Origin of the sequence: Nocardia goodfellowii (assembly GCF_017875645.1) — a bacterium.
GTDB classification, from domain to species: Bacteria; Actinomycetota; Actinomycetes; order Mycobacteriales; family Mycobacteriaceae; genus Nocardia; species Nocardia goodfellowii.
Genome location: NZ_JAGGMR010000001.1, coordinates 3,479,352 through 3,534,027 on the forward strand (window position 1 = coordinate 3,479,352; position 54,676 = coordinate 3,534,027).

The following is a 54,676-nucleotide window of genomic DNA, read 5'->3' on the forward strand; positions in this document are numbered from 1 at the left end:
GGGCCGGTGACGCTGGTGCCGATGTTTCTGCTCTACGACTATTCGTTCCTGCCGAAGGGCGCAACCACCAAGGCCGAGGGCCTGGCCATCGCCCGCGAACGCAATGTCGTCGCCACCGACGAGTTCATGCTCTCGCCCGACCCGTATCTGACCCGCGATGCCTGGTGTCATGCCCGGGTACAGGCGACCAAACGCCGTCTGGACGCGCTGCCACCGGACACTCCGCTGGTCATGATCAACCATTTCCCGATGGTCCGCCAGCCCACCGACGTCCTGTTCTACCCGGAGTTCGCGCTCTGGTGCGGCACCGACCGCACCGCCGACTGGCACACCACCTACAACGTCGTGTGCTCGGTCTACGGCCATCTGCACATCCCGCGCACCTCCTACTACGACGGTGTCCGCTTCGAGGAGGTCTCCCTCGGCTACCCGCGCGAATGGCAGCGCCGCGGCCTGCCCGATCCGCTGCTCCGGCAAATCCTGCCCACGCCGACCTACCCGCCGGGCTCGCTGAACAAATTCGGCGGTCACTTCGAACTGACCCCCGAAATGGAGGAGGCGGCCGCCGCCATGCGCGAGCGCGCCGATCGCCGCCGGGGCGTGTGAGCCGAGGGTGGGCGTGCGGTGTCGGGCACGGCCACTCGACTACGCTCGTCGGTGATGATCGAGAACATTTTGCCCAGTGGCGTCGCGTCCGCTGAACTGCTGGAGTACCCGGCGGATCTGAAGGCGCATCCGGCGGAAGAGCATCTCATCGCGAAGTCGGTGGAGAAGCGTCGGCGAGATTTCATCGGGGCTCGGCACTGTGCCCGCCTGGCGCTGGAGCAGTTGGGTGAGCCTCCGGTGGCGATCGGTAAGGGCGAGCGAGGCGCGCCGGTGTGGCCGCGCGGCATCGTCGGCAGCCTGACGCACACCGAGGGGTATCGGGCGGCCGCGCTGGCGCATCGGTTGCGCTTCCGCTCGGTCGGTATCGACGCCGAACCGCATGCCGAACTGCCGGAGGGTGTCCTCGATTCGGTGAGCCTGCCGCAGGAGCGGGAATGGTTGCGCGACAGCGCCACCGGTCTGCACCTCGATCGCTTGCTGTTCTGCGCGAAGGAGGCCACCTACAAGGCGTGGTTTCCGCTGACGGCGCGCTGGCTCGGTTTCGAGGACGCGCACATCACCTTCACCCTCGACGACGTCTCCGACGGCGCGGGCGCCGGCACGTTCCACAGCGCGATCCTGGTCCCCGGCCAGGCCAATGACGGTGGCGCGCCGCTGATCTCGTTCGACGGCCGCTGGGTGATCGCCGACGGCCGCATCCTGACCGCGATCGTGCACGGCTGATGGCCGCCGCACCCGCACTCGGCGGCCTGCTGATCGTCGACAAGGACGGCGGCTGGACCAGCCACGATGTCGTCGCCAAGAGCCGAAGGCTGCTGCGTACGAAGAAGGTCGGGCACGCGGGCACTCTCGACCCGATGGCCACCGGCGTGCTGGTGCTCGGGGTGGAACGGGCCACGAAGCTGCTCGGCCTGCTCACGCTGACCACCAAGGCGTATACCGCCACCATCCGTCTCGGCCGGTCCACCGACACCGACGACGCCGAAGGCGAAGTGCTGGCGACCACTCCGGCGCTGCACGTGCGCGACGACGAAATAGCTACGCGGGTAAAGGCTTTGACCGGCGCCATCGAGCAGGTTCCGGCCACGGTCAGCGCCATCAAGGTCGACGGCGAGCGCGCCTACGCCCGTGCCCGCGCGGGCGAGGATGTGCGGTTGGCTGCTCGTCCGGTCACCGTCTCCCGTTTCGATGTCCTTGCCCGGCACGACGTTCCGGACGGCGAGTTCGTCGACCTGGACGTCGAGGTCGAGTGTTCCTCCGGCACCTATATTCGCGCGCTGGCCCGGGACCTCGGTGCCGCACTCGGCGTCGGCGGCCACCTGACCGCGTTGCGCCGCACCAGGGTCGGCCCGTTCACCCTCGAAAACGCGCGCACCCTGGGCGCGTTGGCGGCCGCCGCGGAAGCCGATCCCGAGGCGTCCTTGCTGAGCCTCGATATGGACGCGGCCGTTCGAACCGCTTTCCCGCATCGCGACATCGACGAATCGCAGGCACACGACCTCCGCAACGGCCGCTGGCTCGATCCGATCGGCATCCCCGGTGTCTACGCCGCCATCGATCCCTCCGGTCAGGCCATCGCCCTACTCCAGGAAAGTGGCAGGCGCGCCGCCTCGGTCATGGTCGTCCGCCCGTCCAATCTCTGATCCCGGCGCGCGACCCGGCTCGGCGGGCAGGATCGTGCCGAGTGCGCCCAGCAGCGCGCCGACGCCGATGTCGCGCAACTGTTTACGGCTCATCGTGTGGTTCTCCAGCCAGTCGACGGTCAGTACCCGGAAGAAGGTCAGCCAGCTCCGCAGCACCGACGACGTGATAGTGCGTGCGCTGCCTTGCACGCCGATGACATCGAGCAGTCGCCGGCGCAGTTCGTCCAGTTCGCCGGTGATGATCGACTGCACCATCGGGTCGGTGGCGAGGACCTTGTTGGCGGCCAGCACCGCGTGCGCGTTGGCCTCGAAGTAGTCCAGGTGGGCGTCCAATCCGGCCACCAGCTGTTCGAGCAGTGGCTGCGCGGGGTCCAGTTCGGTGACCACCAGGAGCTGTTCGGCCGCTCGCTGGTATACGGCGACGAAAAGTTCGCGCTTGCTGGCGAAGTGCCGGTACAGCAGGGCACGCGAGATGCCCGCCGCGGCGGCGACGTCCTCCATCAGCACCTCGTCGTAGGGGCGCTCGGCGAACAGCCGCTCGCCCGCTTCCACCAGGAGGCGGCGGCGTTCGTCGGGGGCGAGGCGGCGGCGAGTACTCACTCCGCGAATCTTAGTTGACGTGCGTCTACTACCGGTCGTACGCTGCCCTTAGTAGATGCGCGTCTACTAAGGAATTCGCCGCTCGGGTGATTCGCCGCCAACAGGAGGAACGCCATGCCGAAGCTGCTCAAAATCTTGGCTCTGACCATGGGCATCGCCTGCGTCGCGATCGGATTCGCCCATATCGCCCTCGGCAACGCCTCGGTGCCGGAGATGGCCGACGCGGGCGTCACCGCCGACAGCCAGAGTCGCTTCTTCGGCGCGATCTTCGCCGGATACGGCGCCGCCTGGATCTGGGCCGCCCGTCGGTCCCCGATTCCCGCGCCCGCTATCCGCTGGCTCGCGGGCATCTTCCTGCTCGGCGCGTTCGCCCGGGTGGTCTCGCTGGCCGTGCACGGCTGGCCGCACTGGTTCCAAATCGTGCTCACCGTCATCGAATTCGTGCTCCCGCCGCTGTTCTACCGGCTGGCCGACGCGGACGAGAAGCGAGTGCGGGAAGAGCGGGAATCGTTGGCTCCCAATCGGTCCCGCTCCCTCGCCTAGGAATCGACGCACGACCGGCTGAGCGGACCGGCGCTCAGCCGCGCAGGAATCCTGCCACGTCGTCGGGGAACCGGCTGTCCGCGATCGCGGAGTTGTGATCGCGGCCCTCGTACAACTTCAGGGTTGCCCCGGGGATGCCGTCCGCGGTGTCGCGGAACATCTGCGCGGGGTAGGCGAGGTCTTTGTCGCCGCCGACAACCATGGTGGGTGCCTTGATTTCGGCGAGCCGCTCCCGGATATCCCACTCGTCCTCGGCGTCGATGACTCGAATGGCATCGGTGTAGTCGCCGTCGGCCGGGCGCATCATCGGGTCCAGCAGCCACAGCAGCCCGGCCATCAGCCGCTGTCCGAGCCGGGACGTGCTGGCGATCGACGCCCACGCGGTGGCGGGCCGCTTCCCGGCCGCGGCCAGTTCCGCGAACCGGCGCATGGCGGCCCGCCCGCTCGGGCTCAACGTGTAGGCGGAACTGGTAACCACAAGGCGGCGAACGATTTCCGGGTGCTCCAGCGCCAGGTGCTGGGCCACCGACCCGCCGGTGGAGTAGCCGAGCGCGTCGACCGGCTCGCCGAATTCGCCCTGGAGCGCCTCGGCCAGATCCGTCGTGATGTCGGACATGGTGGTGCCCGCCGCGAGGCCGGGGCGCCGGTTCACCACATACACCGTGTGCCGCTCGCCCAGGGCGAGAAACGGCTTCACCATGAACTTCCGGGCGCTGCCGCGGAGATTCCCGTTCTCGGCCGTGGAGCCGGGGAGTGCGATGAGCGGCGATCCGCTGCCGAAGCTCAGGTAGGTCAGCCCATTGGGGAACTGGCCTTCGTGGATGTCGAGTTTGCTGGTCATGGTGGCCTCCGGTGATGCAGTAGCGATACTCGAAGTCTAGCGGAATAAATCATTCCGTTCCAGTCGAACTCGGAAGTTTCTCCGACCGAAGTCCAAAGCCGGTCCGCGCACGTACAGTGGCTGGCGTCCGCCGCGGCGACCGGCGGCCGTGCCGACGAGGGGTAATGCGATGAGTGCACATCCGGATTCGTTCGATCTGTGGGACCGCGACGGCGACGGTCAGGTATCCGTCGAGGACATCATCATCGGCATCCGCGCCCAGGGCATCGAGGTCGACGACGCGTCGGTCGAGCGCATGGTCGCCGCCGCCGACACCAACGGCGACTTCCTGGTCTCCCGAGCCGAATTCGACGCCGCCCTGGTCGCGGGCAAGATCGAGGTCACCGACGCCGACGCGGCCTTCCAGGTCTTCGACGTCAACCAGGACGGCAAGATCTCCGTCGAAGAACTCGAACAGCTCATCCGCCAGGTCGGCCAAGGCATGATCGACGGCCCCGCCGACGTCCTGCTCGATGCCGCCGACGCCGACGGCGACGGCTTCCTCTCGCCTCCGGAATTCCGCTCCCTGCTCGAATTCCTCTGCCGCTGAACCTGATCCGGCGAAGTCCGCGCGGCTATGCGAGGGCGGCGGCCCGGCTCAAGTAATCCTGGGGGAAATTCCTAGGTCGCGAGCGCACCTTTGAGGTGTCGGCCCAATAGTGGGCCGCGGTCGGGTGCCCTGTGGCGGGCCCGATCGGCGCGCCCATCAGCTCGGGCATCCGCAGGATTCGAGCGAAAGGCCGTGGCGATCATGAGGCATGGACTCGTCCGGAAGACGGTGGTTCTCGCTACGTTGACGGTGCTGACTGTGGGCTGCGGAAGCAATTCCGAGCCCACCAGTCGGATGCCGGAGCCGACGAGATCGGCTCCCGCCACCCCGATCCGATCGGGATCGACGGATACCGGCGTGACCGACACTCCGCCATCGGACCCGAAACCTGGTCCGCCACAACTTGCTACAGGCGTCGCGATGATCGTCACCCGGACGTTGTCGAACCAGCCGGTGCCGCACGTTCCGGTCTCCCTGCGGCTCATCCAACCCTGTGATCCCGCGAACGGCGACATCCCCGACGACGGCCAGGAGGTGCGCCGGTGGGACGCCACCACCGATGCCGCGGGGCGCGCGATCTTCACCGTCCCGGTGGGCTGCTATCGGATGGGGATGGGCGAGCCGCCCGCGGGCAGCACCCCCGTGCCGGAGGGCTACCACCATCTGTTCCTCAGCCGGCCCGATTCGACAGTCGAGGGCGCCTTCCGCTTCGAGGACCCGGCCGGACAGTGCTCCGCCCAGTCGATCGTGTCCGACCTCGCTGCGGAGGGGCGACTCTATGCGGAACAAGAGGATTGGACCCGGGCCACGGTCCGCGACTGCGCGGACGCGTGGGGCGTGATCAGCTGGAACACGCCGGGTGACACCCAGCGCGTCGTCCGTCGCGTCGGTGAGCGCTGGAGCACCTACGTCATCTTTCCGCACTTCGACTGCTGGAGCGACGCGGCCGCCGATGGCGTGCCGGAACGTCTGCGGGACTACTTCCATGCCTGCACGAGCCGGGCGTGCACCGCGAATGCCATCGTCGGCGATCTGATGAGACAGGGCGAACTGTATCCGGGACAAGAGAATCCGTCGCTGCTGCAGATCATGGATTGCTCCGGCAGCTGGGCGCTCATCAGTTGGAACACCCCTGGCGACACCGCTCGCATCATTCAGTACAACGGCCACAGCTGGACCACCTACGTGCGCTTCCCACACGACGAATGCTGGTCCCGAGCCGTCACAACGGGCGTTCCCCAACGCCTCCAGCCGCACTTCGGCAACTGCTGATCGGTCCTCGCCTAAGCGGTGAGCCAGATGGCTTCGGCGGCGGGACGGCCCAGGTCGATGGGAGTTTCCGCGGAGCCCAGGCGCAGGGCGATGGTGCCGGCGAAGTCGCGGCGTTCCACGACGGTGATCGCGGTGTCCAAGGCGATGCCGACGGAATCGAAGTAACGCAGCATGTCCGGGTCGGAGTCGGAAATCCTGGCGACCCGTCCGGTTTCGCCCGCCGCGAAGTCGCTGAGCTGCCGGGCGGGCGGGGTCGGCACGGCACCGTCGACCGACGGGATCGGGTCGCCGTGCGGATCCCGGTCGGGATAGCCGAGTTTCGCGTCGATCCGCGCCATCAGCAGCTCCGAGACCGCGTGCTCGAGCACCTCGGCTTCGTCGTGTACCTCGTCCCAGCCGTACCCTAGCTCGTTGACCAGGAACGTCTCGATCAACCGATGCCGGCGCACCATGGCGACCGCGGCGCGGCGCCCGTGCTCGGTCAAGGTGATCGAACCGTAGCGGGCGTGCTCGACCAAGCCCTGATCGGCGAGTTTGCGCACGGCTTCGGAGACGGTGGACGCGGACACTCCGATGCGCTCGGCGAGCAGTTTGGTCGACACCTTCTCCTGGGACCACTCCTGCGCGGTCCAGATCACCTTCAAGTAGTCCTGGGCGACCGAGGTCAGTTCCGGGGCAATCGTCGCGGTGTCACCGGAGGTGGCGTCGTCGGCGGGCGTCAGGGCCTGCTCGCGTCGGGTGGCGATGTCTCGTTTACCGGGCACGTACCTGAGCTTATGCACTCCTTCGCCGATACACACATCTCGGCGAGAGACACGAACGCCTGTTCACCAAGTGGATAACGTCGTGTGACTTGTGGGACGCCGGAATACTGTTCGTGACGCCATTTGCGTACGCTGCAACCGTGCAGAGATGGCGAAGTCTCGACGAGGTGCCCGCGGACTGGGGTCGCTGCGTACTCACGATCGGCGTGTTCGACGGCGTACATCGCGGCCATGCCCAGTTGATCAGTCGCGCTGTGAAGTCCGCGGCCGCGCGTGGTGTCCCGGCGGTGTTGATGACCTTCGATCCGCACCCCATGGAGGTGGTGCGGCCGGGTTCACATCCGGCGCAGCTGACCACGCTGCCGCGCCGCGCCGAACTGGCCGAGGAACTCGGCGTCGACGTCTTCTGTGTCATGCCGTTCACCACCGAATTCATGCAGCTCACCCCCGAGGCCTACGTGCACGACCTGCTGGTCGACCGCTTGCACGTGGCCGAGGTCGTGGTCGGCGACAACTTCACCTTCGGCAAGAAGGCCGCGGGCACCGTCGACACCATGCGCGGCCTGGGCGAGCGGTTCGGCTTCGAGGTCGACGGCGTCAAGCTGGTCGGGGAACACGCGGTTACCTTCTCCTCTACCTATATCCGCGCCTGCGTCGAAGCAGGGGATATGGCCGCCGCCGCGGAGGCGCTGGGCCGGCCGCACCGGATCGAGGGTGAAGTGGTGCACGGTGAGGGCCGCGGTAAGGATCTCGGTTTCCCCACCGCGAATCTCGCGCCGACACCGTATGCCGCCATCCCCGCCGACGGGGTGTACGCGGGGTGGTTCACGGTGCTCGACCCCGACGGCCCGGCCATCGGCCCGGCCGAACCGGGCGAGCAGGCGATGGCCGCGATCTCGGTCGGCACCAACCCGCAGTTCGACGGGGTCGCGCGCACCGTGGAAGCCTTCGTGCTCGACGGTGAGGCCGACCTCTACGGGCGGCGCGTCGCCCTGGATTTCGTCGAGCACCTGCGCGGTATGCGCAAGTTCGACTCCCTCGAGGAGTTGCTCGAAGCGATGAATCGTGACGTGGAGAATGCCCGCAAGGTTCTCACGGCCGTCGAATAGACCCGATTCGGCTCCCGGGAACCACCTCCGGTAAGGTAGATCCTCGGGTTTGCTGCGGTCCGCGGTGGCGCCCATTCCGGGTGGCGCTTTCGCAAGACCCGGGCATCCGAGCGCGGAACTGAAAAATAGGAGTGGACGCCGCATGGCTCTGACCACCGAGCAGAAGACCGCCATCCTCAAGGAATACGGCCTGCACGAGAAGGACACCGGTTCCCCGGAGGCGCAGATCGCCCTGCTGTCGAAGCGGATCTCGGACCTGACCGAGCACCTCAAGCAGCACAAGCACGACCACCACACCCGCCACGGCCTGCTGGCCCTGATCGGTCGTCGTCGTCGCCTGTCGAAGTACCTGCAGGCCAAGGACATCGAGCGGTACCGTTCGCTGATCGAGCGTCTCGGCCTGCGTCGCTGAGCACGCCCGACACACTGGCTTCCATAGGTCGTCGGTAAAACAGCCAACGGGGAGACGTACAATCTCCCCGTTGGCTATTTGCGTTGCAGGGGTGAACACCTCCCCGGCGCACAACACTGCACAGCCGTAAGCACCCGCCCGCGTGGCGTCGGTCTTCGGTAGTGGCCTCTCGGTCGGTGTTCGACGCACCGGGCCGACGGGCTTCGATCGATGACCGCCTCCGCGTCGCCGTTTCCAAGGGGAAACCGGCCGGGTCTGCGCGTCGCAGCCAGGATGGTTGCCGCGCGTCCGTGCCAGGTACGGCTGACGAATAGCCGGATCGCGCCTGTGTTCTGCCATTGAGAGCGAGGCGAGGGATCCGGCGAAGACGAGAGGTTGAGAGAAGAGAATGACCGAAACAACTGAACGCAAGTCCTCGGCCGTCGAGGTCGAGCCCGGTGTGTTCGAATCCGTCGCGCTGATCGACAACGGCAGCTACGGCACCCGCACCATCCGCTTCGAGACCGGCCGGCTGGCCCGGCAGGCCGCCGGCTCCGTCGTGGCCTACCTGGACGACGAGACCATGCTGATGTCCGCGACCACCGCGGGCAAGTCCCCCAAAGAGCAGTTCGACTTCTTCCCGCTGACGGTCGACGTCGAAGAGCGCATGTACGCCGCGGGTCGCATCCCGGGCTCGTTCTTCCGTCGCGAGGGCCGCCCCTCCACCGACGCCATCCTGACCTGCCGCCTGATCGACCGTCCGCTGCGCCCGTCGTTCGTCGACGGCCTGCGCAACGAGATCCAGGTCGTGGTCACCGTGCTGTCGCTGGATCCGAAGGATCTCTACGACGTCGTGGCGATCAACGCCGCTTCCGCGTCCACCCAGATCGCGGGCCTGCCGTTCTCCGGTCCGGTCGGTGGCGTGCGCGTCGCCCTGATCGAAGGCCAGTGGGTCGCGTTCCCGACCGTGGAACAGCTCGAGGGCGCCGTGTTCGACATGGTCGTCGCGGGCCGCGTGGTCGAATCCGGCGACGTCGCGATCATGATGGTCGAGGCCGAAGCCACCGACAAGGTGATCGAGCTGATCGACGGCGGCGCGCAGGCGCCGACCGAGGCCGTCGTGGCCGAGGGCCTGGAGGCCGCCAAGCCGTTCATCGCCCGGCTGTGCCGCGCGCAGTCCGATCTCGCCGAGCTGGCCGCCAAGCCGACCGGTGAGTTCCCGCTGTTCCCGCCGTACGAGGCCGATGTGTTCGAGGCCGTCGAGGGCACCGCGAAGCGTGAGCTGAACGAAGCCATGAGCATCGCCGACAAGCAGACCCGCGAGGCGAAGATCGACGAGATCAAGCTGGACGTGCTCGGCCGGCTCGGCGAGGACTTCGCCGGTCGCGAGAAGGAACTGGGCGCGGCCTTCCGCTCCGTCACCAAGAAGCTGGTCCGCCAGCGCATCCTGACCGACGGGTTCCGCATCGACGGCCGTGGGCTCGCGGATATCCGCGCCCTGTCCGCCGAGGTCGCCGTGGTGCCGCGGGCGCACGGTTCGGCGCTGTTCGAGCGTGGCGAGACCCAGATCATGGGCGTCACCACCCTGGACATGGTGAAGATGGCGCAGCAGGTCGACTCGCTCGGCCCGGAAACCTCCAAGCGCTACATGCATCACTACAACTTCCCGCCGTACTCCACCGGTGAGACCGGCCGCGTGGGTTCGCCCAAGCGCCGCGAGATCGGCCACGGCGCGCTGGCCGAGCGGGCGCTGCTCCCCGTGCTGCCCAGCCAGGAAGAGTTCCCGTACGCCATCCGTCAGGTCTCGGAAGCGTTGTCCTCCAACGGTTCCACCTCGATGGGCTCGGTCTGCGCCTCGACCCTGTCGCTGCTGAACGCCGGTGTGCCGCTGAAGGCCCCCGTCGCCGGTATCGCCATGGGCCTGGTCTCGGACACCATCAAGAACGACAAGGGTGAAGACGAAGTCCGCTACGTCGCCCTGACCGACATCCTCGGCGCCGAGGATGCTTTCGGCGACATGGACTTCAAGGTCGCCGGCACCCGCGAGTTCGTCACCGCGCTGCAGCTGGACACCAAGCTGGACGGCATCCCCTCCAAGGTGCTGGCCGGTGCGTTGAGCCAGGCGCACGACGCCCGCACCACCATCCTGGACGTGATGGCCGAGGCCATCACCAGCCCGGACGAGATGAGCCCGTACGCGCCGCGCGTCACCGCGATCAAGATCCCGGTCGACAAGATCGGCGAGGTGATCGGGCCCAAGGGCAAGGTGATCAACCAGATCACCGAGGAGACCGGCGCCAACATCTCCATCGAGGATGACGGCACGGTCTACGTCGGTGCGACCACCGGCCCCGCGGCGCAGGCGGCGATCGACCAGATCAACGCCATCGCGAACCCGCAGCTGCCGAAGGTCGGCGAGCGCTTCCTGGGCACGGTCGTCAAGACCACCGCCTTCGGCGCGTTCGTCTCGCTGCTGCCCGGCCGCGACGGCCTGGTGCACATCTCCAAGCTGGGCAACGGCAAGCGCGTCGCCAAGGTCGAGGACGTGGTGAACGTCGGCGACAAGCTGCGCGTGGAGATCGCCGACATCGACAACCGCGGCAAGATCTCGCTGGTCCCCGTCGAGGAGACCACCGAGGAGCCGGCCGCGGACGACGCCGTTGATGCTTCGGCCGCGACCGAGTAGTACTTGTCTCTGTGACGAAGAAGAAGACGGCCCCCCTGCTCCCCAGCGAGCAGGGGGGCTCGTCACTCCTGAGAACCGACGAATCCCTCTCGCATTCGGTTGATTCCGGTGTGCGGCGCACCGTGCTGCCCGGCGGGCTACGCGTGGTCACCGAGCATCTGCCCGGTGTGCGTTCGGCGTCGATCGGTGTGTGGGTCGGCGTCGGTTCGCGTGACGAAGGCCCGACCGTGGCCGGGGCCGCGCATTTCCTCGAGCACCTGCTGTTCAAGGCGACTCCGACGCGTTCGGCGCTGGATATCGCGCAGGCCATGGACGGGGTGGGCGGCGAGCTCAACGCGTTCACCGCCAAGGAACAGACCTGCTATTACGCCCATGTCATCGATGAGGATCTGCCGCTGGCGGTCGACCTGGTCTCCGACGTGGTGCTGAACGGACTGTGCCGGTCCGCTGATGTCGACCTGGAACGCCAGGTGGTGCTCGAGGAAATCGCCATGCGTGACGACGACCCCGAGGACATGGTCGGCGACGCGTTCCTCACCGCGTTGTTCGGCGATCACCCGATCGGACGCCCGGTGATCGGTTCCATCGAATCGATCGAGGGGATGCAGGCCGCGCAGCTGCGATCGTTCCATCTGCGGCGGTATCGCCCGGATCGGATGGTCATCGCGGTCGCGGGCAATGTCGAGCACGAGCACACCGTGGAGCTGGTGCATCGGGCCTTCGAGCACCGGCTGGACCCGTCGGCGGTGCCGGCACCCCGGCGCGAAGGCCGGTTCCGTCCCACCGGCAAGCCGGAACTGCACTGGAGCCACCGCGACAGCGAACAGGCCCACCTCACCTTCGGTGTGCGGGCCTTCGGCCGGCACGAGGGCGAGCGGCGCTGGCCGCTGTCGGTGCTCAACACCGTCGTGGGCGGCGGCTTGAGTTCCCGTCTGTTCCAGCGCATCCGGGAGGATCGCGGTCTGGCGTACTCGGTGTACTCGAGCGTCGACACCTTCGCCGATACCGGCGCGTTCTCCGTCTACATCGGCTGCCAGCCCGAAAACCTCGGCCAGGTGGCGTCTCTGGCGCGCGGCGTGCTGGAGGAAGTCGCCGAACACGGCATCACCGACGCCGAATGCGCCCGCGCCAAGGGTTCTTTGCGCGGGGGACTGGTCCTCGGCTTGGAAGACTCCGCCTCCCGGATGAACCGCATCGGCCGCAGCGAGCTCAGCTACGGCAACCATCGCAGCGTCTCCGAGACGCTGGCCCGCATCGACGCGGTCAGCACCGAGGAAGTGTCCGCGATCGCCCGCACCCTGCTGTCTCGCCCGTTCGCGGCATCCGTGGCGGGACCGTACCGTCGCACCCGGGAACTTCCCGCGGCGGTCCGCCGCCTGGTCGACGCCTGATCCCTCTGCTGTCGTACAACCGGTGGGCGATGACGGCCCGTGTGCGACAGCAGTTTTGGGTTCCCGCCTCGATTTGCGCCAGTGGTGTGCGGGCGAGCCGGATCAGGTCTGGTTCGCCGCGCTGACGATCGCGGGGAGTAGTCCGGGCAGGGCCTGGTCGATGTCGGCGGTGCGCAGGCGCTGGTGGATCTGGCCGTCGATGACGAGGCGTTCGATGAGCCCGGCTTCGCGCAGGATCTTGAAATGGTGGGTGGCGGTGGATTTGTTGATCACGCCGTAGAGGGCGCTGCACCGGACGGCGGTGCCGGCGTTGCTGAGGCGGCGGATCATTTCCAACCGGATGGGATCCTGCAGCGCGCCCAGGACGGTGGGCAGCGAGGCGACCGGCGGCAGCGGTTCCTTGGCTTCGGTCATGAGCTACCTCACAGATGGGTTCGATGTTCGTCGTACCGGTTGTAGGGTTCGACTGGAGTTCGATAGACATCAAACTTACCTGATCGGAGCGATGATGGCAGCGACAGTGGCCGCCGGCGAGCAGACCGTACAGCGTTGGGCGTACCCGTTGGTGCTGGCCGCGAGCGGTGTGGCGCTCGGGGTGTCCGGGGTTCCCGCTCCGCTGTACGGGTTGTACGAAACGCAATGGCACCTGTCCCCGCTGACCACGACCGTGGTCTTCGCGGTGTATGCCTTCGCCGCCCTCGCCGCGGTGCTGGTCTCGGGCCGGATCTCCGATGTGGTGGGCCGCAAGCCGGTGCTTCTGGGCGCTTTCGCCATCATGATCGTCGGTCTGGTGGTGTTCATGCTGGCCGATTCGGTGCCGATGTTGTTGCTGGCCAGAGCTTTACACGGGTTGGCGGTCGGGTCGACGGTGGTGGCTGGCGCGGCGGCGCTGCTGGATCTGCGGCCGCATCGTGGCGCGCGCTCCGGACAGCTCAGCGGTGTCGCCTTCAATGTCGGTATGGCCGTGGCGATTCTGGGCTCCGCGCTGCTGGCGCAGTACGCGCCGTATCCGTTGCGCACCCCCTACGTGGTGATCACCGTGGTCTGCTTGATCATCGGTGTCGGGGTGCTGGCGTTGCGGGAGCCGCACGGCGCCCGGGTTGCCGGTCGCATTCGGATCGCAAAACCAGCTGTGCCGCAAGAGATCTCCGCGGACTTCTGGTTCTCCGCGATCGGCGTGATGGCGGCCTGGTCGGTGCTCGGGGTGTTGCTGTCGCTGTACCCGTCGCTGGCCGCGCAGCAGACCGGCATCCACAATCTGGTCTTCGGCGGGGCGGTGGTCGCCTCGACCGCGCTGTCCGGCGCCACCAGCCAGCTGTTCGCGACGGGTATCCCCGCCCGGCGCGCGGCGATCATCGGCGACACCGGGATGGCTTTCGCGCTGCTGCTGACCGTGCCCGCGCTGGCCACCCACAACTGGGTCGTGGTGCTGGCGGCGGGCGTGCTGCTGGGTGTGACTTTCGGGCTCGGGTTCGGCGGGTCGCTGCGACACCTGTCCAACGTCGTGCCGCACCACAAGCGGGGTGAGACGATGTCGGCGTACTACCTGCTGGCCTACTCGGCGATGGCGTTGCCGACCATTCTCGCGGGCTGGGCCGCCACGACCTGGGGACTGAACAATGTCTTCCCGTGGTTCGTCGGCGTGGTGGCCCTCGCCTGCCTGATCGCCGCCGGGCTGGGTGTCCGCGGCAATCGGCGTGCCGACCGGTCGGCCTGAATCCGGCGTTCCGTCCACCGGATGGGTGACACCTGAAAAGGGCTGGGGCACAGGCATAGCCGCTCTTGTCCTGTAGGCGCGGTACGCCGATCCCGTTTACCATGCCCATCATGCGATGGGGGAGGCTGGGTGATCGGGTGCGCCGCGCCGCACTGTTCTTCGCAGTGTCGACCGTGGTACTCCTCGGCCTGGTCATCGGGGGAGTGACCTGGTGGCTGCTGCGGCTCGGCCTGGGAGTCGAGGCGGAACGGCCGAACCAGGTGCAACTCACCGCGATCGCGCTGGCGGTGCTCGCGGGCATCGGCGGGGCGGTCGCGGTGACGGTGGCCTACCGCCGCCAGCGGGACCTGGAACGCGGGCGCTTCGCCGAACTCATCGGCGGCGCGGTGCGGCAATTGGGCGACGAAGACCCGGCCGTGCGGATCGCGGGGGTCTACGCCGTGGCCGTGATCGCCGACGAATGCGCCACACCGCGCCGGCGCCAGCAGTGCGTCGACGTACTGTGCGGCTATCTCCGGCTACCGTATGAACCCGGCGACGGCTCGAATCATCTTGTCTCCCGCGCGGAATCGATGGAGGAGTCCGGCAGCCGGGTGGAGCGGGTCTATCACATCCGGCGCGACGATCGCGAGGTGCGGCGCACCATCGTCCGGGTCATCGCCGAACACCTGCGCCGCGCGCCGCGGGATTCCTGGTCCCGGCGCTATGCCGAGGTCTCCTGGTCCCAGTGCGACTTCGATTTCACCGGCGCGGTATTCGACGATGCCGACTTCCAGGGGGTCGAATTCGGCGGTCGCTGGACTGTCTTCGCGGGTACCCGGTTCGTCGGCGATCTACGCACGGATTTCGAACGTGCTCGCTTCACCGGACGGCACGTCACCTTCCACGGCGCGGTATTCGGCGAAGCGCCCGTGGTATTCGACCGAGCCGAGTTCCGCTGCGCCCATACGAGTTTCGACGAGGCGATCTTCAAATCGCCCTATACCTCGTTCGACGACGTGGTCTTCGCGGGCATCCGCACCGGATATACCGGCGCCAGATTCGTCGGCGAGGAGACATCGTTCCGGGCCACCAGATTCGGTGCGGAATCGACCTCCTTCGAGGGCGCGACCGTAGACGGCGAGCGCGTATCGTTCGCGCACGCGGTCTTCGGCGGTACCCGGGTCGCGTTCAGTGGCGCCCATTTCTGTGCCGCCGCCGTCGAATTCGACGATGCGCGCTTCGGCGGGCAGGCCTGGCGGCGCAACAAGGGCACCCGTGAGATCGATTTCGCCAAGGCGCAATTCCACGGCGGCGCCACCTTCGCGCGCACCGTGCTGGGCGGGCGCGCCGCCGATTTCACCGCCTGCGACTTCTTCGGCGATGTTTCCTTCGCCGAGGCGCGTTTCGCCGCCGGGCAGATCCACTTCGACGCTCCGACAGCCTGGGTGGGTGTGCGCTTCGACTGGGACGAAAACCCAACTCGCAAACCGAGTTCGGTGCTGCCGAGTCCGTGGCCCCCGGCGCTGGACGCAGTGCCCGCGCCGGAGGCGTGCGGCACTACGCCGGCCAACCGCCGTACGGGACGGTGATCAACTCCAGGTAGTGGCCGCTCGGATCCTCGAAGTAGACGCCGCGACCGCCGTCGTGATGATTGATCTCGTTGACGCCGTGCTTCTGCGGATCCGCCCAGTGGTCCAGCTTGTAGCGCTGGATCTTGGCGTAGGCCGCGTCGAATTCGGCTTCGGAAATCAAAAAGGCGTAGTGCTGGGGTTGGATCTCGTCGATGAACGGCGGAACATTCGCCATATCGAAGGTGACACCGTTCGCGGTGGTCAGCGGGATGAAAGGACCCGCTTCCGTGCCGATTTCCAATCCCAGGATGTCCGACCAGAATTCCGCGGACACCCGCTTGTCGCGACAACCGACAATGGTGTGATTGAACTGAACTGACAGGGGATTACTCCTTGCAGTCGTGACGGTCCCGACCCTGGGCTCGGTACAAGGCGGCCGACAGGAGCACCGTCACGGTGCCCGAGATTAGTGGGCGCGGCACGTGTTTTTCAACCCCGGAGTGACGCAGGCCATGGTCGGCGGTAGCGTCGGGCGAATGAAGATTCGTGGTGCGGTTCTGGAGCGGATCGCGGCCCCCGTGCCTTTCGCCGAGTCGGCCCCGATCACCATCTGCGAGCTCGACCTCGCCGAACCCGGCCCCGGTGAACTGCTGGTCCGGATCGAGGCCGCCGGGTTGTGCCATTCCGATCTGTCCGTGGTGGACGGCAATCGGGTGCGTCCGGTGCCGATGCTGCTCGGGCACGAGGCCGCCGGGCGAGTCGAGGCGGTCGGTCCCGGCGACGGTGACATCGCGGTCGGACAGCGGGTCGTGATGACCTTTCTACCGCGTTGCGGAGAGTGTGCCGGGTGTGCGAGCGAGGGTCGAACCCCTTGCGGGCCCGGCAGTCTCGCCAATAACGCGGGTGAGCTCCTCAACGGCGGGCGCAGGCTGCGCCGCGACGGCGCGGAGGTGCACCATCACCTGGGTGTGTCCGCCTTCGCCACGCATGCCGTGGTAGACCGCCGCTCCGTCGTGCCGGTCGACGACGATGTCCCGCCGGAAGTCGCCGCCGTCCTCGGCTGTGCGGTGCTCACCGGTGGTGGCGCGCTGTTGAATTCGGCGAAGCCCGGCCCCGGCGATCGCATCATGGTCGTCGGCCTCGGCGGCGTCGGCATGGCCGCGGTGCTGGTCGGCGTCTCCCTCGGCCGCGAGGTCATCGCCGTCGACACCGTGGCCGAAAAGCTGACTCTCGCCACCGAACTCGGGGCCGCCGCGGTCCACACGCCTGGTGAACTGGCGGACCGGGGTATCCAGGCCGAGATCGTGATCGAGGCCGCAGGCAACATCCCTGCTTTCGAAACCGCCGTGGCCGCCACCGCCGCGGGCGGCACGACCGTCACCGTCGGGTTGCCTGCCCCCGACGCGCGCGCGAGCATTTCCCCGCTCACGTTGGTCGCGCAGGGGCGCACCATCGTCGGCAGTTACCTCGGCTCGGCCGTCCCCGCCCGCGACATCCCCGAATACGTGCGCATGTGGCGTGCGGGCCGGCTTCCCGTCGAGCGCCTCGTCTCCGCGCACATCGGCCTCGACCGGATCAACCACGCGATGGACGAACTCGCCGCCGGCCACGCACTCCGCCAGGTCATCGTCTTCGACTGACCATCGTCCGCCTGACCTGGATGCTTACCTCCAGCGGGGGTATTCGACCAAAAAGTAGGTACTTGTCGCCACGCCGCAGCCACCCGAAGACTGAGCGCCCGGGGCCGCGGAGCCCCCGCAGCGAACCAACTTGGGAGGCAACATGACCGGCAGCAGCCGCACACCCGTGACAGTGCTCGGAGTCGGCTCGATGGGCAGGGCGGTGGCCATGGCACTGCTGGCCGCCGGACACCCGACCGCGGTGTGGAACCGCAGCCCGGAGCGCGCGGCGGCACTGGTGGAGCACGGTGCCGTCCACGCGCGCACGATCCAGGACGCGATCACCGCCGGCCCGGTGATCGTCTCGGTACTCACCGGATTCGACGCGACACTGGACACCCTGGCTCCGGTCGCGGACGCGCTGGCCGGTCGAACCGTGCTGACGCTCAACAGCGGGTCGCCCGCCGGTGCCCGCCGGATGGCCGAATGGATCGCCGCGCGGGATGCCCGATTCCTCGCCGGCGCGATCAAGAATGTGCCTGCCGCGGTGGGTGATTCGGAGACCCTGCTGTACTTCGGCGGCGATCGCGCCGTCTTCGACCACCACGCCGAAATACTGCGCGCACTGGGTGGCGACATCGTGCACCTGGGACCGGAGCCGGATCTCGCCGCGCTCTACGAGTCGGCGGTCGGCGCGACGCTGCTTCCGGCGCTGCTCGGATTCCTGGAGGGCGCGGCGGTGCTCGCCACGCGTGGCATTCCGGCCGCGGCGATGGTGCCCTACTCGCGCAAGTGGCTCCAGATGATCGAGTCCCTGCTGCCGATTCTCGCCGCGGAGATCGACACGGCCGACTACTCCCGACTGGGTTCCTCGATCGCGCTGTTCCACGCGGCCGTCGCCGAAGACGAGGCCCTGGCAGCCGAATCCGGCGTCGACATGTCCTGGCACGCGGCGATGCACGATCTGCTCCGTCGCGCGGTCGCGGAAGGCCGTGGCGAACAGAGCATTACGGCCCTGTTCGAGGTCATCAGGAAGCCCGCGGCGTAGCCGGACGCTGTCGGGTCTGGCGTGGCGGGCAGGCAGGGAGTAGCCTGAATTGACCAGTGTAGTCATAAGGGCTTGAGGGGTGGTCTCGATGGCGCGTAAGCGGGCGGAGCCGGCGCAGGCTTCGGAACAACCGGATATCGCTTGGCCGGTAGCCGACGCGAAGGCGAAGTTCTCCGAGTTGATCGACACCGTAGATCGGGAGGGCCCGCAGGTGATCACCAAACACGGCCGTGAAGTCGCCGTCGTGGTGCCCATCGAGGAATGGCGGCGCAAGAGCCGCCGCCAGGGCAGCTTCGCCGAGTTCATGGCGGCCTCGCCGTTGCGCGGTTCGCGGCTGGAACTGGAACGGGAACGGAGCGATCCCTCGCATCGTGACGTGGCGTTGTGACGGCGAGTGCGGAACGGGTCGTCGAGCGGCCCGGATTCCTCTTGGACACGAACGCCATCTCGGAGTGGATCAAACCGCTGCCCGACCCCGGGCTCATGGAGTGGTCGCACGCCACCGACGAGGATCGGATGTATCTGAGTGCCCTCACCATCGGGGAAGTCCGGCGCGGCGTCGATCGCCTCCGGGACGGGCCGCGCAAGGCCCGTCTGACCGCGTGGCTCGCCGAGGATGTCGTCGACCGATTCGGCGACCGATTGCTGTGTGTCGACACGGCTGTCGCCCAGGCCTGGGGCAGGATCCGGGCGCGAGCCGAATCGGACGGCCACTCCGTCGATCCGGTGGACGGCCTCATCGCGGCGACCGCGGAATCGTATGGCCTCGTCGTCGTCACCCGGAACCGGAAGGATTTCCTGGCCACCGGGGTTCCGGTCCTGTGCCCCTGGGCCGAATAGGTCCGCCGCGGGTTATCGCTGAGCGGGCGCGGGACCGCCCGGTGTCGCCTACTAGGCTGGCCGGGAACGCGGGGTGCGCGAATGCCCCAGGACACAGGAGGTGCGGTGACCATTCGGGTCGGGGTGCTCGGAGCACGCGGCAAAGTCGGACAGGCGATCTGCGCGGCCGTGGAGGCGGCGGCTGATCTCGAGCTGTCCGCGGCCGTCGACAAGGGCGACGCGCTGGAGACGTTCACCGAGAGCAAGACCCAGGTGGTCGTCGACTTCACCCATCCCGACGTGGTGATGGGGAACCTGAAGTTCTTGGTGGAGCACGGCATTCACGCCGTCGTCGGCACCACCGGCTTCGACGCCGGTCGGCTCGACGAGGTGCGGAGCTGGCTGCGGGAACAGCCGGAGACCGGTGTGCTGATCGCGCCGAACTTCGCCATCGGGGCGGTGCTGTCGATGCGGTTCGCCGAGCAGGCGGCGCGGTTCTTCGAATCGGTCGAGGTCATCGAGCTGCACCACCCGAACAAGGCCGATGCCCCCTCGGGCACCGCCTACCGCACCGCGGGCTTGATCGCCGAGGCGCGCGAACGCGCGGGTGTGGGCAAGAGTCCCGACGCGACCACCACCGCCCTGGACGGTGCGCGCGGCGCCGATGTCGACGGGGTGCGCGTGCACTCGGTGCGGCTGGCCGGATTGGTGGCGCACCAGGAAGTGCTGTTCGGCACCCAGGGCGAGACATTGACCATCCGCCACGACTCCATCGACCGCTCCTCCTTCGCCCCGGGCGTCCTGCTCGGCGTGCGGGAGATCGCCAACCGTCCCGGCCTGACCGTCGGGCTCGACCCGTTCCTGGATCTGTGACCGTCCAGGGGTCCTCCGGCAGCGACGTCCGCAAGGTCGTCGCCTTCATCGCGGTCCTGGTCGCGGTGCTCGGGTTCTATTTCCTGCTGCTGGGGCGCATCGCGTTCGAACTCATCGGCTCCGGTGACATCGCGGCGCTCGCCATCGGCATCGGCGTGCTGATCCTGCCGCTGGTCGGCGTCTGGATCGTCGTGGCGACCGTGCGCGCCGCCCTCGACCATCAGCGCCTGGCCGCCCGGATGCGCGAGGACGGCCTCGAACTCGACACCTCCGAGCTACCCCGCCGCCCCTCCGGACGCATCGAACGCACCGCGGCCGACGACCTGTTCGACCGCGTGCGCAAAGAATGGGAAGCCGACCCCGACAACTGGCGCATGTCCTACCGCCTCGCCCGCGCCTACGACTACGCCGGCGACCGCACCCGCGCCCGCGAAACCATGCGCCGCGCAGTCGCTTTGGAAAAACTCGAACGCGAAGGGTGACACCGTGGCTCGACTGCTGATCATCCACCACACTCCGTCCCCGCACATGCAGGCCATGTTCGAGGCGGTGGTCTCCGGTGCGACCGACCCGGAGATCGAGGGGGTGGAGGTCGAACGTCGTGCCGCTCTGGCGGTCACCGCCAGCGACGTGCTCGCCGCCGACGGCTACCTTCTCGGGACCCCGGCGAACCTCGGCTATATGTCCGGCGCGTTGAAGCATGCTTTCGACACGTTCTATTACCCGTGTCTCGATTCCACCCGCGGTCGTCCGTACGGTTTGTACATCCACGGCAACGAAGGCACCGAGGGAGCTGAGCGGGGCGTGGAAGCCGCGACCACGGGTCTCGGGTGGGAGAAGGCGGCCGCCGCGGTCATCCTGTCGGGGGCGCCGGGCAAGGACGATATTCAGCGTTGCTGGGAACTCGGCGCCACCGTCGCCGCCCATCTCATGGGGTGACCGGAGACGAGAATGGGGTGGCCCTTAGGACCACCCCGTTCGGATTTCGTTGCGCGCGAGCTTATGCGAGGCCCCAGGCGTGCAGCAGGTAGGTGATGTTGACCGCGATGTTGGTCACGACGTTCGCCAGGTTGAGGGCGGCGGAACCCAGGTCGAGCAGCGGCATAGCTATTCCTCGGATCGATCGACGTGCTGTCGCTTCGACGGTAGGAGGAGTGGCAAATGTCAGGCAAACTCGAGTGCTGGTCATCGTGAGTTGCGGCGCTCAGCGGCAGGGGCCGAGCGTTGTTGCCCGGCAATGGATCCGGCGGTCTCGCGTGGGCCGGGGCGCACGCCGCCTCGGTGTCCACTATGAGGCAACTCACGAATTCGTCAGCCGCGGTGGAACGGGACGGCCTGTCCGGCCGCGCCGAACAGTGCGAGCAGGCGAGCGAACCGGGTCCGCATCGAACTGGTGGCGGACTCGGCCCGCCGTACGCCGGTGCCTCGAGTGGTCACAGCATGGGTTGTCATGGTTACGCCTCCTTGTCGTCGAGATCTTTGAGGCCGGCCGCCATGGCCGTCCCGGTGAGCATGGCGAGCGTGGTCAGAACCGTGCCCGCGGCGACTAGTGCGGTAATGGCTTGCATGGCAGTAAGTTTCGCTTAGGCAATAAGCTGCCACCAGTGGCTGGATTGACATAGATCGCAAAAATTCGGCCAATCCCCCGATTTTTGGTGTCTGACCTTTCCGGCTTCCGGCCCGTCATACTCGACCTGACGTTGTAGCGGTGGGAAAGGTGAACCGGGTTTCGGCTCGGGATGGGAGTGTCGTTTGATGAGCGCCGAAGGGGGCGACATCGGTACGCGCCGGATCGGACTGGTCGAAGACCATGAATCCGTCGCGATCGGGCTGGCCGCGATGCTCGCGCCGCAACCCGACCTGAAACTGGTGCTGACCGCGGGCACCGTGCCGGAACTGCTGGCCACCGCGGGCGCGGCCGATTTGGACCTGGTGGTCCTCGACCTGCGTCTCGCCGACGGTTCCTCTCCGGAAGACAATGTGCGTGCCCTGCGCGATCGCGGCATCGAGGTGCTGGTGTTCACCGGCGCCGACAACGCTTTCCTGGTGCGCTCCGCCGCTCGCGCCGGTGTGCTGGGTGTGGTGCGCAAGTCCGAGGATGCCTCGACCGTGGTAGCCGCGGTGCGGCAGGCCGCCTCCGGCAACCAAGTAGTCACCACCGACTGGGCCGCGGCCATCGACGGTGACCCGCAGCTGTCCGATGTCGGCCTGAGCCCGCGCCAGGAAGAGGTGCTCACCCTGTATGCCTCGGGTGAGAAAGCCTCCCGGGTGGCCCGGCTGACCGGCCTGTCGGAGCAGACGGTCAACGACTACCTCGGCCGAATCCGGCAGAAATACGCCGACGCGGGCCGGCCCGCGCCGACCAAGACCGACCTCTACAAGCGGGCGGTGGAGGACGGATGGCTCCCGGTTCCCGAGCGTCATCCCAGGGCATGACGCTGAGCGCGCGCCAGCGAGCCAGCAATAGACACAGACCTTTCGGACGTTCGGCCGGTGCCGAACGCCGGCGCGGCGAAGATCCGCGGACCAATTCGCCGGCCGGCACGCCGCCGACCGCCGACCAGGCTCGGGCCGGACGCTGGCGTCGGGCGTTCGCCACGGAGACGTCCTCCGAACCCGCCGCGGATCGGATCCTGCGCCGCCTCGCGCTCGTGTTCGGTATCGCCGGCGTGCTCGCTGTCCTCGCGGAGACTCCGGAGATCGCCGAGCAGAGCCGCGCCGCGGCGCCGGCCTGGACCGTGCTGACGGTGGTGCTGGCGTTCGGGTGGTTCCCGGTGCTCGCGATCGTGTCGTTCGGCTCGAGTACCCGTGTCATCCAGTGGGTTTCGGGCGCCGCCGCGATCTGCTATCTGCTGGCGTTCGCGGTGGTCCCGCTCGCCTATCGGGAATCGCATGTCGACGCCACGGCGGTGTGGCTGTACCGGCTGTTCGCGCTCGGCGTGCTCGCCGCGGCGCTGGCCTGGCGGCCGATGATCGCGGTCGGCTATCTCGTCGTCGGCGCCGCAGCTTCGGCGGCGGCGAATATGTATGTCACGCCGTACGGCACGGGGTGGGGGCTGGCCGGGGACTTCGTTCGCGCCGCCGGATTGTGCGTGTTGTTCCTGTGGTGCGCGATCTACGCGCGCGCCGCCGCGGCCCGCGTGGACCGGGAATCGGCGATCGCGAGCAGCCGGGCGGCGGTCGCGGCTGGCGCGGCCGCGCGCGACCGGGAACGGGCTCGTTTCGCCGCGCTCATTCACGACGCGGTGCTGTCGACGCTGCTGGACGCGTCCCGGGCGGGCGTCGAGTCACCCGTGTTGCGCAGTCAGGCCGAACGCACCCTGGTCCAACTCGACGAGGCCCGCGGCAGCGCGACCGAACCGGACCGGCTCGATGCCAAACACGCGATCGATTTCCTGCGTGCCGCCGTGCACGACGTGAATCCGGGCATCGCCTTCGCCGAGCGCCGCTGGTCCGGTTTCGACGATCTGCGCTTGCCGGTGCAGGCCGCGGGCGCGATCGCCGCGGCGCTGGTCGAGGCGGTGCGCAACAGCCTGCGTCATGCCACCGTGCCGGGTCGTGCGGTGCAGCGCACGGTCACCGTGACGGTCAGCGCCGGCGGCATCCGGGTGGTGTTCCGCGATGACGGCGCCGGTTTCGATCTGAGCCGGGTGCCCGCGGATCGCCTCGGCGTCTCGGTGAGCATTCTGGGCCGGATGCGTCAGCTGGCCGGCGGCGCCGGTTTCGTGGAATCGGCGCCGGGCGAGGGCACGACGGTGACTTTGGTGTGGGGTAGCGATGGCTGACACCGACAACGAGTTCGGCCTGCGTGACCTGCTCGGCCTCCGAGACGGTTCGGCCTGGTTGTTCCTGATCATCCTCGAAGTGACGATCGTGCTGTACATGGTGCGCAATCTGTCGCACGTCCCGTTGGCCGCGGCTGTGCTGGCCGCGCTGCTGCTGGTCGCGGCGGGAGTGCTGGTATTGGTCATTCCGGTGGATCCTTTGCCTTGGCCGGCAACGGTTTTCGTGATCGGCTCGGGTCCGGTGTCGACGGCGCTCACCACCCTGAACGGGCACAGCGGCTGGTCGCGGCCGGTGTGGACGGTGTTCGCGTCCTCCTACGTGCTGGCCGTGCTGGTCCTGCGCGGACGGCTCGGCGCGGCGTGGCTCGGGGTGGCGGGTATCGCCCTGGTGATCGTGGGCGCGGGTGTCCTGGGTGAGTTGCGGTCCGGGGTGCTGGCGGGTTCGATCGTTCCGATCGCCACGGTCGCCGGCGTCTCGGTCTGCGCCGCGCTCATGCGCCCGACGCAGCGTTCGCTGCGATTGCTCCGCGAGGAGGCGACGATGCGCGCCGCCGCCGAAGCCGGCATGGCAGCCGAGAACAGTGAGCGGGACCGGCAATTGGCCCGCCTGGACAAGGTGGCGCGTCCGATCCTGGAACGCATCGCCGACGGCGTCGCGCTGACCGCCGAGGAACGCGAGCAGTGCCGGTTGCTGGAGGCCGAACTGCGCGACGGACTGCGTGCTCCGCAATTGGTCACCGATGAGTTGAGCGGCGCGGCCCGCGGTGCCCGGTCCCGCGGTGTCGAGGTGGTCCTGCTCGACGACGGCGGTTTCGCGGGCGTGCCGCGCTGGGTGCGCGAACGTGTGATCGACGCGGCGACAAGGGAATTGGACACCGCGAACGCGGGCTCGGTGACGGTGCGGGTGCTGCCGATGGGGCGTCGCATCCTGGCCACCGTGCTGGCCGATACCCCCGACGCCGCTCGCCGCACCGAGATCGATACCGCCGGCGCGGTCAGCGTCATGACCGAGCCCTGCGAGTTGTAGGGCGCGGCGAACGTGTCGTACCCCCATGGCATCCTTCGACAGGTGCGAAGGATGAGTGCGGCGGCCGCGCGCCGGACGGCATTGGCGGCGCAGGGTTTCGGCAAGCGGAAACCCGCGGTGACCAACCGCAAAACCGTGCTGGATGTGCTGAGCCGAACCCAGCTGCTGCAATTGGATTCGGTATCGGCGGTGGTGCGCGCGCACTACGCCCCGGTCTTCAGCCGGATCGGCGCCTACGACCGTGGGCTGCTCGACGAAGCCGCGTGGAGCCACAACGCGCGCCGGCCACGGCGGCTGGTGGAGTACTGGGCGCACGAGGCCGCGCTGATCCCGGTGCAGGATTGGCCGCTGATGCGCTGGCGGATGGCGAAATATGAGCACGGCCGCTGGCAGTCGGCGAAGCGGGTGCTCGAACACAGCCCCACCCTGACCAAGGACATCCTCGATGTCATTCGCGAGGCCGGTCCGTCGACCGCCGGTGAGGTGGAGCGCCACCTCGAACTGGACAAGCCGCGGTCCAAGGATCATTGGGGCTGGAACCTCAGTGATACCAAGATCATTTGCGAGCAGTTGTTCGCCACCGGCGAGCTGTCGGTGGACAAACGCGTCGGGTTCGCCCGGCACTATGACCTGACCGAGCGGGTCGTCCCGCCCGAAGTGCTCGCCCGCCGAGTCGCCGAGGGTGACGCGTTCCGCGAGCTGATCCGGCGCGCCGCAACGGCGCTGGGCATCGCGACCGAACCCGATCTGCGCGACTACTACCGGATGCACCGCTCTCAGACCGAGCCCGCGATCGCGGAGCTGATCGAGGCGGGAGAGCTGGAGCAGGTCGAGGTCGCGGGCTGGGACAAACCCGCCTACCTGCACACCGGCGCGAAGACACCGCGCGCGATCGAAGGCGCGGCGCTGCTGTGCCCGTTCGACCCGCTGATCTTCTTCCGGCCGCGTACCGAACGGATTTTCGACTTCCACTATCGGATCGAGATCTACACCCCTGAACCCAAACGGGTGCACGGGTATTACGTCTTCCCGTTCCTGCTCGACGGCGAACTCGTCGGCCGCGTCGACCTGCGGGCCGAACGCGCGACCGGCCGCCTCCTGGTGCCCGGAGCCTTCGCCGAACCCGGTCACCGCACAATGGAAACCGCTGTCGCCCTGAAGAACTCACTGCGTGAAATGGCCGACTGGCTGGAACTCGATGAGATAGTCCTCGGAGTGAAGGGCGATCTCGCGCCCCTCCTCTGAGTCAGGGCGTTGCTCAGATATCGGTTTTGCCGAAACCGCTGTCCCGGTCGCGCTTGTGCCGGCTGCCGTAGCCGCCCATCTGGTGTCGGAGCGCGTCGCTCACGGTGCTCTGCAACCACCCGTTCAGTGACATCCCGCTCTGCTGTGCGGCTTCCTCGGCCTTGGACTTCAACTGCTCGACCATGCGCAGGGTCACCCGGCTGATGTCGCCAGTCATCTCCTCGAACGTGGGCGGTTCGTCCGTGCCGGGGTTCTTCCGTACGTCGATGGTGGCGTCGGTGCCGTCGACCGACACGTGCACCGTCCGGTCGCCGAGTTCGGCACTGACCTCGGCGGCCAGGTCCGACAGCGCCGCCAGCAATGCCAGCCGCGCCGAACTCTCCGTGGCCGCGGCCAGCGCGGCGGCGGTGGCCTGCGTCTTCTCGTCACCGAGGGCGGCGGCCGCGATCAGGTCTTCGCGTAGTCGCGTGGTGTACTTGTTCAGATCCATGACACCAGTGTGGCGTCATCGGTGATGTCATACAAGGGGCGCATTGATGCCATAGCGCAGCGAGTGGGAGCTGAATCACCGGGCCGGGCGCGTCGATCGGCGGTCAGGATGTCGTTCCTGATCTCCGGACCGGGTAGCCTTTCTGACCATGACGAACGGTGAATCGACGCGAACACCGCGGAGCGCGTCCGGCACGGTCGGTGTCGCAATGGTGACCCCTTTCAGTGCCGACGGCAAGCTGAATGTCGACGCCGGCGTGGCCCTGGCCGCCCGTCTGGTCGACCGCGGCGTCGACCTGCTCGCGATCTCCGGCACCACCGGCGAATCGCCGACCACCACCGAGTCGGAGAAGTTCGATCTGCTGAACGCCGTAGTCGACGCCGTCGGCGACCGGGCCACCGTGATCGCCGGTGCGGGTACCTACGACACCGCGCACTCCATCGAACTCGCCCGCAACGCGCAGCGCGCCGGGGCGCACGGCCTGCTCGTGGTCACCCCGTACTACTCCCGCCCCACCCAGGACGGTCTGGTCGCGCACTTCACCGCGGTGGCCGACGCCACCGACCTGCCCATCACGCTCTACGACATTCCGCCTCGCTCGGTCGTGCCGATCGCCTCGGACACCCTCCGCACCCTCGCCGAGCACCCGAACATCGTCGCGGTCAAGGATGCCAAGGGCGATCTGAACGCCGGCGCGGATCTGATCGCCAGCACCGGTCTGAACTTCTACTCCGGTGACGACTGCCTGAATCTGCCGTGGCTGTCCGTCGGCGCGACCGGATTCATCAGCGTCATCGGTCATCTGGTGCCGGAGCGCCTGCGCGAACTGCACCAGGCGTACACCGCCGGTGACGTGGTGCGGGCCCGGGAGCTCAATGTGAGCATGCTGCCGTTGAACACCGCGATGGCGCGCCTGGGCGGTGTCGCCATGACCAAGGCCGGTCTGCGCCTGCTGGGTGTAGAAGTCGGCGAACCACGATTGCCGCAGCTGATGCCGAGCAACGAGCAACTCGATCAGCTGGCCGCTGACCTGCGCCTGGCGGGGGTCGCCGCATGACCGAGCCCATTTCACCCCGTCCCCGCCGCCGCGCCGCCTCCCGTGCCGCCGGCGCCCCAGCGCCGGTGCAGCCGGACGCTCCGATGCGGATCGAGAAGTCTGCTCCGGAGCCCGCGCCGGTTACCGAATCGGTGCCGTCGGTCGCCGCGCCGGAATCGCGTCCCGAGCCGGTGACACAGGCCGAGCCGGACGCCCAGCCCGCCCGTAAGAAGGCGCGAAACGCCGAGGATGCCCCGAAGGGCAACCCGCCGCGGAAGTCCGCGCAGGCGCAGGATGCGGGCCAGCAATCCAATGGCCAGTCCGGCCGCGGCAACCGCGGGCGGCAGCAGGGCGGCCGTGGTCGCCGGGATCAGGCCCCCGCGCCCGCACCGGTCAAGGCCGCCCAGGATCGGCTCGGTCTGCCGCCCAAGGCTCCGAAGAACGGCCTGCGCGTCTTCGCGCTCGGCGGCATCGGCGAAATCGGCCGCAATATGACCGTTTTCGAATTCGGTGGCAAGCTACTGATCGTCGACTGCGGTGTGCTGTTCCCCGAGGACCAGCAGCCCGGCGTCGACTTGATCCTGCCCGACTTCCGGCCGATCGAGGACCGCGTCGACGACATCGTCGCCGTCGTGCTCACCCACGGTCACGAGGACCACATCGGCGCGGTGCCGTTCCTGCTGCGTCTGCGCTCCGACATCCCGATCATCGGCGCCAAGTTCACCCTCGCGCTGATCGCCGCCAAGTGCCGCGAGCACCGGCTGCAGCCGAAGCTGGTGGAGGTCATCGAAGGCGAGACCACCATCCACGGTCCGTTCGAGTGCGAGTACTTCGCGGTCAACCACTCGATTCCGGACGCGCTGGCCGTCTCCATCCGCACGCCCGCGGGTGTCGCGCTGCACACCGGTGACATCAAGCTCGATCAGCTGCCGCTGGACGGCCGCCTCACCGACCTGGCCGGCTTCTCCCGCCTGGGCGACGAGGGCGTCGATCTGTTCCTGGTCGACTCCACCAACGCCGAGGTCCCCGGCTTCGTCACCCCGGAACGCGAGATCGGCGGGGTACTGGACACGGTCATCGGCAAGGCGAAGAACCGCGTCATCATCGCCTCCTTCGCCAGCCATGTGCACCGCATCCAGCAGGTCGTGGACGTGGCCCAGAAGTACGGGCGCCGCGTGTGTTTCATCGGCCGCTCGATGGTTCGCAATATGCAGATCGCGCAGGATCTCGGTTACCTGCGCGTGCCCGACGGTGTGGAGGTCGACCTCGAGGTCGCGGCCACGTTGCCCGGCAATCGCCTGGTGCTGATCTCCACCGGTTCCCAGGGTGAGCCGCTCTCGGCGCTGTCCCGGATGGCGCGTGGCGAGCACCGCCAGATCCATATCCGCCCGGACGATCTCGTGGTGCTGGCGTCCTCGCTGATTCCCGGCAATGAGAACTCGGTGTTCGCCGTGGTCAACGGCCTGGCTCGGCTCGGCGCGACGGTCATCACCCAGCAGAACGCGAAGGTGCACGTCTCCGGTCACGCGTCCGCGGGCGAGCTGCTGTACCTGTACAACGCGGTGCGGCCCACCAATGCGATGCCGGTGCACGGTGAATGGCGGCACCTGCGCGCCAACGCCGCGCTGGCGGTGGCCACCGGCGTGCCGGAGGAGCGCGTGGTGCTGGCCGAGGACGGTGTGGTGGTCGACCTGGTCGACGGCATCGCGACCATCGTGGGCCGCTTCCCGGTCGGGCACGTCTACGTCGACGGACTCTCGGTCGGCGACGTCGGCGAGTCGACGCTGTCGGATCGTCTGGTGCTCGGCGAGGGCGGTTTCATCTCGATCACCGTCGCCATCGATTCCACCACCGGTAAGGCGGTGAGCACGCCGGAGCTGAACGGACGCGGCTTCTCCGACGATCCGACCGCGCTGAGCGACGCCGCGGAACTGGTCGAGGCGGAGCTGCTGCGGTTGGCGGGGGAGAACGTCACCGACGCGCATCGCATCGCGCAGAGCGTGCGCCGGGTGGTGGGCCGCTGGGTCGCCGATGTCTACCGTCGTCGCCCGATGATCGTGCCCACCGTCATCGAGGTCTAGACAGCAGAAAAGCGCCGGGAAGCGATCGCTTCCCGGCGCTTTTCGCGTCTGGTGGCTCTACTTCGCCTGGCAGGCAGCCGAATCCAGCTTTGCCGCCTTGACGATATTGCAGGTGAACTGGTTCGAGACCTTCCAGCCCTCGGTCTCGGCGACGAACTCCACGAAGGCGTTCTCCACCGGCGCACCGTCGATGGTGACGTCCGCGTCGGCCTTCAGCTTGCCGTCCTGCGGCTCCTGCACGCCGGTGATCTCCACCTTGACGTTGTTCTTCTTCGCGGCGTCGACCAGCTTGTCCACCAGTTGCGGATCCTTTTCCGCGTCCTGCACCCAGCTGATCTTCTCCTGCTCGCCGACCGAGGCGTCGAACGCCTTGTTGATCTTCTCGTTGAGTTCGGCGACGGTCGGCTTCGGCAGGTTCGGCGGCGGCGTGGTGGTCAGTTCGCCTTCGGCCTCGACCGCTTCACCGGGCTTGGTGCCCTCCTCGTACTGCCCCGCGGACGTGGTCGTCGCGCTCGGGGTGGACGCGGAGTCACCGGTGTCGGAGCCGCACGCGGCCAGGGTGAGTGCGGAGGCGGCGGCCACGATGGCGACCGCGGCGCGAATGGATCGGAGTTTCACGTATTCCCCTCGATGAAAAAGTGGTCGCCGCACCGGGTTTGCCGCGGCAAAAGATACCGGTTCTAGCTGTAGCCGTTGGTGCAGCGCCAGGTCACCACGTGGCTGCCGGCCAGCCGGGCCAGGGCGGCATCACGGGCGGCGCCGTAGTTGGAGCGCGAGGAGGCCTGCCAGGTCGTCGAGCGTGGGTTCTTGCGCGCCACCAGCACCGCGCAGCCGTTGCGCCAGGACAGCAGGACCGAGCAGCCCCCGCCGCAGGTCCGCACCGCGGCGCCCTCGGCCTCTTGGAAGCCGTTGTAATTGTTGGTGATACTCCATCGGCCGTTGCTGCCCGTGGCGATGGCACCGTAGTACCCACCGCCCTGCGCCTGCGCGGCCGGAGCCGAAACGGCAAGCGCCGCACCGACGGCGACCATTGTCGTGGCTGCGGTGATGAACTTCTTCACGTGTGAACGCCCTCCATTGACTAGCGATCCGGACCCAGCGGACCGATTGACAACGTACATTTCCGGCATACGAGACGCCAACCTGTGGGTTTGGCGAATGCGGGTGCGCGCGAATGCCGTTGCACGACTCGAAGCCTGGATGATGGGCTGCCCCCGAGGCGCGGTTCGAGTCCCCCAACCGGACCAGTCCACAACGTACATTTGCCACATCTCGGACGCCAGCCCGCGGGCCCGGATCGAAGGCTTCTCATAAGGATTCGACAAGGCTGTGTCTGAGTCGGTACTGCCGAAAGCGGGGACCGTCGACTATCTTCGGGCCTATGAGCATGGCGCAGCGGGAACGTGCAGCACTCGTCGTGACGATGGCGCAGGCCGGGCCGGAAGCGGCGACGCTGTGCGGTACCTGGACCGTCCGAGAATTGGCGGCGCACTTGGTCGTCCGGGAGCGCCGTCCCGATGCCGCGCCCGGCATCATGCTGAAACCCTTTGCCGCACACCTGGAGTCGGTGCAGGCCAAGACCGCGGCCCGCCCGTTCGAGGAGTTGCTCGAAGCGGTGCGTACCGGGCCGCCGTGGTGGTCGCCGCTCAAGCCGGTGGACGCCGTGGTCAACCTGAGCGAGATGTTCGTCCATCACGAGGATGTGCGGCGAGCCGCGCCCGATTGGCAGCCGCGGGAACTCTCCGACGCCGATGAGGCGAAACTGTGGTCGCTGGTGCGGCGGATGGCGAAGATGTCCTATCGCAAGTCGCCGGTCACTCTGCTCCTGCGCACGCCGGACGGTCGTCACGCCGTCGCGAAAACCGTCGACGGCGCCGAGGTGACGCTGACCGGCAAACCGTCCGAATTGCTGCTGCATGCCTTCGGTCGCGACGAGGTCCGGCTCGAAACCACCGGTGCGGCGGAGTCGGTCCGCTCCGTTCTGGAACTCGACCGGTCGGTCTGAATCGGCCGACGACCTGGCGAAAAACCGCTCGGCGGGTAGCTGAGACCGCCGATACCAGTGTTGCGGATGGTCTCGATGGGGCCTTTGCGGTTAGCCTGAAGCAATGGCAGGTAAGTCCCGCAACACCGCGACGCCTCGGTCACGGGCGGGAACAGGGCGGGAACCACAGCAGCCGGGAGCGGCCAGAGGGAGGACCACCACGTCTCGGTCTCGTTCGACCACAGCGCGTTCCACCGCTGCACGCACCACCCAGCGCCGCACCGGCCCGACGCCTCGCGCCCGGGCGAACCCGCCACGCCGCCCACCCGCCCGGACGGCGCGCGCGGGGTCCGGCACCGCGCCGCTCGCGGTCTTCAGCCGCGTGGTGAGTGGCGGCTGGAACATGCTCGCCAACGGCCTCGGCGCCACCACCCGGACGCTGAGTCGCGCCGGCGATATCGAACACGGACATCGTCGCGACGGCATGGCGCTGGCCCTGATCGCGGTCAGCGCGATCGTCGCCGCCGCGGTGTGGTTGTCCGCGGGCGGGCCGGTCGGCCGCTGGGTCGAGGAGGCCATCCGCTGGGTATCCGGTTCGGCGTCGGCGGGCCTGCCCTTCGCCTGCGCCGGCCTCGCCGTCATCCTCATGCGCACCGAACCGCATCCGGAGATCCGGCCCCGCCTGGTGCTCGGCGGAATGCTGGTCGGCCTGCCGTTCCTGGGCCTGTGGCATCTGGCCGCGGGCGCCCCCGATGACGCGCACGGCCGCTCGCGGGCGGCGGGTTTCACCGGTTTCGTGGTCGGCGGCCCGCTGACCGACGGCCTGACCGCCTGGCTCTCGGTGCCGATTCTGTTGCTGGCCATCATCTTCGGTGTCCTGCTGCTCACCGGCACCACGGTCCGCGAGGTGCCGCAACGACTGCGTGAGTACTTCGGCACCGGCAGCGGTGGCGACGAATACGGCGACTACCGCGGCGACCACGGCGATTTCGATCCCGCCGACTACGACGCCGACGGATTCCCGCTGCACCGCGGCCGTTCCCGGCGCCGCGGCCGCACGCCCGCCGAGAACTACCCGCCCGACGAGTTCGGCGATCCCGACGCGGTCACCGAGTCGCTGGCCGAGCCGCCGCTGCGAGACGCCAAAACCATCGCCACGGCAGCCGAATTCGGTGCCGAGGAAGCCACTCCGGCGCCGAAGCCGCGCAAGCGGGTGGCACCCAAGGTCGCCGACCAAACCCCGCCGCCACCGCCGAAGGAACCCGATTTCGTACCGGAGCGGGTCATCGAGGGCGACTACACGCTGCCGCCGCTCAACCTGCTCACCGACGGCGATCCGCCCAAGAAGCGCAGTGCCGCCAATGAATCGATGATCGAGGCGATCACCGAGGTGCTGGTGCAGTTCAAGATCGACGCCGCGGTCACCGGCTTCGTGCGCGGCCCGACGGTCACGCGTTACGAGGTCGAGCTCGGGCCCGGCGTCAAGGTCGAGAAGATCACCGCGCTGGCCCGCAATATCGCCTATGCCGTGGCGACGGAGAACGTCCGGCTGCTCGCGCCGATCCCGGGCAAGTCCGCTGTCGGCATCGAGGTGCCCAACTCCGATCGTGAGCTGGTTCGCCTCGCCGACGTCCTCAAGGCTCCCTCCACCCGAAACGACCACCACCCCTTGGTGATCGGCCTCGGCAAGAACATCGAGGGCGATTTCGTCTCGGCCAATCTGGCGAAGATGCCGCACCTGCTGGTCGCAGGTTCCACCGGTTCCGGTAAGTCGAGTTTCGTGAACTCGATGCTGGTGTCGCTGTTGCAGCGCGCCACACCCGACGAGGTCCGGATGATCCTGATCGACCCGAAGATGGTGGAACTCACACCCTACGAGGGCATTCCGCACCTGATCACGCCCATCATCACCCAGCCGAAGAAGGCCGCCGCCGCGCTGGGCTGGCTGGTGGAGGAGATGGAGCAGCGTTATCAGGACATGCAGGCCAACAAGGTCCGCCACATCGACGACTTCAACAAGAAGGTGAAGTCCGGCGCGATCACGGCGCCGCTGGGCAGCGAACGCGTCTACCGCCCGTACCCGTACATCCTCGCCATCGTCGACGAACTCGCCGACCTCATGATGACCGCTCCGCGCGACGTCGAGGACGCCATCGTCCGCATCACCCAGAAGGCCCGCGCCGCGGGCATTCACCTGGTCCTGGCCACCCAGCGCCCCTCGGTCGACGTGGTCACCGGCCTGATCAAGACCAACGTCCCGTCCCGCCTGGCCTTCGCCACCTCGTCCCTGACCGACTCGCGCGTCATCCTGGACCAGCCGGGCGCCGAAAAGCTCATCGGCATGGGCGACGGCCTCTTCCTGCCCATGGGGGCCGGCAAACCCACCCGCCTGCAGGGCGCGTTCATCAGCGACGAAGAAATCCACGCCGTCGTCGATTTCGCCAAGAACCAGGCCGAACCCGACTACCAGGAGGGCATCACCGCCGCCAAGGCCGGCGAGAAGAAGGACGTAGACGCCGACATCGGCGAGGACCTCGACATCCTCCTGCAAGCCGTGGAACTCGTCGTCACCTCCCAATTCGGTTCCACCTCCATGCTGCAACGCAAACTCCGCGTCGGCTTCGCCAAAGCCGGCCGCCTCATGGACCTCATGGAAACCCGCGGCGTAGTAGGCCCCAGCGAAGGCTCCAAGGCCCGCGATGTCCTGGTCAAACCGGACGAACTCGACGGGCTCCTGCTGTCCATCCGCGGCGGCGACGCGGGCGCGGAGAGCGACGGCAATTAGCGGTCCGGCCGGAACTGGTTGCCAGCAACCGGTTCCGGCCGGAACTCTCGTCAACGGGAGGTCTACTTCAAGGCGACCCGCGCGCCGCCGGAGAACGACGAGTCGTGGAACTCGATGGCGGTCGGCACCGAACCCTTCGGCACATCGAAGGCGATTATCGCATCGACCTGATTGCCCGGGTTGATATCCGCGGAGAGATCCTTGTTGAGGTTCAACTCGGCCATGGTGTCGTTGGTGTACTCACGGCCCTGCTCGTCGAGCAGTATTTGGTTCACGCCGGAGAAATTTCGGGCTTCGTTCCCGATATTGCGAATGGTCACGTGAACGAGCAGGTATTCGCCTTGGGCATTCTTCTCCCAGAATTCACCGGCGCCGACCGTCGGTACCGGTGGATCGACAGCGGTCACAACGAAGGCGAATTGGCCGTCTCGTACTTCCGATCCGACCGGTGCGGTACTGCTCTGTGTCTTGGTGTCATCAGCCACCTCGTTAGCGACAAGTGCGAGACAACCGGCGAACAGGAGGCCGAGGACCGCGAAGCTGCCGAGCAGCACCCATGGCCAAATTCGTCGCTTACGTGGCGGGGGAGGCGGTGACTGGCCGTATGCGGGTGGCTGGCCGGGAAAGGGCTGTTGTGGTTGTTGCTGTGACCTGCTCATCGAACATTCCCCTGGTAATCAGCGAGAAAGGCATTCTCGAAGAGGTCGGAGCAGCGGATGCTGGGCCGATGCCAGTTTCATAGCTGAAAAGTATGAATGTGTTACAGATCACAATCTGGTCTCCAGGCCGACTGGTGAAGGACCGAGCCGGGCCTAGCTGGCGAACCTCGGGGGGAGTCGTGGCTGGAGTGCCAGGGCTCGAACCTGGACCGACGGAACCAAAATCCGCCGTGCTGCCGCTTACACCACACTCCAGTGCGCCTGAGGGGACTCGAACCTCCAACGAGCCCTGCTTCGTAGACAGGCGCTCTTCCGCTCGAGCTACAGACGCGGACCCGCGCGGACACGGGGTTGTTCCCTCGACGAGATTCGAACTCGCAACAACCGGCTCCTAATGCCGGCGCCTCTGCCAATTGGGCTACGAGGGAGCACGGATGGAGGGATTCGAACCCCCAACGAACAGTTTTGGAGACTGCCGCTCTTCCCGTTGAGCTACATCCGTATGGAAACAAACTGGGTAGGTACGAAAAAAGGGTCACTCCTGGCGGTAGCGCCGGAGTGACCCTCGCAGGTCTGGATGTTGCTAGACCTCAGGGGCGGCTCCGGGTACGCGCGAGGCGGGCCTGGCGGCTGGCCGATAGACCGGCGAACCCACGCCAGGCGCCATCGAGCGGCTGTTGCCGCTGTCGCATGGTCTGCCGGATCATGGTGTCGCCCTTCCGGGTTGGCCGTCATCGAAGTTGTCGGCTATGACGCTAACACCCCAAATCGGTACGTGGAAGCCATTTTCCGGCGAGCCGTCTCAGATGTCCGGTCGGGTTTGCTGGCGAGGTTTGCTGGCTGTCCCGCCTACCTGCGGCGATGTGGAATTATGGATAGCAAATATCCCGCTAGCGGACAGAAATGGACAAATCGGGCAATATGGACACCATGAGATTCCCAGCCGATCGGGCCGACATATGCATGTGACCACCTTGACCTGGGCGATCACCGTGCTGGTGATCCTCGGGCTCTTCGTCTTCGACTTCTACGCTCACGTCCGCACCCCGCACGAGCCGACCTTCCGCGAATCCGCCTTCTGGTCGTCGGTGTACATCGGAATCGCCCTGCTTTTCGGTGGCCTGGTGGCCTGGCGCTGGGGCGGCACCTACGCCGGCGAGTACTACGCGGGCTTCGTCACCGAGAAAGCGCTCTCGGTGGACAACCTGTTCATCTTCCTCATCATCATGAGCACCTTCGCGGTGCCTCGGATGTACCAGCAGAAGGTGCTGCTCATCGGCATCGTGCTGGCATTGGTCATGCGCGGCGTCTTCATCGCCGTGGGCGCGGCCGCGATCAGCGCCTGGAGCTGGGTGTTCTACCTGTTCGGCGCGTTCCTCATCTACACCGCGGTGAAACTGCTGAAGGAAAGCGGGCACGAGGAGGAGGTCGAGGAGAAACGCGACAGCCGCATCGTCGCCCTCGCCAAGAAGATCCTGCCGACCACCCAGGAGTACGACGGCGACAAGCTGGTCACTCGCATCGACGGCCACCGCGCGGTGACGCCGCTGTTCCTTGCTCTGCTGGCCATCGGTTTCGCCGACCTGCTGTTCGCGCTGGACTCGATTCCCGCGATCTACGGTCTGACCGAGCAGCCGTACCTGGTGTTCACGGCCAACGCGTTTGCCCTGATGGGCTTGCGTCAGCTGTACTTCCTCATCGGCGGACTACTGGACCGCCTGGTTTATTTGTCCTACGGTCTGGCCGCGATCCTCGCGTTCATCGGTGTGAAGCTGGTGCTGCACGCGCTGCACGAGAACACCCTGTCGTTCATCAACGGCGGCGAGCCCGTCAGCGTCCCGGAGATCACCACCCCGGTCTCGCTCAGCGTGATCATCGGCATCCTGGCCGTGGCGACCGTCGCCAGCCTGGCCAAGACGCGCGGCACGGTCAAGCAGGACTAGCAGTACACAAAACCCGCACACCTTTCGAGAGCCCGAAAGGTGTGCGGGTTTTTCGCGTCAGGCGCTGAAAGTCTCGCCGATGGTGGGCGTCCACTCGACCACGCGAATGTCCTCGACCAGGTTTTCGCGGGCGAACGGATCCTGGCCCAGCAGGTCCTTCAGCGCGGTTTCGCTCTCGGCGCGGAAGAGCAGCAGTGCGCCGGAGCCGTCACCGTAGGGTCCGCTGCTGAGCATCACGCCCGCATCGGCCTGATCCGCGAGCCAGGCCCGATGCTCCGGCCGGTACTCGTCGCGGCCGGGGACGGTGGCCTCGGAGTAGGTGTAGTGGACGGCGAAGGTCGGCACAGCGAAATCTCTTTCTCTCAAAGGGTCAGCAACATGCGAGTGTTGCCGAGCGTGTTCGGTTTGACGTAGCTGAGGTCGAGGAACTCGGCGACACCGGTGTCGTAGGACCGGCACATTTCGGCGAACACCTCGGCGGTCACCGGAGTTCCGTCGATCTCGGTGAAACCGTGCCGGGTGAAGAAATCCACCTCGAAGGTGAGGACGAACAGCCGGCGGAGTTCCAATTGCCGGGCCACCGAGATGAGCCGTTCCACGATCAGTCTCCCGACGCCGTGCCCCTTGACGTCGGGGTGCACCGCCACCGTGCGCACCTCGCCCAAATCGGCCCACAGCACATGCAGCGCGCCGCAGCCGACGACCTGGCCACCGAGGTCGGCGACCCAGAACTCCTGCACCGCTTCGTACAGCGTGACCAGGTTCTTTTCCAGCAGTATCTTGCCGGCGTACACATCGACGAGGCGCTTGATCTCGGGGACGTCGGAGGTTCGCGCGCGTCGCACCACCGGCGTGGAAGACTGCGCATCCATCGATGCGCCCGGATAGGCGTCGCTGGTCGAACCACCCTGTGGTCCCCGAGAGGTCATGGGGTGCACAGTAGTCGGATCGGTTACCGATAGGCTTAACGTGTGCCGCACATCCCCTCGCTCCGCTCGCCTCGCGCTGCCCGCGTGCGGTCGGTGGCGCTGCTCGTTGTCGAGGCGGGGGTATGAGCGTGCAGCCGGAAGAAATCGAACAGTCGTTGGCTGAGCCGGTCCGGTCGGGATTCGTGCCGGTGCACGCCGAACCGAACGTGCCGCTGATGAACATCGCGAACGTGCTGACCATGTTCCGGATCGCGATCGTCCCGGTCTTCGTGCTGGCCCTGTTCGCCGGTGACGGTCACGAGGCCGGTTGGCGGATCGTCGCGGCCGCGCTGTTCGGCATTGCCGCTATCACCGATCGTTTCGACGGGCAACTGGCACGCAAATACGGCTTGGTGACCGATTTCGGCAAGCTCGCCGACCCCATCGCGGACAAGGCGCTGATCGGCTCGGCGCTGATCGGGTTGTCCGCTCTCGGTGATCTCCCGTGGTGGATCACCCTGGTCATCTGCGGCCGGGAGATCGGCGTCACACTGCTGCGGCTCGTGGTCGTGCGGCGCGGGGTCATCCCGGCGGGCCGCGGCGGCAAGTTGAAGACGCTGGTCCAGTCCCTGGCGATCGCGGTTTTGCTGTTGCCGCTGGCGGGCGGATTCGTCACCGCCGGCATGGCTCTGATGTATCTGGCGCTCGCCCTGACGGTGCTCACCGGACTCGACTACGTGGGCCAGGCCGCCCGGCTGTGGTTCGCGGGAGCGCACGGCACCAGATGAGTTCGGATCCGCTGTCCTCCGGTGCACCGACCGCCGAGCTGGTGCGGGCGCTGGCTACCCGCGGGCAGACGGTCGCCACCGCCGAATCCCTCACCGCCGGCTTGCTTTCGGCCGCCATCGCCGGAATTCCGGGAGCGAGCGCGGTGCTGCGCGGCGGTTTCGTCGTCTACGCGACCGATCTGAAACACCGCCTTACCGGGGTGAGCGAGGACCTCCTGTCGACCGTGGGCCCGGTCGCGGCCGCCACCGCGGAGCAACTCGCGGTCGGCGCCCGAACCAGGTGCGATGCGACCTGGGGTTGTGGTCTCACCGGCGTCGCCGGACCCGATTCCCAGGACGGGCACCCGGTCGGCACGGTGTTTCTCGGGGTGTCCAGCCCCTGGCATACCGAGGTGATCCGGTTGCAACTCCCCGGCGACCGGTGGACTATCAGGATTGCCGCGACCCACATCGCGGTGCGGGAATTGCTTCGGTGTGTCCGAGCTGAGCCGGCCGGGTAACCGATGGGTTCACCACGGCGGGAACTCATCGGGCCGCGTCCGACGTTGTGCCAGAGAGAACGGGTGCGCGTCCGGCGCCGGAGTTGCCGTGCGGGTCCGTTGGAGCGTGGATCGGGCGATTGCCCGGTTCGCGCATACTGGGAGCGAAGGAGAACGTGATGACGCTGCTTCGAGAGGCGATCGGGGACAGTCTGCGGCGTGCACGCCTCGCCCAGCACCGGACCCTGCGCGAAGTGTCCACTTCAGCCCGGGTCAGCTTGGGGTATCTGTCCGAGGTCGAGCGGGGTCGTAAAGAGGCCTCCAGTGAGCTGCTCGCCGCCATCTGCGCGGCGCTGGACGTGCCGTTGTCGCGGGTGCTGTGGGATGTGAGCACGATCATGGCGGGTGCGGACGGTATCCCCGTCCCGGCCGAGACCGTGCCCGCGAACGAGGAGCGCACCGCGACGGCCGAGCCCGCCGCCGCACCGGCGGGTGACACCGCCGCCGAGCCCGCTACCGCCACCATGTCCGTGGCCGGCGCGCGTGGTTCGCGCATCGCCGAGGACACCCGGATCGTCATTCCGGCCCCCAAGTCGGACATGCTGATCCTGGTGAAGAGCAACTAACTGAGAAGTTCTGGTGGACAATGGCGCCGCGCTGGGGCCCGGCGTCCGGAACGGATAGATTTTCACTGAGACAGGTGGCTCGCTCGGGCCGGGTTCGCCCGGTCCGAGCGCCGCATGGTGGAGGATAGGCACAGACGGGTGCGTGACGGTCGCGCACCGACTACCGCGGGCAGCGGTAGGAGCACATGGAGGCGGGATCAATCGATGGCTAATCCGTTCGCAAAGGCCTGGAAATACCTGATGGCCCTCTTCGATTCGAAGATCGAGGAGCACGCGGATCCGAAGGTGCAGATCCAGCAGGCTATCGAGGAAGCCCAGCGCCAGCATCAGGCCCTCTCGCAGCAGGCCGCGTCGGTCATCGGCAACCAGCGTCAGCTGGAGATGAAGCTGAATCGGCAGCTGGATGAGGTCGAGAAGCTCAACGCCAACGCCCGGCAGGCGGTCATGCTCGCCGATCAGGCGACCAACGCGGGCGACACCGAGAAGGCGATCCAATACACCAATGCCGCCGAGGCTTTCGCTGCCCAGCTGGTGACCGCCGAGCAGTCGGTGGAAGATCTGAAGGTGCTGCACGACCAGTCGCTGCAGGCCGCCGCGCAGGCCAAGAAGGCCGTCGAGCAGAACGCGATGATGTTGCAGCAGAAGGTCGCCGAGCGCACCAAGCTGCTCAGCCAGCTCGAGCAGGCCAAGATGCAGGAGCAGGTCAGCGCCTCGCTGCAGCAGATGGATTCGACCTTGTCCGCGCCCGGCAACACTCCCAGTCTCGATGCCGTCCGCGACAAGATCGAGCGTCGCTACGCGAACGCGCTGGGTTCGGCCGAGCTCGCGCAGAACTCGGTGCAGGGCCGGATGATGGAGGTCCAGCAGGCCAGCGTCCAGATGGCGGGCCACAACAAGCTGGAGCAGATCCGTGCCTCCATGCGCGGTGAGTCGCTGACCCCCGGCGGCCAGCAGCAGGCCATCAATCCGGCGCAGCCGCAACCCGCGCAGACCGACGCGCGGTTCGAAAAGGGCCAGGCGTAGGCATCGGCCCGACGCGTTGGGGATTCTTCGATGAAGGTTGTGCCGGGGACACCATGAGCCGCAAGCAAACACACCAGCAGTCCGGTCAGCGGCTGCCCGTCGTGCCGCCGGGTTTCGGTGCGCCACCGTCGAATCTGCCCGAATCCCTGCGTGAGGCCGGTGAGACCGCGCTGACAGCGGTCCGTAAGTGGGCCGATCCCCGGGAACGGGAACTGCGCAAACGCCGTCGTGCGCGCAGAGCCAGTTTCCAGCTCGGTACGGCCTCCGGGCTGACCACCGCGGGAGCCATCGGCCTGGCGGTGCTCTCGGCGCCGGTCGGCGCCGTGGTCTTCCTGGGCGGGGTCGCGGTGGCACTGGTCACCGGCGCCGCCTACACCACCCGCCGTTACCTGCGGCTGCGCGGCGCCCCGCTGCCGCTGGCCGCCTACGTCCCCCGCAAGCAGCCGCCGCTCGGTTCGGCCGCCCGCCCGGCGATCGCGCGCCTGGTGCAGGCCGAGCGGGCGATGCACGGGCTGACGGCCGCGATCGGCCGTTCGCACCGCTTGCCGCAAGACGAATTCACCGAAATGGTCGAGACGGCCGCTTCCGGGGCCGAGGCTTTGCACGCGCTGGCCGTCGACATCGTGCAGATGGAACGCGCGCTGCTCGCCGTCGGCTCGGCGGCCGCGAATGCCCTGCGCGGCAACGTGCAGTTCGCGGTGTCGCGTCTGGAGGCCGGTGTCGCGGAGTACGAACAGGTGGTCGCGGCCGCCGGCGGCGTGCTCGCGGTGCCCGAAACCCTCGTTGTGGCACATCAATTCGACACCATCGTGGCCGATCTGCGGCATGCCGCCGACCGGCTCGACGGGTGGGCGCAGGCACTCACCGAAGTGGCCGACAAGCCGTTGAACGCCGGTATCTTCCCCGGGCAGCAGCAGTGGAACGATCCCACCGTGCGGATGGAGCGCCCACCGGGCCTGTCCTGATTGTGAATTCGCATACCCCCGCGGCGTGTCCGCTCGTCGAAGCTCCAAGGTTTCACCGAGCGGGTGGGTTCAGCCGGCCCAGGCGCATATCGTTCGGTCGTGGTTGGTTCGAATCAGCGGTGGCCGGGGCAGTTACCGGCGGAAACGCTCCCGGATCGGCGGCGCGGCACCGTGCGCGCCGGAATGATCGCGGGCTGCCTGCTGACAGTCACCTTCGGCTTGGTGGCGCTGGCTGTCGCCGTTGTCGCCGAAACCGGAGCCGCGCCGGTCGCGCTCGTTGATCAGGAGCCGCTGCCCGCGCTGGGAATTGTCGGCTACGAGGTCAGCGCTTCCACCGGCACGGCGCACAGCGTCGCCTACGTCGGCGGCGACAATCTGCTGCGCACCGAGGTTTCCACGCCGCTGCCGTGGAAGAAGCGCGTCACCAGCCCGACTCTGGCGCTGGCACTCAACGCTCAGCGCAACGGTATCGGTGACATCACCTGCCGGATCACCGTCAACGGGCGCACTGTCGCCGAACAGACCGCCACCGGGTTGTACGCGGTGGTGAACTGCACCGCCGCCGTCCCCTGATCCGCCCCTGACAGTAGGGTCGCTGGACTGGGGGAGCACCCTGAACTTTCCCCGATATCGGTGCTGACCTGGTGATTTCCCGGCCCGGAGCTGACAGAGTCGAAGGAGCGGATCGTTGGATGACGGTTCCGGAGACTTACGGAGGCAGTAATGCTGTGGAAGATCATCGGTGTGGTCGCGCTCGTCTGGATCGCGTTCATGATTGTCGGTGCGTTGCTCGAGGGTCTGTTCCCGATCCTGATGATCAGCGCCATCGTGTTCGGCCTGTACCTGCTGTACAAGGCGGTCGTCGGGTCGGACGAGAAGACCACCATCAACAAGGTCTGAACGCCGGGCCGGCGGTCTGCTTGAATGGATTCTCGTGGAGCAGATTCCCGAGGACTGGCAGCGCGGGCTCGTCATCGTCGCGCACCCCGACGACATCGAATACGGCGCCGCCGCCGCGGTAGCGCGCTGGACCGGCCAGGGCAAGGACATTCGCTACGTCCTGGTCACCAGCGGTGAGGCCGGGATGGCCGGGGTGCCGCCCGCCGAGGCGGGGCCGCTGCGGGAAGCCGAGGAGATCGCGGCGGCAAAAGCGGTCGGGGTGCATCAGGTCGAGTTCCTCGGCCACCCTGACGGCCGCATCCAGGAGAATCTGGAATTGCGCCGCGACCTCGCCGCCGCGATCCGCCGCCACCAGCCGGAAATGGTGGTGCTGTTCAACTTCGGCGATACCTGGGCGCCCGGCTACGCCAACAGCGCCGACCACCGCGCCGTCGGCCGCGCCGGTCTGGACGCCGTCTCCGACGCGGGCAACGAGTGGATCTTCCCCGAACTGGCGGACCAGCCCCCGTGGTCGGTCCGCTGGGCGGCCGTCGCTGGGCCGAAAGCCACCCATGCGGTCGATGTCAGCGCCCACCTGGACCAGGCCTTCGCCTCCCTCGTCGAGCACCGCCGTTATCTGGAGGTGCTGAGCGATGAACCGGTTGAAGACCAGGTCCGCCTCATCGTCGAGCAAGCGACGGGCCCGCTGGAAGGGTTCCCGGCCGAGCATGCGGTCGGATTCGAGTTGTACTACTTCGCGGGCTGAGCCGCGCGGCTCGCTGAGTGGCCCATCGCCGGGAACGGCGCGTGCCCACGCTGGGAACGCCGCGTGCCCCATCGCGGGGATGCCGCGTGCCCATCGCCGGGAACGGTGCGTTGTTCGCCTCGACGTACGGCGTCGTTCGCTAATTGTGCGGGTGTGGCAGGCTGAGCCCATGCGTGTAGCCGTAGTCGCCGGGCCCGATCCCGGACATGCGTTTCCGGCGTTGGCGCTGTGTGAGCGGTTCCTGGCCGCGGGTGACGAGCCGGTGCTGTTCACCGGGCCACGGTGGTTCGGGGCCGCGAAGGACGCGGGGATCCCGGTGCGCAAGCTCAAAGGGCTCGCGCCGCGCGCCGGTGAGAACGACGGTGACGCCGGGCGGCGCATTCATGAACGCGCCGCGCACATTTCGACCGAAATCATGCCCGACCTGAGTGCGATGCTGCCGGAGCTGGTGGTGTCGGATGTGCTCACCGCGGGCGGTGGCATGGCGGCGGAGCGGTTGCGTGTGCCCTGGGTGGAACTGTCCCCGCATCCGCTGTACCTGCCCTCGAAAGCGTTGCCGCCGATCGGAAGTGGGCTCGCGGTCGGCGAGGGCCTGCGCGGCAGATTACGCGACAACGTGCTGCGCGCCCTCACTTCCCGTGCCGTCTCCAAAGGCTTGCGGCAGCGCGAAAAGGCAAGGGAGAGTGTCGGTTTGCCCGCCACCGACCCCGGTCCCGCGCTGCGCCTGCTCGCCACCCTGCCCGCGCTCGAGGTGCCGCGACCGGACTGGCCGGACAACGCTCACGTCATCGGCCCGCTGCTCTGGGAACCCACCAGGGAAGTCCTGACGCCGCCGCCGGGCGACGGGCCGCTGGTGATGGTCGCGCCCTCCACCGCCCACACCGGCGTCGCGGGCATGGTCGACGTGGTGCTGGAAGCGTTGGCCGGAACCGGTGTCCGCGTAGCCATTTCGATGCTGGACGCGCCGCCCGCCGACCTCCCGTCCTGGGCCACGGCCGGCCTCGGCCGCCAAGACGAACTCCTCGGCCACGCCGCCGTCTGCATCGGCGGCGGCGGCCACGGCCTTCTCGCCAAATCCCTCCTGGCCGGTGTCCCCATCGTCACCGTCCCCGGCGGTGGCGACCAATGGGAACTCGCCAACCGCGCCGCCCGCCAAGGCAGCTCTATCCTCATCCGCCCCCTGAGCGCGGACGCGATCCGCACCGCCGTCCAATCCATGCTCGAACGTCCGCACTACACCGCCGCCGCCGAAGCCGCCTCCATGACCCTCGCCGACGTCACCGACCCCATCAAGCTGTGCCACCAGGTTCTGGACAACGCGTTGTTTAAGTAGCTCGGCGTCAGGCGGTCACACATCCGCCACGCCTCCCGCCGTGCGACAGGGTGCACCGAAGGGTGATGGCCACGACCGTGATCACGGCATTCGTGAGTGCGGCGCTGCGCGCCTGGCATCCTCGGCGCTTGATTGCACTCGATCGTCCCAGAGGATCGGACAGCTGGGGAAGGGCAGCAGGCGGGCGGCACTATCAGCGCCCGCACTTGTGCACGCGCGGTGGCGTGGTGCGCGACATCCTCGCCCGAGACCGTGTGGCCCGCAGCGGCGGCTTTGCGCTGGACAAACGTCCGAGCGACGGCTGCGGGGGCGGGACACGTCACCCGCGCTGAGCGGGTGGGGAGGTGGGTTGGCCGGGGGCGCGAGTATCTTGAACACGGTGCGGTTGACTGAGTTCCAGGAACTGTTGCATGCCGAGTTCGGGACGGCGCGTGGTGATGCGCTGTTGCGCGATCACGTGATCCCGGGGCTGGGGCGCAGTGGCGCGGACGCTATCGAGGCGGGTGTGGATCCGCGTGAGGTCTGGCGTGCGCTGTGTGCCGAGTTCGATGTGCCGAAGGTGCGCTGGTGACGACGATGTATCGGTTCGATGAGCGGCAGCGGATGATTCCGATCGATCCGGAGGGGCTGGCGGCGCGGGTTGCCGCGGCCGAGCCGAGCGATTTCGCCGGGTTCCGGCAGACCGGGATCGAGTTGATGCTGCTCGGGCGGTTCGAGGAGGCGCTGGACCACCTGGATCGGGCGCTGGAGTTGGTGGACGCCGACGCCGCCGACGGGTTGAGCTCGGGGCAGCAGCGCCGGATCTCCGTGTGGATCAATCTCGGCGATGTCTATCGGTACCAGGGCGATGTGGCCACCGCCGAGGAACTGTATCGCCGGGCGGTGGACGCGGCGCGGGAGTGCGCGCCCGGCTCCGAGTTGTTGTCGTTCGCGGTGCAGCACCTGGGCAAGGCACTGGCCGAGCAGGGGCGGCTGGACGAGGCCAGGATCTTGCTGACCGAGGCGCAGCATCTGCGCATTGTCGAGGGTGATCCCGAGTTGATCGAGTCGACGCGGGTCGCGTTGGAAACGCTGGAGCAGTTGCCGATTCCGTTGCCGCCCGCGGTGGTCGCGCTGGTCGGCTCCGCGCCCACGTTCTCCGATGAACACGAAGGGCAAAGCGGCGGAGTCGCTTTCGTCAACGGCAGTTATTGGATGAAACGCGGACCGAGTGCGGTCGCTGAGCACGCGCGGTTCCAATGGTTGCGCGACCGTGGGATTCGGCTCCCCGAGATCGTCGCCTTCGAGTCCGATGTGCTGGTGCTCGCCGATGCCGGCGTGCCCAGTCTCGCCGCCCGCGGTCATGACTATGACGAGGAGCCCTCCGGCGGGCAGTCCTCGGACGTCGCCGCGCCTTCGGTCGGCACGATAATGGGAACGCTGCTTCGCCGGTTGCACAGCATTCCGGTCGCCGAGTGCCCGTTCGACGGCAGGCTCGACGGCCTGCTGGCCCGTGCCCGCCGGAGAGTGGTCGAAGGCTTGGTCGACGCCGAGGACTTCGACGACGACAACCAGGGGCAGACAGCCGAGCAGGTCCTCGAGCGACTGAGCGATGAGCGGCCCGCGGAGACGGATCTCGTGGTCACCCATGGTGATTTCACCTCCGCGAATGTGCTGGAGGGCGAGATCCTGATCGATGTCGGCGCGCTCGGCGTCGCGGACCGCTACCGGGATCTGGCGCTGGCCGCGCGGGATCTGCGCGGCGAGCACAGCGAGGAAGAGGTGGCCGCGTTCTTCGCCGCCTACGGTGTGGACACTCCCGATCAGCGGCGGCTGGACTACTACCGGCTGCTCGACGAACTGTTCTAGCTCGTCCAGGCCGGTCTTCGCGCTCGCGGCGTGCTCGCAGCTGGTCCTCGGCCGTTGCCGCTGGTAGCCGGTGTGCCGCCGGGCGACGTCGAGTCTCGTTCAGGCCTGCTTGGCGTAGTGCCGTGCCGCCTTGGTGCGGTTGCCGCATGTCGCCATCGAGTGCCAGCGTCGCGTCCCGTTCTTGGACGTGTCGTAGAAGAACAGCACGCAGTCCGGGTGCGCACACTGCCGGATCCGGTCGGGTGCGCGCTCTAGTAGTTGGAGCAGGTTGTCCGCGGCAAGCCAGCCGGGTAGCCAGGCCGCGTCGGGGACATCGGGTAGCCCGGCGGGTCCGGATTCGGTGAGCAGACGGCGAATCCGTCCGTGCTCCAGGACTTCGTTGAGCGCCGTCCGGTCCGCGTGCCGGACCGTGTCGTAGATCGCCGAGCGAGCGGCGAGCACCGCCTCCAGCGTGCGTTCCTCGGCGGGCGCGGTGATCCCGGACGTGGCCAGCCAGATCCGCAGTCCGGCCACGTCGGTGAGCAGGTCCTGGGGTCCGTTATCCATCCACCGGGTGTTGAGCAGGTCCAGCGCGAGCGGTTCACCGAGGTGGGGGCGTGGATCGAGCATGCCTGAGATTAGCGATCTCCTTCGGGTCGACGCGACAGCCACCGCGTGCTAACTACTCAAATTGAGTTTACCGGTTGACGAGAGGACGGCTCTGCGGTTAGGTTCTAACCAGTCAATCAAGCAACAACGGTTACTCACTCTGGAGGATTCCGCATGACCACCGCGACCACCACCCCCCTCGTCACCGGGCACATCGGCCTCAACGTCTCCGACCTGGATCGCTCGGTCGAGTTCTACCGCCGGGTACTGGGTTTCGAGCAACTCGCGGCCAGCACCGACGGGGAGCAGCGCTGGGCCTTCCTCGGCGCCGACGGCAAACTGCTGGTGACGCTGTGGCAGCAGTCCGAGGGCGTCTTCTCCGCCGAAAGGCCTGGCCTGCACCACCTTTCGTTCCAGGTCGACACCATCGAGCAAGTCCGGGCCATCGAAGCGGGACTGCGTGAACTGAACGTCACGTTCGCGCACGACGGTGTGGTGGCGCACGGTGAGGGCGCGTCGTCCGGGGGCATCTTCTTCACCGATCCCGATGGGATCCGGCTGGAAATCTATGCTCCCGCCGGGGCCGAATCCGCTCCCGCGCCCCATGGCGCCGCGCCGACGTGCGGATTCTTCTGAACCCGTTCGAGTTTGCCGGGCGCTGAGGCGGGCAGATCTGCCTCATGAGCGCAGAGGAACAGCGGGTCCGGGAACAGCAGCGTGCACAGGATGCGCCGCAGGCGATTCCGGAGCCGGAAGTCGAGGACAAGCACAAGGAACAGGCCGAGGAAATGGCCGACACCTACCAGGACGACCGGCCGCACACCATCCTGCCGGGCACCGACGGGATGATCGCGGGCACCGCGGTCGCCGACTGGGTGGCGGACGAGGATCGCGGTCGACGCGACAATCAGCCTCCCGAAGGCTATGAGCGGGTTCGGGATCAGGAGCGCGGCGAGTAGGACAGCGCAGTCCGATTCTCCGCGCTGCCGACCCGAACCGGAAGCAGGACAGGAGAGTTGGGATGGCACCCTTCCACGCAGGCGAGCTCGCCGTGCAACAGCGGATGGGCCAGGCACACATCGCCGAACGTGTCGGGCGCATGATCCGGGCCGAGATCCCCGCGGTGGCAGCGGATTTCCTCGCCGAACAGCCGATGGTGGTCCTCGGCGCGGCGGATGCGGCGGGACGGCTGTGGGCAAGTCAGCTGGCCGGTCCGCCTGGGTTCGTGCGTGCCGTAGATCCCGAAACAGTCGCTGTCGCAGCCGAACCAACTCTCGGTGACCCGCTGCGCGAGGCACTGCGCCGCCCCGCCCGGATCGGCATGATCGCCCTGCAACCGCAGCGACGCAGGCGGATGCGGCTCAACGGTCGTGCCGAACCCGTCGCGGAGGGGCTGCGTATCACCACCAATCAGATCTATTCGAACTGCCCGAAGTACATCTCCCGCCGACAGCTCGAGTCCTACGTGCCGGAGCCGACGCCACCGCGGCACGGGATCGCACTCGACGCGGCGCAGCAGGCGGCCGTCACCGCTGCCGACACCTTCTTCATTGCCTCCGCCGATGCCGAGGGCAATGCCGACGCCTCGCATCGCGGCGGGAATCCCGGTTTCCTGCAAGTGCTTTCGCCGACCCGGCTGCGTTGGCCGGACTATCCGGGCAACTCCATGTTCATGACGCTGGGCAATCTGGCGGTCGACCCACGCTGTGGATTGCTGATCCCGGACTGGCGCACCGGCGGCACACTGCAACTGACCGGCACCGCCGAATTGAACTGGGAAACCGGCGCCTTCGCGGCCGGATCGCAGTGTGCGATCGACTTCACCATCACCGAAATCGTCGAGTCCCGGGGACCCCTGCGATGGGGTCCGGCGGAACTCTCGCCGGTCAATCCCGTCGTGGAATAGCGGCGGCCGCCCACTGTTCTATCCGAAACCCCCCAAGTAAGGAATTGTCATGCGACCACCCCTGCCTCCGTTCGACCTGGACTCCGCCATGGCCAAGGTCCGCGCTGCCGAGAACGCTTGGAACACCCGGGATCCCGAACGAGTCGCGGCCGCCTACACCGCTGATTCGGTGTGGCGCAATCGCGACGAGTTCTTCGTCGGCCGCGCCGCGATCGTCGACTTTCTCACCCGCAAATGGAAAACCGAGAACGGATACGCGCTGCGCAAGGATCTGTGGGCCTTCGAGGGCGACCGCATCGCCGTGCGCTTCCAATACGAATGGCACGACGAAACCGGCCAGTGGTGGCGCAGTTACGGCAATGAGCAGTGGGAGTTCACTCCGGAGGGCCTGATGTCGCGGCGCGAGGCCAGTATCAACGACGTCCGCATCGAGGAGGCCGACCGTCGCATCTTCGGCCCGCGCCCGGCCGAGGAGGACGACGCCCCGCTGCCGCAGCGGTAGCCCGCCGGGCTTTGCGTGGAGATTGCCGCGTGTCGGGAAGTCGCGGCGCGTGTCGCGGGGCGCGTCGCTTGACTCGAACAGGTGTTCGTCTAATCTGGTCGCCAGAACTTGTCGGTGCCGCCCTCTAATGTGGGCGCCAACCAAGTAACAGACTTAGCCCATTCGAAAAGGGGATCAAGACATGGCACCACAGGCATACGACCGCGACAAGGCACTCGATCTGGCGCTGGCGCAGGTGGAGAAGAGCTTCGGCAAGGGCGCGGTCATGCGGCTGGGCGAGGAAGCCCGCCAGCCGATCTCGGTGATCCCCACCGGTTCCATCGCGCTGGACGTGGCGCTGGGCATCGGCGGCCTGCCCCGTGGCCGGGTCGTGGAGATCTACGGCCCGGAATCCTCGGGTAAGACCACCGTCGCCCTGCACGCGGTGGCCAACGCCCAGGCCGCCGGCGGCGTCGCCGCGTTCATCGACGCCGAGCACGCGCTGGATCCCGACTACGCCCGCAAGCTCGGCGTCGACACCGACGCCCTGCTGGTCTCCCAGCCCGACACCGGTGAGCAGGCGCTCGAAATCGCCGACATGCTGATCCGTTCCGGCGCACTGGACATCATCGTGATCGACTCGGTGGCCGCGCTGGTGCCGCGTGCCGAAATCGAGGGTGAGATGGGTGACAGCCACGTCGGTCTGCAGGCTCGCCTGATGAGCCAGGCGCTGCGCAAGATGACCGGCGCCATGAACAACTCCGGCACCACCGCCATCTTCATCAACCAGCTGCGCGAGAAGATCGGCGTCATGTTCGGCTCGCCCGAGACCACCACCGGTGGTAAGGCGCTGAAGTTCTACGCCTCGGTCCGCCTGGATGTGCGCCGCATCGAGACCCTCAAGGACGGCACCGACGCGGTCGGCAACCGCACCCGCGTCAAGGTCGTGAAGAACAAGGTCTCGCCCCCGTTCAAGCAGGCCGAGTTCGATATCCTCTACGGCCACGGCATCTCCCGTGAGGGTTCGCTCATCGACATGGGCGTCGAGCACGGCTTCGTTCGCAAGTCCGGCTCCTGGTACACCTACGAGGGCGACCAGCTCGGTCAGGGCAAGGAGAACGCCCGCAAGTTCCTGCTGGAGAACGTCGATATCTGCAACGAGATCGAGAAGAAGATCAAGGAGAAGCTCGGCATCGGCGCCGACCTGACAGCCGAGCCCGCGGCCGAAGTTCCCGCGGACTTCTGAGCTGTTGAGCGAGCCGAGTATGGGGCGAGCAGCATCGGACCCGATGTCGCCGAAGGCGGCGTCGGGCGCGAAGCGCAGCCGGCCGGCCGATCCCGTCGCGGAGATCAGGCATCGGCTGGCCACACTCGGCGTTGATATCGAACCCTTGTCCGGCACAAGGGATCCCAAGCCAGTCCGGTCGGGCGCAGGTGGTAGCGCCGAGCCGGACTCCGCGGGGACCCGGTCGAGCGATCCCGATCCGCAGCGGGCGCGCTCGACCGGGTTCACGCCCCCGGCCCGGCAGTCCGGCGGGCGAAGGCGCCGCTCTTCGGATTCCCTCTTCGGAGACGGCGAATCCGCCGGCGCCCGGCGTCCTCGCCGGAACCGGGGACCTCACAGCGCGGATCCGGTGGCGGCCGGATCCGAGGGGAACGGCCCCGAACCGGGCACCGATTCCGGTCGGCCCCGCAAGGACCGCACCCCGCAGGGCGGGACGGTCGAGCAGGCAAAGGAGGCGTGTCTTCGCCTGCTCGCCGTCCGCGCTCGCAGCCGCGCCGAACTCGCCCAGCGCCTGGCCGCCAAGGGTTACACCCCGGAAATTACCGAGCAGGCCCTCAGTCGCCTCACCGATGTCGGCCTCGTCGACGATGCCGCTTTCGCCGAGGAGTGGGTCCACGCCCGCCACACTTTCAGCGGCAAAGGCAAACAGGCCCTGGCCCAAGAACTGCGCCGCAAGGGTGTCTCCCGGGCCGACTCCGCCCCCGCGCTGGAAGCCATCACCTCCGACGACGAAACCTCCCGCGCCATCGACCTGGTCCGCCGCAAGCTCCGCAGCATGCCGGCCACCTTGGATCGGGAGAAAACCATCCGCCGCCTGGTAGGCATGCTCGCTCGCCGCGGCTACTCCCAATCCATCGCCTTCACCGTCGTCAAAGCCGAACTGGCCGAGCGTGACAACCCCGACTCCGACCCTGAGGACTGGGCGTCGGCCGACTGATTTCGAGGGAAGTACTGGGGGTTCGGCTTCCGGTGCAGGCCCGGTATTTCACCTCCGGCAGCCGTCGCGCTGCTGACGAATTGGTCTCGGGCCGCTCAGGATTCGCCGCGCTCTATCTGGGCCTGGATGCCGTCGAGTAAGTAGTCCAAACTTCGGGTGAACGCGCCATCCCAGTCCTCGTCGAGCATGTAGCCGTGCGCGGCGAGCGTGGGGTAGCGGTCGCTGTGCGTGGTGAGGTGCTGGTGCGCCTGTGCCTGTTCCTCGGCGGGCATGAGCCACCCGGCACGCGTCACCGACGCGCCCATGACAAGGTTGTACAACCCCCAGGTCGCCGCGGCCAGACGGGAATCGGTCAGTCCGGCGCGAAGCAGTGCGGATTGCAGAAACTCCATGTGCGCCAGGATGTTCGGGCCGATCATGGGGCGCCCCACCAGGGTTGCCGACCATCGGTGCCGCAACATCACCGTGCGCCATCCAGTGAGCATGGCGGTGATTTCGCGACGCCAATCGCCGGTGTCCTCGGGGCGAGCAATTTCCCCGTAGATGGCGTCGAGGCATAGATCGAGAACATCGTCTTTGGTGTCGACATGCCAGTAAAGAGTTGTCGAGCCGTGTCCTAGGCGTTCGGCAAGCCGGCGCATGGTCAGTCGTTCGATGCCTTCGCTGTCGAGCAGTGCGAGCGCTTCCTCGACGATCCGGGTCCGGTTGAGCGTCGGTTCGTCTCGTGGAGTGCGGGCGGGCTTGAGCCAGACATTGCGGCCCCCCGTTTTCGGGCCCGACTTCCCCTGGGTTGTGATCTGTGTCTCAGTTCGACCCGCTTTCATGCCGTCATCCTAGTACGTTGATCAGGTACTAGACCAACGTTCTAGAGATAGATCAACGTTCGAGAGGCGGCTATGAAATCCAGAGCAGAACCCGGCGATCGAGGACGGGTCGGTCGCCGCGGGTGGTCGCTGGCGGTGATCGCGACAGCGCAACTGATGGTGGTGCTGGACGCGACGATCGTGAATATCGCGCTGCCGTCGGTGCAGGCCGAACTGGGTTTGTCCGACGCGAACCGGCAGTGGGTAATTACCGCGTACGTGCTGGCATTCGGTGGTCTCCTGCTCTTCGGTGGACGCATCAGCGGATCGATCGGGCACCGGCGCGCTTTCGTCATCGGGTTGATTGGGTTCGCGGTCGCCTCGGTAGTCGGTGGGGCCGCCGGTGGTGCGGTGCTGTTGTTCGCCGCCCGGGCCGGACAGGGCGCCTTCGCCGCGTTGCTCGCGCCCGCGGCCTTGTCGTTACTGACCACGACATTCGTCGAGACACGCGAACGAGCCAGGGCTTTCGGGGTTTTCGCGGCCGTCGGCGCCGGCGGATCCGCGGTGGGCATGGTCGCCGGAGGGCTACTCAGTGAGCATGCCGACTGGCGCTGGTGTTTGTACGTGAATGTGCCGATCGCGGCGGTGGCCCTGGCCGGATCCATTGCACTGCCCGGCGATGCTCCACGATCGGGGGTGGGGAGTCTCGATGTACCGGGAGTGCTCGCGAGCGCCGCGGGCCTGGTGGCACTGGTGTACGCGTGCACGCTGGCCGAGGGCCGTGGTTGGGGCGACCGGGTTGTTCTGGGGCTATTGGTCGGTGGCGTGGCGCTGCTGGCGTTGTTCGCACTGATCGAGTCACGTACGAGGCACCCGCTGCTGCCGCTGACTGTCGTCGCGCACCGCGTCCGGGGCGGCACGCTGATAACGATCGGGCTTACCCAGGTCGCCCTGTTCGGCTTCTACCTCTTCATGACCTATTACATGCAGGGAATATTGCGGTATTCGCGGGTGCGGGCGGGTGTCGTATTCCTGCTCACCGCAGCAGGTATCGCTGTCGGCGCGACGGTTGTCGCGGGACCGCTGTTGTCCAGGATCTCAGCGCGAGCGCTGCTCGTCTCGGGGTTGCTGGTCACCGCGGCTGGAATGTCGATTCTGACTCTACTGTCCGCTGACGCCGACCATGTCTTCCTGCTGTTCCTGTTGCCCGCGCAACTGCTGATCGGGCTCGGTCTCGGCTGTGTCATGACTCCGGCGACAAGCCTGGCCACCGCGCAGATCTCCGCCGCGGCGACGGGTGTGGCCGCCGCGGCTTTCAATGCCGTGCAACAGCTCGGTGGAGCGCTCGGTACGGCGCTGCTCAACACCGTCGCCGCCACGGGCGCGGCGGCGGCGCTGGTGCGAGATGGCGGCTCGCTGCATGCCGCGACGGTGCGTGGTTTTTCGGTAGCGCTGACCGTAGCCGTCGGTGTTCTGCTCGTCGCCGCGCTGATCGGCTGGCTGGCCATCGATGAAGAGAAGACCGAGCCCGCAACTGAACTCGAGGAAAGCGAGGTCCGGACCCCGGTCTGAACGCACCGGTACGCCAATCCCCAGTTCCAGAAGGAGAAATCAGTGAATACCGATATCGATAGCCCCGCGCCGATCACCATCGTCGACGGCTATGTGCCGGTCATCGACCTGTCCTCGATGCACACCGTCAGCGGCCACGCGGCGATTGCTCAGGCCATCGGCACGGCGTGTGCGACCTCCGGGTTCTTCGTCATCGTCGGACATGACGTCAAGCGCGAGCTCATCGACCGCATGTACGCGACGACGCTGGAGTTCTTCCAATTGCCCCGCGCGGAGAAGGACTCCGTCCTGGCGACAGCCGAAACCGGCGGACTGCGATATCAGGCGGGCAGCGCCGCCAAGAGCATCGGCCGAGACGCCCCCACCGACCTGTGCGAGATCTTCAGCTGC

61 protein-coding genes and 3 tRNA genes (2 of these 64 only partly in view) are annotated in these 54,676 nt (G+C 67.5%); 47 read left to right on the forward strand and 17 right to left on the reverse strand.

The annotated features are described in order from the left end of the window. The 3 genes in view from BJ987_RS15800 to truB are tightly spaced (at most 54 nt apart) and all read left to right on the forward strand, a layout consistent with a single transcriptional unit that may run on beyond the window. Positions 1-606: the 3' portion of a metallophosphoesterase family protein gene (locus BJ987_RS15800; protein WP_245367068.1), read on the forward strand. The gene continues 336 nt to the left of window position 1, outside the view; only the last 606 of its 942 coding nucleotides appear in the window; the start codon falls outside the window, past its left edge; its stop codon occupies positions 604-606. Positions 607-660: 54 nt separating this feature from the next. Beyond that, entirely contained in the window at positions 661-1,329 is a 669-nt protein-coding gene (gene npt / locus BJ987_RS15805; RefSeq protein WP_209890168.1) for a 4'-phosphopantetheinyl transferase Npt, read from the forward strand. Further along, positions 1,329-2,249 (forward strand): tRNA pseudouridine(55) synthase TruB, encoded by a 921-nt coding sequence (truB, locus tag BJ987_RS15810; protein WP_209890171.1) that lies wholly within the window; start codon positions 1,329-1,331, stop codon positions 2,247-2,249. The genes npt and truB overlap by 1 nt, the downstream gene beginning before the upstream one ends. On the opposite strand, the gene BJ987_RS15815 is transcribed toward truB, so the two are convergent. Beyond that, on the reverse strand, positions 2,187-2,849 hold the full coding sequence (locus BJ987_RS15815) for a TetR/AcrR family transcriptional regulator (RefSeq protein WP_209890174.1): 663 nt from the start codon (positions 2,847-2,849) through the stop codon (positions 2,187-2,189). The two genes, truB and BJ987_RS15815, sit on opposite strands and share 63 nt — an antisense overlap. Before the next feature lie 114 nt (positions 2,850-2,963). Here BJ987_RS15815 and BJ987_RS15820 point away from each other — a divergent pair, with 114 nt between their 5' ends. Beyond that, positions 2,964-3,392, forward strand: coding sequence for a DUF4345 domain-containing protein (locus BJ987_RS15820; RefSeq protein WP_209890177.1), 429 nt, complete (start codon positions 2,964-2,966; stop codon positions 3,390-3,392). A gap of 34 nt (positions 3,393-3,426) precedes the next feature. On the opposite strand, the gene BJ987_RS15825 is transcribed toward BJ987_RS15820, so the two are convergent. Next, the gene (locus BJ987_RS15825; RefSeq protein WP_209890180.1) at positions 3,427-4,233 is read right to left on the reverse strand and encodes an alpha/beta fold hydrolase; all 807 of its coding nucleotides are present in this window, start codon (positions 4,231-4,233) and stop codon (positions 3,427-3,429) included. 169 nt (positions 4,234-4,402) lie between these two features. On the opposite strand from BJ987_RS15825, the gene BJ987_RS15830 reads away from it, so the two are divergent. Beyond that, on the forward strand, positions 4,403-4,822 hold the full coding sequence (locus tag BJ987_RS15830) for an EF-hand domain-containing protein (protein WP_209890183.1): 420 nt from the start codon (positions 4,403-4,405) through the stop codon (positions 4,820-4,822). Positions 4,823-5,242: 420 nt separating this feature from the next. After that, positions 5,243-6,094 (forward strand): hypothetical protein, encoded by an 852-nt coding sequence (locus BJ987_RS15835; protein WP_209890186.1) that lies wholly within the window; start codon positions 5,243-5,245, stop codon positions 6,092-6,094. An 11-nt stretch (positions 6,095-6,105) separates the two neighbouring features. On the opposite strand, the gene BJ987_RS15840 is transcribed toward BJ987_RS15835, so the two are convergent. Further along, positions 6,106-6,816 (reverse strand): metal-dependent transcriptional regulator, encoded by a 711-nt coding sequence (locus tag BJ987_RS15840; protein WP_209898478.1) that lies wholly within the window; start codon positions 6,814-6,816, stop codon positions 6,106-6,108. A 182-nt stretch (positions 6,817-6,998) separates the two neighbouring features. Between BJ987_RS15840 and BJ987_RS15845 the strand changes: the two genes are divergently transcribed. From BJ987_RS15845 to BJ987_RS15860, 4 genes are all read left to right on the forward strand, one after another. After that, positions 6,999-7,967, forward strand: coding sequence for a bifunctional riboflavin kinase/FAD synthetase (locus tag BJ987_RS15845; protein WP_209890190.1), 969 nt, complete (start codon positions 6,999-7,001; stop codon positions 7,965-7,967). 142 nt (positions 7,968-8,109) lie between these two features. Continuing rightward, complete coding sequence (gene rpsO / locus BJ987_RS15850; protein WP_209890193.1) at positions 8,110-8,379, forward strand: 30S ribosomal protein S15; 270 nt, start codon at positions 8,110-8,112, stop codon at positions 8,377-8,379. A 388-nt stretch (positions 8,380-8,767) separates the two neighbouring features. Continuing rightward, complete coding sequence (locus BJ987_RS15855) at positions 8,768-11,044, forward strand: polyribonucleotide nucleotidyltransferase (RefSeq protein ID WP_209890195.1); 2,277 nt, start codon at positions 8,768-8,770, stop codon at positions 11,042-11,044. A 68-nt stretch (positions 11,045-11,112) separates the two neighbouring features. Next, on the forward strand, positions 11,113-12,435 hold the full coding sequence (locus BJ987_RS15860; RefSeq protein ID WP_209898481.1) for a M16 family metallopeptidase: 1,323 nt from the start codon (positions 11,113-11,115) through the stop codon (positions 12,433-12,435). A gap of 102 nt (positions 12,436-12,537) precedes the next feature. Here BJ987_RS15860 and BJ987_RS15865 read toward each other — a convergent pair whose 3' ends face one another. Next, complete coding sequence (locus tag BJ987_RS15865) at positions 12,538-12,849, reverse strand: ArsR/SmtB family transcription factor (RefSeq protein WP_209890197.1); 312 nt, start codon at positions 12,847-12,849, stop codon at positions 12,538-12,540. A 91-nt stretch (positions 12,850-12,940) separates the two neighbouring features. On the opposite strand from BJ987_RS15865, the gene BJ987_RS15870 reads away from it, so the two are divergent. Both BJ987_RS15870 and BJ987_RS15875 read left to right on the forward strand, forming a co-directional pair. Next, positions 12,941-14,152 (forward strand): MFS transporter, encoded by a 1,212-nt coding sequence (locus BJ987_RS15870; protein WP_209890199.1) that lies wholly within the window; start codon positions 12,941-12,943, stop codon positions 14,150-14,152. Positions 14,153-14,262: 110 nt separating this feature from the next. Beyond that, positions 14,263-15,723 (forward strand): pentapeptide repeat-containing protein, encoded by a 1,461-nt coding sequence (locus tag BJ987_RS15875; protein ID WP_209890201.1) that lies wholly within the window; start codon positions 14,263-14,265, stop codon positions 15,721-15,723. Here BJ987_RS15875 and BJ987_RS15880 read toward each other — a convergent pair. Then, positions 15,692-16,087, reverse strand: coding sequence for a VOC family protein (locus tag BJ987_RS15880; protein ID WP_209898483.1), 396 nt, complete (start codon positions 16,085-16,087; stop codon positions 15,692-15,694). The genes BJ987_RS15875 and BJ987_RS15880 overlap by 32 nt on opposite strands. 154 nt (positions 16,088-16,241) lie before the next feature. On the opposite strand from BJ987_RS15880, the gene BJ987_RS15885 reads away from it, so the two are divergent. From BJ987_RS15885 to BJ987_RS15915, 7 genes are all read left to right on the forward strand, one after another. Then, positions 16,242-17,345, forward strand: coding sequence for an alcohol dehydrogenase catalytic domain-containing protein (locus tag BJ987_RS15885; protein WP_209890204.1), 1,104 nt, complete (start codon positions 16,242-16,244; stop codon positions 17,343-17,345). Between the two features lie 142 nt (positions 17,346-17,487). Beyond that, entirely contained in the window at positions 17,488-18,372 is an 885-nt protein-coding gene (locus tag BJ987_RS15890; RefSeq protein ID WP_209890207.1) for an NAD(P)-dependent oxidoreductase, read from the forward strand. A gap of 88 nt (positions 18,373-18,460) precedes the next feature. Continuing rightward, positions 18,461-18,760, forward strand: coding sequence for a type II toxin-antitoxin system Phd/YefM family antitoxin (locus BJ987_RS15895; protein ID WP_209890210.1), 300 nt, complete (start codon positions 18,461-18,463; stop codon positions 18,758-18,760). Then, positions 18,757-19,212 (forward strand): type II toxin-antitoxin system VapC family toxin, encoded by a 456-nt coding sequence (locus BJ987_RS15900; protein ID WP_209890213.1) that lies wholly within the window; start codon positions 18,757-18,759, stop codon positions 19,210-19,212. Before BJ987_RS15895 ends, BJ987_RS15900 begins: the two co-directional genes overlap by 4 nt. 105 nt (positions 19,213-19,317) lie before the next feature. Next, positions 19,318-20,064, forward strand: coding sequence for a 4-hydroxy-tetrahydrodipicolinate reductase (dapB, locus tag BJ987_RS15905; protein ID WP_209890216.1), 747 nt, complete (start codon positions 19,318-19,320; stop codon positions 20,062-20,064). After that, entirely contained in the window at positions 20,061-20,546 is a 486-nt protein-coding gene (locus BJ987_RS15910) for a hypothetical protein (RefSeq protein ID WP_209890219.1), read from the forward strand. Before dapB ends, BJ987_RS15910 begins: the two co-directional genes overlap by 4 nt. A 4-nt stretch (positions 20,547-20,550) precedes the next feature. Next, the gene (locus BJ987_RS15915) at positions 20,551-21,003 is read left to right on the forward strand and encodes a flavodoxin family protein (protein WP_209890222.1); all 453 of its coding nucleotides are present in this window, start codon (positions 20,551-20,553) and stop codon (positions 21,001-21,003) included. A gap of 372 nt (positions 21,004-21,375) precedes the next feature. Here BJ987_RS15915 and BJ987_RS15920 read toward each other — a convergent pair whose 3' ends face one another. Further along, on the reverse strand, positions 21,376-21,516 hold the full coding sequence (locus tag BJ987_RS15920; protein WP_209890225.1) for a hypothetical protein: 141 nt from the start codon (positions 21,514-21,516) through the stop codon (positions 21,376-21,378). 303 nt (positions 21,517-21,819) lie between these two features. Here BJ987_RS15920 and BJ987_RS15925 point away from each other — a divergent pair, with 303 nt between their 5' ends. The 4 genes from BJ987_RS15925 to BJ987_RS15940 are packed head-to-tail and all read left to right on the forward strand — an operon-like array spanning position 21,820 to position 26,121. Further along, positions 21,820-22,500 carry a response regulator transcription factor gene (locus BJ987_RS15925; protein WP_209890228.1) on the forward strand — a complete coding sequence of 227 codons (681 nt, stop codon included), beginning with the start codon at positions 21,820-21,822 and terminating at the stop codon, positions 22,498-22,500. After that, positions 22,464-23,849 (forward strand): ATP-binding protein, encoded by a 1,386-nt coding sequence (locus tag BJ987_RS15930; protein ID WP_209890231.1) that lies wholly within the window; start codon positions 22,464-22,466, stop codon positions 23,847-23,849. The genes BJ987_RS15925 and BJ987_RS15930 overlap by 37 nt, the downstream gene beginning before the upstream one ends. Beyond that, complete coding sequence (locus tag BJ987_RS15935; RefSeq protein WP_209890234.1) at positions 23,842-24,876, forward strand: DUF8320 family protein; 1,035 nt, start codon at positions 23,842-23,844, stop codon at positions 24,874-24,876. Before BJ987_RS15930 ends, BJ987_RS15935 begins: the two co-directional genes overlap by 8 nt. 42 nt (positions 24,877-24,918) lie before the next feature. Then, positions 24,919-26,121 carry a winged helix-turn-helix domain-containing protein gene (locus BJ987_RS15940; protein WP_209890237.1) on the forward strand — a complete coding sequence of 401 codons (1,203 nt, stop codon included), beginning with the start codon at positions 24,919-24,921 and terminating at the stop codon, positions 26,119-26,121. Positions 26,122-26,134: 13 nt separating this feature from the next. Here the strand turns inward: BJ987_RS15940 and BJ987_RS15945 are convergent, their stop codons facing one another. Beyond that, entirely contained in the window at positions 26,135-26,611 is a 477-nt protein-coding gene (locus tag BJ987_RS15945; protein WP_209890240.1) for a hypothetical protein, read from the reverse strand. A 148-nt stretch (positions 26,612-26,759) separates the two neighbouring features. Here BJ987_RS15945 and dapA point away from each other — a divergent pair, with 148 nt between their 5' ends. After that, positions 26,760-27,668: a 4-hydroxy-tetrahydrodipicolinate synthase gene (gene dapA, locus BJ987_RS15950; protein ID WP_209890243.1), complete on the forward strand. Its 909-nt coding sequence runs from the start codon at positions 26,760-26,762 to the stop codon at positions 27,666-27,668. After that, positions 27,665-29,728 (forward strand): ribonuclease J, encoded by a 2,064-nt coding sequence (locus BJ987_RS15955; RefSeq protein ID WP_209890247.1) that lies wholly within the window; start codon positions 27,665-27,667, stop codon positions 29,726-29,728. Before dapA ends, BJ987_RS15955 begins: the two co-directional genes overlap by 4 nt. 57 nt (positions 29,729-29,785) lie before the next feature. On the opposite strand, the gene BJ987_RS15960 is transcribed toward BJ987_RS15955, so the two are convergent. Next, positions 29,786-30,346 (reverse strand): WKL family lipoprotein, encoded by a 561-nt coding sequence (locus BJ987_RS15960; RefSeq protein ID WP_209890250.1) that lies wholly within the window; start codon positions 30,344-30,346, stop codon positions 29,786-29,788. Positions 30,347-30,408: 62 nt separating this feature from the next. Further along, on the reverse strand, positions 30,409-30,789 hold the full coding sequence (locus BJ987_RS15965) for a DUF4189 domain-containing protein (RefSeq protein WP_209890252.1): 381 nt from the start codon (positions 30,787-30,789) through the stop codon (positions 30,409-30,411). A 320-nt stretch (positions 30,790-31,109) separates the two neighbouring features. Between BJ987_RS15965 and BJ987_RS15970 the strand changes: the two genes are divergently transcribed. Together BJ987_RS15970 and BJ987_RS15975 are read left to right on the forward strand one after the other, a co-directional pair. Then, a complete protein-coding gene (locus BJ987_RS15970) occupies positions 31,110-31,733 on the forward strand; it encodes a TIGR03085 family metal-binding protein (RefSeq protein ID WP_209890255.1) in 624 nt (207 codons plus the stop codon). Positions 31,734-31,836: 103 nt separating this feature from the next. After that, complete coding sequence (locus tag BJ987_RS15975; protein WP_209890258.1) at positions 31,837-34,497, forward strand: FtsK/SpoIIIE family DNA translocase; 2,661 nt, start codon at positions 31,837-31,839, stop codon at positions 34,495-34,497. Between the two features lie 62 nt (positions 34,498-34,559). On the opposite strand, the gene BJ987_RS15980 is transcribed toward BJ987_RS15975, so the two are convergent. The 4 genes from BJ987_RS15980 to BJ987_RS15995 form a co-directional block, all read right to left on the reverse strand. Continuing rightward, on the reverse strand, positions 34,560-34,982 hold the full coding sequence (locus BJ987_RS15980; protein WP_307869628.1) for a DUF4352 domain-containing protein: 423 nt from the start codon (positions 34,980-34,982) through the stop codon (positions 34,560-34,562). 354 nt (positions 34,983-35,336) lie between these two features. Beyond that, positions 35,337-35,411: transfer RNA gene (locus tag BJ987_RS15985), tRNA-Gln, on the reverse strand. A 99-nt stretch (positions 35,412-35,510) separates the two neighbouring features. After that, positions 35,511-35,584, reverse strand: a tRNA-Leu gene (locus tag BJ987_RS15990). Between the two features lies 1 nt (position 35,585). Further along, positions 35,586-35,658: transfer RNA gene (locus BJ987_RS15995), tRNA-Trp, on the reverse strand. Positions 35,659-36,115: 457 nt separating this feature from the next. On the opposite strand from BJ987_RS15995, the gene BJ987_RS16000 reads away from it, so the two are divergent. Then, the gene (locus BJ987_RS16000; RefSeq protein ID WP_209890263.1) at positions 36,116-37,099 is read left to right on the forward strand and encodes a TerC family protein; all 984 of its coding nucleotides are present in this window, start codon (positions 36,116-36,118) and stop codon (positions 37,097-37,099) included. Between the two features lie 57 nt (positions 37,100-37,156). Here BJ987_RS16000 and BJ987_RS16005 read toward each other — a convergent pair whose 3' ends face one another. Together BJ987_RS16005 and BJ987_RS16010 are read right to left on the reverse strand one after the other, a co-directional pair. Then, positions 37,157-37,444: a YciI family protein gene (locus BJ987_RS16005; RefSeq protein WP_209890267.1), complete on the reverse strand. Its 288-nt coding sequence runs from the start codon at positions 37,442-37,444 to the stop codon at positions 37,157-37,159. Between the two features lie 17 nt (positions 37,445-37,461). After that, positions 37,462-37,971 (reverse strand): amino-acid N-acetyltransferase, encoded by a 510-nt coding sequence (locus BJ987_RS16010; RefSeq protein WP_245367076.1) that lies wholly within the window; start codon positions 37,969-37,971, stop codon positions 37,462-37,464. A 179-nt stretch (positions 37,972-38,150) separates the two neighbouring features. Here BJ987_RS16010 and pgsA point away from each other — a divergent pair, with 179 nt between their 5' ends. The 11 genes from pgsA to BJ987_RS16065 all read left to right on the forward strand — a co-directional run bounded on the left by pgsA (position 38,151) and on the right by BJ987_RS16065 (position 46,714). Next, positions 38,151-38,795: a CDP-diacylglycerol--glycerol-3-phosphate 3-phosphatidyltransferase gene (pgsA, locus tag BJ987_RS16015; RefSeq protein ID WP_209890273.1), complete on the forward strand. Its 645-nt coding sequence runs from the start codon at positions 38,151-38,153 to the stop codon at positions 38,793-38,795. Further along, the gene (locus tag BJ987_RS16020; RefSeq protein ID WP_209890277.1) at positions 38,792-39,295 is read left to right on the forward strand and encodes a CinA family protein; all 504 of its coding nucleotides are present in this window, start codon (positions 38,792-38,794) and stop codon (positions 39,293-39,295) included. The genes pgsA and BJ987_RS16020 overlap by 4 nt, the downstream gene beginning before the upstream one ends. A 155-nt stretch (positions 39,296-39,450) precedes the next feature. Continuing rightward, positions 39,451-39,900, forward strand: coding sequence for a helix-turn-helix domain-containing protein (locus tag BJ987_RS16025; protein ID WP_209890280.1), 450 nt, complete (start codon positions 39,451-39,453; stop codon positions 39,898-39,900). Positions 39,901-40,104: 204 nt separating this feature from the next. Next, positions 40,105-40,923 (forward strand): phage shock protein PspA, encoded by an 819-nt coding sequence (gene pspA / locus BJ987_RS16030; protein WP_209890283.1) that lies wholly within the window; start codon positions 40,105-40,107, stop codon positions 40,921-40,923. A 53-nt stretch (positions 40,924-40,976) separates the two neighbouring features. Further along, on the forward strand, positions 40,977-41,888 hold the full coding sequence (gene pspM / locus BJ987_RS16035) for a phage shock envelope stress response protein PspM (protein WP_245365986.1): 912 nt from the start codon (positions 40,977-40,979) through the stop codon (positions 41,886-41,888). A 99-nt stretch (positions 41,889-41,987) separates the two neighbouring features. Continuing rightward, positions 41,988-42,461, forward strand: coding sequence for an MmpS family transport accessory protein (locus tag BJ987_RS16040; protein WP_209890286.1), 474 nt, complete (start codon positions 41,988-41,990; stop codon positions 42,459-42,461). Positions 42,462-42,611: 150 nt separating this feature from the next. Then, positions 42,612-42,788 (forward strand): hypothetical protein, encoded by a 177-nt coding sequence (locus tag BJ987_RS16045; RefSeq protein WP_209890290.1) that lies wholly within the window; start codon positions 42,612-42,614, stop codon positions 42,786-42,788. A gap of 34 nt (positions 42,789-42,822) precedes the next feature. Continuing rightward, a complete protein-coding gene (locus BJ987_RS16050; RefSeq protein ID WP_209890294.1) occupies positions 42,823-43,533 on the forward strand; it encodes a PIG-L deacetylase family protein in 711 nt (236 codons plus the stop codon). Positions 43,534-43,702: 169 nt separating this feature from the next. Continuing rightward, complete coding sequence (locus BJ987_RS16055; RefSeq protein ID WP_209890297.1) at positions 43,703-44,866, forward strand: glycosyltransferase; 1,164 nt, start codon at positions 43,703-43,705, stop codon at positions 44,864-44,866. A gap of 379 nt (positions 44,867-45,245) precedes the next feature. Then, positions 45,246-45,437 carry a DUF3046 domain-containing protein gene (locus tag BJ987_RS16060; protein WP_209890299.1) on the forward strand — a complete coding sequence of 64 codons (192 nt, stop codon included), beginning with the start codon at positions 45,246-45,248 and terminating at the stop codon, positions 45,435-45,437. A gap of 5 nt (positions 45,438-45,442) precedes the next feature. Then, positions 45,443-46,714 (forward strand): phosphotransferase, encoded by a 1,272-nt coding sequence (locus BJ987_RS16065; protein ID WP_209898486.1) that lies wholly within the window; start codon positions 45,443-45,445, stop codon positions 46,712-46,714. 99 nt (positions 46,715-46,813) lie between these two features. Here BJ987_RS16065 and BJ987_RS16070 read toward each other — a convergent pair whose 3' ends face one another. Then, the gene (locus BJ987_RS16070; protein WP_209890301.1) at positions 46,814-47,323 is read right to left on the reverse strand and encodes a CGNR zinc finger domain-containing protein; all 510 of its coding nucleotides are present in this window, start codon (positions 47,321-47,323) and stop codon (positions 46,814-46,816) included. 153 nt (positions 47,324-47,476) lie between these two features. Between BJ987_RS16070 and BJ987_RS16075 the strand changes: the two genes are divergently transcribed. The 6 genes from BJ987_RS16075 (at position 47,477) to recX (ending at position 51,911) form a co-directional block, all read left to right on the forward strand. Beyond that, the gene (locus BJ987_RS16075; protein WP_209890303.1) at positions 47,477-47,938 is read left to right on the forward strand and encodes a VOC family protein; all 462 of its coding nucleotides are present in this window, start codon (positions 47,477-47,479) and stop codon (positions 47,936-47,938) included. Between the two features lie 44 nt (positions 47,939-47,982). Continuing rightward, positions 47,983-48,261 carry a hypothetical protein gene (locus tag BJ987_RS16080; protein ID WP_209890305.1) on the forward strand — a complete coding sequence of 93 codons (279 nt, stop codon included), beginning with the start codon at positions 47,983-47,985 and terminating at the stop codon, positions 48,259-48,261. Between the two features lie 62 nt (positions 48,262-48,323). Continuing rightward, positions 48,324-49,208: a pyridoxamine 5'-phosphate oxidase family protein gene (locus BJ987_RS16085; RefSeq protein ID WP_209890307.1), complete on the forward strand. Its 885-nt coding sequence runs from the start codon at positions 48,324-48,326 to the stop codon at positions 49,206-49,208. 49 nt (positions 49,209-49,257) lie between these two features. Then, entirely contained in the window at positions 49,258-49,710 is a 453-nt protein-coding gene (locus BJ987_RS16090) for a nuclear transport factor 2 family protein (RefSeq protein ID WP_209890309.1), read from the forward strand. Between the two features lie 181 nt (positions 49,711-49,891). Next, positions 49,892-50,935, forward strand: a complete 1,044-nt coding sequence (gene recA, locus BJ987_RS16095; RefSeq protein ID WP_209890311.1) for a recombinase RecA — start codon at positions 49,892-49,894, stop codon at positions 50,933-50,935. A gap of 388 nt (positions 50,936-51,323) precedes the next feature. Then, on the forward strand, positions 51,324-51,911 hold the full coding sequence (gene recX / locus BJ987_RS16100) for a recombination regulator RecX (protein ID WP_209890315.1): 588 nt from the start codon (positions 51,324-51,326) through the stop codon (positions 51,909-51,911). A gap of 95 nt (positions 51,912-52,006) precedes the next feature. On the opposite strand, the gene BJ987_RS16105 is transcribed toward recX, so the two are convergent. Further along, positions 52,007-52,735 (reverse strand): TetR/AcrR family transcriptional regulator, encoded by a 729-nt coding sequence (locus BJ987_RS16105; RefSeq protein ID WP_209890318.1) that lies wholly within the window; start codon positions 52,733-52,735, stop codon positions 52,007-52,009. Positions 52,736-52,807: 72 nt separating this feature from the next. Between BJ987_RS16105 and BJ987_RS16110 the strand changes: the two genes are divergently transcribed. Both BJ987_RS16110 and BJ987_RS38010 read left to right on the forward strand, forming a co-directional pair. Continuing rightward, on the forward strand, positions 52,808-54,286 hold the full coding sequence (locus BJ987_RS16110; protein ID WP_209890321.1) for an MFS transporter: 1,479 nt from the start codon (positions 52,808-52,810) through the stop codon (positions 54,284-54,286). 42 nt (positions 54,287-54,328) lie between these two features. After that, positions 54,329-54,676, forward strand: partial view of an isopenicillin N synthase family dioxygenase gene (locus tag BJ987_RS38010; RefSeq protein ID WP_209890323.1) — the 5' portion only. 645 nt of this gene lie beyond the right edge of the window; the window shows 348 of its 993 coding nt (coding positions 1-348); the start codon lies at positions 54,329-54,331; its stop codon lies off the right edge, out of view.

Bases quoted from the DNA above. Each gene is read 5' to 3' on its own strand.
- pgsA (WP_209890273.1), top strand. From the start codon at position 38,151: ATGAGCGTGCAGCCGGAAGAAATCGAACAGTCGTTGGCTGAGCCGGTC.
- pspM (WP_245365986.1), top strand. From the start codon at position 40,977: ATGAGCCGCAAGCAAACACACCAGCAGTCCGGTCAGCGGCTGCCCGTC.
- BJ987_RS16010 (WP_245367076.1), bottom strand. From the start codon at position 37,971: ATGGATGCGCAGTCTTCCACGCCGGTGGTGCGACGCGCGCGAACCTCC.
- BJ987_RS15835 (WP_209890186.1), top strand. From the start codon at position 5,243: ATGATCGTCACCCGGACGTTGTCGAACCAGCCGGTGCCGCACGTTCCG.
- BJ987_RS15975 (WP_209890258.1), top strand. From the start codon at position 31,837: ATGGCAGGTAAGTCCCGCAACACCGCGACGCCTCGGTCACGGGCGGGA.
- BJ987_RS15955 (WP_209890247.1), top strand. From the start codon at position 27,665: ATGACCGAGCCCATTTCACCCCGTCCCCGCCGCCGCGCCGCCTCCCGT.
- BJ987_RS15820 (WP_209890177.1), top strand. From the start codon at position 2,964: ATGCCGAAGCTGCTCAAAATCTTGGCTCTGACCATGGGCATCGCCTGC.
- BJ987_RS16070 (WP_209890301.1), bottom strand. From the start codon at position 47,323: ATGCTCGATCCACGCCCCCACCTCGGTGAACCGCTCGCGCTGGACCTG.
- BJ987_RS15825 (WP_209890180.1), bottom strand. From the start codon at position 4,233: ATGACCAGCAAACTCGACATCCACGAAGGCCAGTTCCCCAATGGGCTG.
- npt (WP_209890168.1), top strand. From the start codon at position 661: ATGATCGAGAACATTTTGCCCAGTGGCGTCGCGTCCGCTGAACTGCTG.
- BJ987_RS16020 (WP_209890277.1), top strand. From the start codon at position 38,792: ATGAGTTCGGATCCGCTGTCCTCCGGTGCACCGACCGCCGAGCTGGTG.
- pspA (WP_209890283.1), top strand. From the start codon at position 40,105: ATGGCTAATCCGTTCGCAAAGGCCTGGAAATACCTGATGGCCCTCTTC.
- BJ987_RS15930 (WP_209890231.1), top strand. From the start codon at position 22,464: ATGGCTCCCGGTTCCCGAGCGTCATCCCAGGGCATGACGCTGAGCGCG.
- BJ987_RS15890 (WP_209890207.1), top strand. From the start codon at position 17,488: ATGACCGGCAGCAGCCGCACACCCGTGACAGTGCTCGGAGTCGGCTCG.
- BJ987_RS15885 (WP_209890204.1), top strand. From the start codon at position 16,242: ATGAAGATTCGTGGTGCGGTTCTGGAGCGGATCGCGGCCCCCGTGCCT.
- BJ987_RS16000 (WP_209890263.1), top strand. From the start codon at position 36,116: ATGCATGTGACCACCTTGACCTGGGCGATCACCGTGCTGGTGATCCTC.
- BJ987_RS16055 (WP_209890297.1), top strand. From the start codon at position 43,703: ATGCGTGTAGCCGTAGTCGCCGGGCCCGATCCCGGACATGCGTTTCCG.
- BJ987_RS15895 (WP_209890210.1), top strand. From the start codon at position 18,461: ATGGCGCGTAAGCGGGCGGAGCCGGCGCAGGCTTCGGAACAACCGGAT.
- BJ987_RS15935 (WP_209890234.1), top strand. From the start codon at position 23,842: ATGGCTGACACCGACAACGAGTTCGGCCTGCGTGACCTGCTCGGCCTC.
- BJ987_RS15920 (WP_209890225.1), bottom strand. From the start codon at position 21,516: ATGACAACCCATGCTGTGACCACTCGAGGCACCGGCGTACGGCGGGCC.
- BJ987_RS15870 (WP_209890199.1), top strand. From the start codon at position 12,941: ATGATGGCAGCGACAGTGGCCGCCGGCGAGCAGACCGTACAGCGTTGG.
- BJ987_RS16085 (WP_209890307.1), top strand. From the start codon at position 48,324: ATGGCACCCTTCCACGCAGGCGAGCTCGCCGTGCAACAGCGGATGGGC.
- BJ987_RS15970 (WP_209890255.1), top strand. From the start codon at position 31,110: ATGAGCATGGCGCAGCGGGAACGTGCAGCACTCGTCGTGACGATGGCG.
- truB (WP_209890171.1), top strand. From the start codon at position 1,329: ATGGCCGCCGCACCCGCACTCGGCGGCCTGCTGATCGTCGACAAGGAC.
- BJ987_RS16080 (WP_209890305.1), top strand. From the start codon at position 47,983: ATGAGCGCAGAGGAACAGCGGGTCCGGGAACAGCAGCGTGCACAGGAT.
- rpsO (WP_209890193.1), top strand. From the start codon at position 8,110: ATGGCTCTGACCACCGAGCAGAAGACCGCCATCCTCAAGGAATACGGC.
- BJ987_RS15945 (WP_209890240.1), bottom strand. From the start codon at position 26,611: ATGGATCTGAACAAGTACACCACGCGACTACGCGAAGACCTGATCGCG.
- BJ987_RS16045 (WP_209890290.1), top strand. From the start codon at position 42,612: ATGCTGTGGAAGATCATCGGTGTGGTCGCGCTCGTCTGGATCGCGTTC.
- BJ987_RS16075 (WP_209890303.1), top strand. From the start codon at position 47,477: ATGACCACCGCGACCACCACCCCCCTCGTCACCGGGCACATCGGCCTC.
- recA (WP_209890311.1), top strand. From the start codon at position 49,892: ATGGCACCACAGGCATACGACCGCGACAAGGCACTCGATCTGGCGCTG.
- BJ987_RS15855 (WP_209890195.1), top strand. From the start codon at position 8,768: ATGACCGAAACAACTGAACGCAAGTCCTCGGCCGTCGAGGTCGAGCCC.
- BJ987_RS16110 (WP_209890321.1), top strand. From the start codon at position 52,808: ATGAAATCCAGAGCAGAACCCGGCGATCGAGGACGGGTCGGTCGCCGC.
- BJ987_RS16105 (WP_209890318.1), bottom strand. From the start codon at position 52,735: ATGAAAGCGGGTCGAACTGAGACACAGATCACAACCCAGGGGAAGTCG.
- dapA (WP_209890243.1), top strand. From the start codon at position 26,760: ATGACGAACGGTGAATCGACGCGAACACCGCGGAGCGCGTCCGGCACG.
- BJ987_RS15830 (WP_209890183.1), top strand. From the start codon at position 4,403: ATGAGTGCACATCCGGATTCGTTCGATCTGTGGGACCGCGACGGCGAC.
- BJ987_RS16090 (WP_209890309.1), top strand. From the start codon at position 49,258: ATGCGACCACCCCTGCCTCCGTTCGACCTGGACTCCGCCATGGCCAAG.
- BJ987_RS15875 (WP_209890201.1), top strand. From the start codon at position 14,263: ATGCGATGGGGGAGGCTGGGTGATCGGGTGCGCCGCGCCGCACTGTTC.
- BJ987_RS16065 (WP_209898486.1), top strand. From the start codon at position 45,443: ATGTATCGGTTCGATGAGCGGCAGCGGATGATTCCGATCGATCCGGAG.
- BJ987_RS15865 (WP_209890197.1), bottom strand. From the start codon at position 12,849: ATGACCGAAGCCAAGGAACCGCTGCCGCCGGTCGCCTCGCTGCCCACC.
- BJ987_RS15925 (WP_209890228.1), top strand. From the start codon at position 21,820: ATGAGCGCCGAAGGGGGCGACATCGGTACGCGCCGGATCGGACTGGTC.